The sequence below is a fragment of the Paenibacillus sp. GCM10027630 genome, from assembly GCF_042676305.1.
Lineage (GTDB): Bacteria > Bacillota > Bacilli > Paenibacillales > NBRC-103111 > Paenibacillus_S.
The window spans coordinates 115,343-173,013 of sequence record NZ_JBHTGY010000096.1; the positions used below are offsets into that span (position 1 = coordinate 115,343).

Here is a 57,671-nt window from a genome sequence, read left to right on the forward strand (position 1 = left end):
GCTATATTATCGTTCAATGGTTGGCCTGGAATATAGCTATTAATCCTCCCAAGCAATGATGTGGTATGTTCCAGCACTCTCAGGACCGTGGTGATTCTGTCTTTAACGGCCGTTACCTCTTCTGCAGTAGGTAGAACCTTAGGATCTATGCTAAGTAGTCTATCTGTGAGCAGTGAGGCTGAATCGAGCGCTTGCTGCACTAATATCAAGTTTTGCTTCACCAGCGGAGCTACCGTCTCGAAGACATCCTTGTTCGCAACCAGAAACTCATTAAGTTGATTAGCGAATGCGGAGCCCTTATCAGCAAGTTCAGCAATATGAGTCAAAGCATTTTGTGCAGCCGTAACGATTTCGATTGCCTTGCTTGCCTTGTTGGACGCGAGAGTTATTGCATCAGCTACTTTATCGAAATTTTGATCCAGCTCCTGGATTCGATCCGCTGCTTGCTGAATTTGTGGCAGCTTCTTCTGAATTTCAACAATCTCCAATAAAGCTTCACTGATTTTGGGCCAATTGTTTTGGATTTTCAGCACATATTGAGCGGCCTGATTAATCTCGGGAATTCTCTTCTCCACTTCCGGTATAATTTGAGCCTTCTCATGGATTGCCGGCAGCTTCTCCTCCAGCTCTATCACCTTCTGTGCTGCGGCTTGAATCTCTGGAAGCTTGCTTTCGAGTTCGAAGATACCGCTCTCGACTTTGCGGATGGTAGGCAATTGCTCCTCAATTTGAATACCAATCTCTTTAAGCTTCGTAAGCAAGGCTTCGCTGACCGCTTCCGTAAAGCTCTCATTGATCTGCTTGGTAATCGCAGAGACACCGGATGAGGTTACTTTAGGCGCAACCGCATTCACCTTTTCATTTACGCTGTAGATCACTTGCGGCTTGTCCAGCTTCCCGGTTATAATCCCGGTGATTTTCGAGGAGAAATCGGCCGGAATCAAGATGCTGGCATAGTAAACTCCCTTGTCCAGACCCCTCTCTGCCTGTTCCTTGTTGACGAAAGTCCATCCAAGTTTCTTGTTGCTCTCCAGGCTCTTAAGCAGCTCGCTCCCGATATTGATGCTTTTGCCCTCAACGTTAGCTCCCTGATCCTCGCTTGTGACCGCAACTTTAACTCCGGATGTATTGGCATATGGATCCCATACGGATTTGATATTGACCCAATCGTACAAACATGGCAGTAAAATAATCGCCACAATCAGAAAAATTCCGGTAGGCACCTTGAAAATATTTAACCAATCTGTTTTATAGATTTGCCATATTGAACGCATGTATATCCCACCTACACTGTAAGAATGAAATGAATAGAAGACCTGCCTTCCCTGACAGCTTGCCAGAGAAGGAGCACGTAGGAGACCGACCGCGCCCATTGCCTTATCGTTCCTTAATTAGGAAATTTTTATTACAGAACATTTTAATAGTAAACTCATTTTCCATAAACAGAATGATTCTATTATAGCAACAATTCATCTGTGGAGTAGCGCTCAGGTTTATATGGGTGAAATCGTGAAGATTATATAAGTAGAGAAAATGCACCCCGCAGCAGGCTACAAAGTGCTGAAGGCTCACCTGTTACCTTGTTTTGCAGAGGTGCATTTTCTTTATTAATCGGTTAATCCCGCTACTAATTGTTCCACGAAGAACAATGGAATTTTATTCTGCAACAAAGTTTTATTTAGCGGTGACGCCTCCATCGACTGGCAATTCAATACCTGTAATATAAGCAGATTCGTCAGAAGCCAGGAACAAAACGGCTTCAGCCACTTCGGATGCGCGTCCGACTCTTGGCAATGCCGTCTGAGATAAGAACCATTGCAGCATCTGATCGTTATTAACAAATTCGGCACTCATGGGCGTTTCTATAAAGCCCGGGTGAACCGAATTGACACGGATATGATCCTTGCCGTAATCGACGGCAGCCGCTTTGCTGAGCATGCGGACGCCTCCTTTGGAAGCCGTATAAGCACCCGCTCCACTGCTGCCTGTCAGACCCGCGATAGATGAGATATTAACGATTGAGCCCCCATTATTGGCTTGCATATGCGGGATGATATGCTTCATTCCGAGGAAAGTGCTCGTCAAGTTAATGTTTATTACTTTATTCCATTGATCCATCGTCGTTTCAAGCAATCCGGCAGCCAGAGAAATGCCTGCGTTGTTGACCAAGACGTCCACTTTGCCGTAAGCTTTAACCGTATCTGCCGCAACCTTGATCCAGTCTTCCTCTGAAACAACATTATGCGCATAGGCTGACGCCTGCCCACCCATAGCTTCAATTTCCTTAACAACGGCTTGTACCGCTGCTTCATTAATATCCGTTGCCACTACCTTGGCTCCCTCTCTCGCGAATAGAAGCGCTTCTTCACGCCCCATGCCGCTTCCTGCTCCAGTAATGATTGCCACTTTATTTGTAAGACGAGCCATCTCTAAATCTCCTTTGCTTTCCAAATATAGTCCTGCCATAATTCGGATTTAACCTCATGAAGGTTAACCTAGTTCATTCCAAATTATTCGTGCCCTACTTACTATTCGCAAACACAAAAACCACTCCAACAATTGAAGTGGCTTTTGGCGCATTGAATATGCTGTTCTTCTGAAACATTCCCCGAATAATGGATCGTAGGCCTATAGAAATTTTACTCTTATTCCACGGCCGGCTTCTCCGATGTAACGCTGACATCTTTCCAGGTCAAATTCGAGCTTGGGTCAACCGTTAAGTTCTTCACACGATTGTTCACTGCATAGATCTCTGACCGATATAAGGTCGGAATCACTGGCACCTCTTCATTCATCAATGCTTGCCATTGATTATAAATATCTTTGCGGTATTCCTTATTAAAGGCTTGCTCAGAATGGCCCTTTTCCAATAACTCATCATTTTTGGCATTAACCCAGTGCGTATAGTTGAACATAACGTTACGTCCATATAGCCCATACGGATCAACATCTGACCCCGTTGCCCACGCCGCAGCAAATATGTCCACTTTCGGATCATCCTTTTGCACCCTATCGTAAAACGAGTTGAACTCGGCTAACCGGCCATCCACAAGCTGTACATCCAAACCAACCTCTTTCCAGCTCTGCATATAAAACTTCGCCAGCGGTTCGGAAAGCTCACTTCCACTCATCATAAGGAAGCTGATTGTAAATTTCTTGCCATCCGGATCTTCACGAAGTCCGTCCCCGTCTTTGTCTTTGTATCCTGCTTCGTCCAGCAGCTTTTTTGCTTTTTCAGGATCATACATATTCCCTTTTGCACCCTTGTCGTGATATCCCATGAAGGATGGCGGAATTAAGGTTGTAGCTGGAAAACGCAGCCCATGATAGAGCTTATCTCCCACTGACTGGTTATCCATCGCATAAGCCATGGCTTGTCGAAGCTTTTTGTTTTGGAATTTGGGATTATCCATCACACTTTCTTCTTTTTGAGCGTCCCAATGTCCAAGCTTGAAACCGATATACGTGTAAGCTGAATCAATTTTGCCGATAAATTGAAGATTCTTCGTGCCTTTTGCCGTTACATATTGATCAGTTGGAAATTCAGCCATGTCGATTTCGCCTTTTTTCAATGACTGCAGCACAACCTGCGGACTGACCACTTTCACAATAACACCCTTTAAATTCGCCTTGCCTGCCCAGTAATCTTCGTTTCGAACGAATTCGACAGATTCACCGGGAACGATCTTACTCAGTTTAAAAGGTCCAAAGCCAATCGGGTTTTTACGAATTTTATTGGACTGCGCTAATTGATTGATCGGAATATCTTTCAAATAATGCTTGGGAAACGGGGTTGCCCACACTCCTGTTAATAACGATGGGTTGGCATCCTTCCATGTAATGGTCAACGTTCTGGCATCCATGACTTTAATTCCGGCAATGCTCTGCGCCTTCCCGCTGTGGTAAGCTTCCATCCCGACTATATCTTGAATGAGTGTACTCCCGTATCGAACACCTGTATAGTCCTTGCTGCCAATCACCAGATAGGCGTATTCCAAATCCTCCGCTTTGACAGGCTCGCCGTCATGCCATTTAATATTGTCTTTAATTTTGATCGTCATCGTTTTTTTATCATTGGAAAGCTCAAACGTCGCGGCTCCATCATTCGTAATTTCATAATCCCCATTCGTGCGGAAGAGCGATTCATCAAAAAATTGCAATATCTCCGCATCCGGTGTCCCTGTGTAAAAAGCCGTATTGAGTGTCCCTTCGAACGGAGTAGCTGATACCAAGCCGTAATTCAGAACTCCATCGACGGGCTTGCCGTCGTTTTTGACAGCCATCGGAAAGCTTTCGATGCTCTCTTTTTGGGCTTCTGATTTCTTAGCAGAGCTGCTTGTCGAGCTTCCTTCACATGCCGATAATACAAGCAAAAGACCGGCCAGCACAATGAAAACCTTCCAATTCTTGCCCATTCGTGCTTCCCCCTCATCATCCTAATCGTTGTCTTGCATCAGCCGCACGCTTCAAGGCTTGGCCGATAAAATTGATACACAGCATCATCACAAAGATAAGTAAGGATGCAGGCAGCCATATCCACCATTTATTTTGCAAAACCTCCGGATTCATAGCATAGCTTACTAAGGTGCCAAGACTTGGCGTGCTTCCTGGCAAACCAAAGCCCAAGTAGCTTAACCCTGATTCAATCCCGATATTTCCTGCTAAATTTAACGTTAAGCTCACAATAATGATCGAGCTTAAATTAGGGAGAATCTCCCTGATAATAATCTTCCAGTCTGGAGTCCCCAATGTCTTCGATGCACTGACATAATCCATTCCCCTTTCCGCCAGCATCTTGGCCCGGATTAGACGTGCTTTTCCCGTCCATAAAAAAGCGCTCATGATCAGAATAAACATCGCTGCATCATTTTTCGGAACGAGGGTGATAAAAACAATGACCAACATCAAGAAAGGCAAGATTAGAATAAAATCAATCACCCGCATAATGAGATTATCTATAATCCCGCCAAAATACCCGGCAATCGAACCAACCGCCAAACCTACGATTCCGGTCAGGAGGGTAACGGCCAGAGCTATACTAAATGAGTTCCTTGCGCCAATCATCAGCTGACCAAAAATATCTCTACCTCCGTAATCGGTGCCTAACCAATACTCGGCAGATGGAGGCTTATAAATCGAAAACAAATCGACCTTGAGTATTTTCTCCTGATTCAATAAAAGAGACGAAGCATAGACCGAAATAAGAATGAGTCCAAGAAGAAGCAGAGAGCTGAATGCCAATTTATCTTTCACAACTTCCCGCCAAAGGATATTCACGTTTTATGCCCCCTACTACTCGATTCGTATGCGTGGATCTACAATGCTTAAAATAATATCGGAGAGCAGCGTTCCAACCAAGGTGGCCGCCCCGGATATCATGACGAGCGCAGTAACGACACTGTAATCACGCTGCATAATGGATTGAAGGAATAATTGTCCGATCCCCGGAAAGCTGAAGATGGACTCCAGAAAGATTGAGCCGCCAATTAACCCCGTAATTTCATAGCCGAGGAATGCAGCAATAGGTATAAAGGAGCTGCGCAAAATATGGCGCGAATAAATCCGTGATTCCGGCACTCCTTTGGCTCTCGCTGTTTTCACGAAATCTTTCATCTTGGTCTCGATGATTTCGCTGCGCAAATATTGAATCATGCCCACTGTACCAATAAGTGCCCCCGACAAGGTTGGTAAAATCAGATGCTGCATTTTATTCATGTAATAACCGGCCGTCCCTTGCTCCAGCTGAATATCAACACTGCCGCCCGTAGGAAACCAGCCTAAGTTAAATCCGAACAGATACAGCATAATTAAAGCAAAAATAAATAATGGGGTTGCAAAGCTGGTATAGCTGTAGCCGACGATCAGTTTGTCCGCCCATGAGTCATTCCATCTCCCTGATATAACACCCAGAGGCACGGCAATGAGGTAGGTTACTACTAAAATGCAAACAGCCAGTAGAACCGTATTCCCTATTCTATCAGCCAAAATGCTGGCTACAGGCTGCTGATGGATATAGGAGAGACCCAGATCGCCGTGCAGTAAATGGGCTGCCCATCTTGTGTACTGCACATACAAAGGATCGTTTAATCCCAGCTTCTCCTTGAGCTCCGCTAAAGTTCGTGCATCCATCTGCGGATTGCTCTCCAGTTGGCCTGTCAATGCATCTCCGGGCATCGCTTTGGCCAATGCAAAGATAAGAATGCTCAAAATAAACAACTGGGGGAGCATAATGACAATTCGCCGCAAAATAAACTTCCACATCTTCCATTACCCCCGTTTCTGCAAGTGCGTGAACAACCTCTACAGGATGGCAGCAGAGTGCGTTTCCGTAATCCGTTTCAACGGGTAAGCCTTCCCCTCATCGTCAAAGTACTTATGGCTAAGCTGCTCATAATCCTGATCGATCTGCTTTCTAAGTCTTATTTGCTCCTGCCGCTGCTGCGGATCAGCATTCGGAATTGCTGAAATCAGCCTTTTTGCATAAATATGCTGCGGATTTTCAAATATATCTTCACGTGTTCCTTCTTCCACCAATCGACCCCCATACATAATGCCGACGCGATCACACATGTGGCGAACTATACTCAAGTCATGACTAATCAGAAGGTAGGTCAGCTGAAATTCCTGTTGAATTTCCTTCATGAAATTCAGCACTTGGGCTTGCACAGACACATCAAGTGATGATACAGGTTCATCTGCAATAATTAATTTGGGATTCAGCGTAAGCGCCCGCGCAATCCCTATCCGCTGCCGCTGTCCGCCCGAAAACTCATGAGGGTATTTATACACCGATTCCGGATGCAAGCCTACTTTTTCAACAACTTGCTGCACTTTTCTTCGTTCCTCCTGCGGAGAAAGTCTTTCAAAATTACGAAGCGGCTCTGCAATAATATCCAACACCCGTTTTCTTGGATTCAGTGAGGAGTACGGGTCTTGAAAGACCATTTGGATATCTCTTCGATAATGGAAAAATTCACGCCGCGTAATGTTGGTGATCTTGTTTCCCTCGAGGAAAATATCTCCGGATGTCGCCTGGAGCAGCCCGATGATCGTTCGACCAGCCGTTGTTTTGCCGCATCCGGACTCCCCTACCAATCCATAGGTTTCGCCACGCTGAAGCTCAAAGCTAATACCATCAACCGCTTTCACATGATTAACGACTCGCCGAAAAAAACCGCCGCGCACGGGATAGTGAACTTTTAAATGGTTCACTTTAAGAAATGCCATTTTTCATGTCTCCTATCGGATGGTTCGGAAAATAGAAGTGCTGGTAGCAGGTGCAGCGTACCCAGTGCCCTGGCTCCACTTCCCGTAAAATCGGATTTTTTTCGTGATCAGACTCAGGTATCCAGTCAATACGTGACTGAAATCGGCACCCTGCCACGGGCAATTTTTGCAGAGACGGAACTATTCCTTGGATGACGTGAAGCTTCTCATGAGGTGTTTGCAGGGAAGGAATAGAATGCAGGAGAGAACGTGTGTAGGGGTGCATCGGTCGGGCAAATAATGTATGGACGTCGGCTAACTCAACAATTTCACCCGCATACATGACCGCCACACGGTCGGCCATTTCAGCTACAACGCCCAAATTATGAGTAATCAGCATAATGCCTGTGTTCATTTTCTGCTGAAGTTCTCTTAATAAGGTCATAATTTGTGATTGGATCGTAACATCCAACGCTGTAGTAGGTTCATCGGCAACAATGAGAAGCGGGTCACAGGCAATTGCCATGGCAATCATGATTCGTTGTCTCAAACCGCCGGAAAGCTCATGAGGATATCGGTCGCATACTTGATCGGGATTTGGAATTCCGACTTGCCCCAGTAAGCTTAATGTCCGCTGCCGCTTGTTTAAAGAAGAAAGCTTCGTATGATAGTCCAGACTTTCCTCAATCTGCCTTCCGGCCGTCATTAACGGATTCAGAGCGGAAAGGGGATCTTGAAATATCATGCCTATTTTACTTCCACGAATTTGGTTAAGTTCATGTGTATCTAACGCCAAAAGGTTGGTTCCTTCGAATCGAATGGACCCTTCCAGTCTTGTCTTCTTGGGTTCATGCAGGCCTGTAATGGAAAGAGCTAACGTGCTTTTCCCACATCCTGACTCGCCTACGATGGCAAGCACCTCATTGGGATGAACGGACAATGTGACACTGTTAACCGCGGTAAAGTATTCATCTTGAATGCGGAAAGAGGCTCGCAAGTTTTCAATTTGTAAAATCGGTTGTGCCAACCCAACATCACCTCTACCCTCGCAACAAGGTTATCCCTATTACATTCTTTTCTAAATAATTCTATGAATCTTATTCTATTCCTTTCAACACAAAAAAAATCCCACTGCGTGAGTGAGATCCTCAAGATTTCGTTTTTTCATGTGAGTACAGTACGTGACTGAATAACAGGGGAATTAATTTTCGCATCGATTTAATGCCAATTTTGTTCATTATGTTGGCAAGGTGATTTTTAACCGTTTTTTCACTAATCACACATCTTTCGGCAATTTCCCGATTAGCAAAGCCATATACGACAATCAGCATGAGAATTTCGGATTCTCGCTGAGTCAGCTGATAATAATCTGAAAAATCTTGCATCGTAGCACCAATTTTCTGAATCGGAAGTTCGTTCAAGCTTTTAAAGTCGCTGCCAAAAATATCATGACTATCTCCGTTCTTCATGCGATAACTTATGCTAGAAGAATGCAGCCTAATGCGTTCCCTAATATTAAGAACCATTTGTACATGCCTCCGTCAAACTTTTTATTTCTTTCTCCGTCCGCACTCATTCTATACTATATAAATTAAACTAACCCCATTATACCGTTATCAAATAATGTATCCTAGATGAAGAAGTTCACTTGTAGAGCAATAATTCGGTCTTTTTTTTCACTATTTTCCATTTTATGTGACCTAAGTCACTTTTCCAGCGCAACAGAAATAGCCCTTCGTATCAAAGGGCCTCCTTAACTGACTTATTGCTTTGTATAAACTCAGCAATTATATCTTTTTAACAAATTCAGATTTTAATTTCATAGCTCCAAAGCTGTCGATTTTGCAATCAATATCATGATCTCCATCAATCAAACGTATATTTTTTACCTTTGTACCTATTTTAATAACTAATGAACTTCCTTTTACTTTAAGGTCTTTGATTACTGTTACAGAGTCGCCATCGTTTAAGACATTTCCATTGGCATCTTTGACAATCCTTTTATCCTCACCGGCATCGGTGTCTAATGCTAAACTCCACTCATGACCACATTCCGGGCAAATATACTGACTTCCATCTTCGTAAGTGTATTCTGAATTACATTTTGGGCAATTTGGCAAAGTAGACATAAGTTCATATACTCCATTCGTTAATTAGCTTCTAAGAAAATCCCTTTACAAGTATATTGGATATCCCGCAATGATTCCACTAAATAGGACAATAGTTCTCCGTTCCCGTTCCGGCTCTCCCCTTTTAATAGCCCCGTTCCCGATCCACAACTCCTTGCAGCGAAGAACCTTGCACAAATCTTCGAAGATTATCGACAAAAAAGCGGCCTACTTCTTCAACCTTGCTTGGACCTGACAAATGAGGCGTTATATACACATTAGGCAAAGACCATAAGGGATTTTCCTTGTCCAACGGTTCTTTCTCAAAAACGTCCAACACAGCTGTTAGATGCTGCTGTTCCTTCAGCACCTCCAGCATGTCATGTTCTACGATCAACGGTCCTCTGCCTACGTTCACCAGACAAGCATTCGATTTCATCGATAACAGGATGTCTCGATTGATTACATGTCGGGTTTCATTCGTAAGCGGTAATGTTAGGACCAAATAATCCAATTCGCTGACAAACGTCTTCCAATCCGCCGCTGTATAGTGACGATCTACGATGTCTGCATTTTTGCCGCTTAAGCTTAGACCATGAACCTTCATATGAAAAGCACGGGCTTTTTTTACAATTTCAACGCCTATCGATCCGAGACCTGCGACCCCTATAACCTTTCCCTCAAGGGAACCGGGGCTGAATTTATCCCATTCACGATTAGCCTGTGCACTCAACAATCTTGGGATGTCCTTGCAATGTAATAATAAATAGGCAAATACATATTCCGATATCATACCGCCGAATTGATCCACTATGCGTGTAAGCACAACATTCTGAGGAATGGTTCGATCCGAGACCAGACTATCAATGCCCGCTCCGGTGGATTGTACCCATTGTACAGAAGCAGCCTCAGGCTGCGCTAATAAATGCGAAGGAAAGTTCCAACTTAATACGATCTCCGTTCCAGGTAAATGTAACAATGCCTCTTCCGGAGTTTTGGCTGTTTTCACGGATTTGCAGCCATGCTCCTTCAGGAATTCCGCAAATTTTTCAGCTTCGTTGTAATATACTAGTATATTGGGCGTGGCCTTGTTCAAGCTTATTCCTCCTGATTAAAAGGTAATAATTCTTATAGTTCCGACTCCATTATAAGTCAGATTCAGCTAAATTACGAAATGATACTAATCGGGCCTTTTCTCCTTATTCCCTCACCTTGCACGCTGCTTGGAAAATGCTCTCTGTGGCATACCCAAAGATTTTACTATACAATTATTGTAAATGAACCTAAAAGTGTGGTGAAACCTGTTGTTCAAGCTCTTATTAATCGAAGATGACACAACGCTATTTAATGAGATCAAGGATAGATTATCGCAGTGGTCTTATGATGTGTATGGGATTACCGATTTCAGTAAAGTCATTCCAGAATTCACAGATATCAAGCCCGACTTAGTCATTATTGATATTCAATTGCCTAAATTCGATGGCTTTCATTGGTGCCGAATGATTCGAACTCATTCCAATATTCCAATTATATTCTTATCCTCTCGCGATCATCCAACGGATATCGTCATGTCCATGCAGCTGGGAGCTGACGATTATATTCAGAAGCCCTTTCATTTCGATGTACTCATTGCCAAGATACAAGCGATACTTCGACGCGTGTACAATTACAATACGGACCCCATCGAGCTCAAATCGTGGTGTGGCGCAACTGTAGATTATGAGAAAAATTTAGTTACCAATGCTGCCGGATCAATTGAGCTTACAAAAAATGAAATTTTCATATTAAAATTACTCATCGAGAAGAAGAATAAGGTCGTAAGTCGGGAGGAGCTTATCAATAGCTTATGGGATGACAAACGTTTTATAAGCGATAACACCCTTACCGTTAATGTAAATCGTCTGCGAAAAAGACTGGATGAGCTTGACTTGGGCCGCTTTATTGAGACGAAGGTTGGGCAAGGCTACATGGCTGCAGAAGAGGCGAATTCGTTTGATTAAAAAGTATGTCATGGAAAGACGCAGCTGGATTATGCTATTTATACTCCAGCAAATGCTTATCATCTTTATCGCTTTTATTGATTCGGCGATCCCGCTCCTCCCCATCCTCTATCTGGTCTTTTTATCGATGCTCCTTTTTACAATCTTCCTGGTTATTCGCTACCATAAGGAGACCCGATTCTACAAAAGCTTAGAAGAACGGGACAATAATCTTGATTTAACGAGCATAGCCAGTCCTGAAAGTCCTTTTGAAATCATTATTGAAAACAGTATGACGAACCAAGTCGACCTCCTGAAAAAGGCTGCTTCCCAAAATCTGATGGCCTTAGAGCAAGAGAAGGATGATTTATTGGCTTGGATTCATGAAGTCAAAACACCGTTGACAGCCATGCATCTAATGATCGGTCGCCTGGACGACGAAATGATGAAAACCCATTTAACTTATGAATGGCTGCGAATTCATCTCCTGCTCGATCAACAGCTGCATCAAAGGCGTATACCGTTTATTGAAAATGATTTGTATATGGAGCATACCGATCTAGAAACGATCATTTTCAATGAAATTAAAACCTTACAATCCTGGTGTATTCAAAAAGGGATAGGCTTTGACATCCAGTTAGAAGCAGCTGAAGTACTTAGCGATGCCAAATGGCTGGCATTTATCCTCAGACAGCTCTTAACCAACGCCGTAAAATATAGCCACGCATCCGACATCCTGATCAAAAGCTATCAGCTAGCGGGTCAGACTATCCTTGAGGTGAAAGATAGTGGCCGTGGCATTGATTCCAAGGATTTGCCTCGCATATTCGATAAGGGTTTTACATCAACGACCCTGCATCAAGACAGCGCTGCAACAGGTATGGGGTTATATTTAGCCAAAAAGGCAGCACAGTCATTGCTCATCCATGTCGATGTAATATCAGCAATAGGAGAAGGAACGACATTTACCTTAACTTTCCCAATAAAAAATGAATTTGTTCGTATCACAGGCGTGTGACAACAATGTCACATGCTTTGTTGTTTTGTTCGGTCAATCGAAGGATAAGAATGGCAGGATCTCTTATAATAAGATCAATGAGAAAAGGGAGTGTGTAGATATGGTTATTTTGGAAGCAAATAAAATCCATAAAAGCTATGGTAATAAATTAAATAATCAATCCGTATTAAGTGGTCTTGATATTCGTATCGAGAAAGGTGAATTCGTTAGTATCATGGGTGCATCAGGCTCGGGTAAAACGACATTGCTCAACGTTCTCTCGTCGATTGATAAGATCAGCAGCGGCACCATTAAAATCGAAGGAACCGAAATTTCGGGCATGAAGGAGAAACAGTTAGCTGAATTTCGAAAGAATCATTTAGGCTTTATTTTTCAAGAATATAACTTACTAGATACTCTAACAGTCAAGGAAAACATCCTTCTACCGTTATCGATTACAAAGACACCGCGAAAAGAAGCTGAGCTGAGATTCCGAGCCCTTGCGACAGAACTCGGGATCTTTGATCTGCAAAATAAGTATCCCAATGAAATTTCGGGAGGACAAAAGCAGCGCACCTCTGCTGCACGGGCATTTATTCATGAACCAAGCATTATTTTCGCAGACGAGCCTACAGGTGCACTTGATTCTAAATCAGCTTCGGATTTATTAAACAAACTCAGTGAATTAAATCAGAGAAGAAACGCAACCATAATCATGGTTACTCATGATCCGGTAGCAGCTAGTTATTGCGGTAGAGTGATCTTTATAAAGGATGGGCAAATCTATACGCAGTTAAATAAAGGGGAAGAAACGAGACAAACCTTTTTTAAAGACATCATGAGAACCCAAGGTGTGTTAGGCGGGGTGCAGAATGAGTATTAATCAACTCATGTTTCGCAATCTGAGGAAAAATTTGAAAAATTATTACCTCTATGTGTTTGCCTTAATCTTCAGCTCCGCCCTTTATTTCGCATTTGTCACCCTACAATATGACCCTTCCATGGATCCGGCAAAAGGGTCTGTTAAAGGGGCCGCGTCTATTAAAGCCGCATCCGTCTTACTTGTCGCTATTGTTTCTATATTTCTTTTATATGCAAATAACATCTTTATTAAACGGCGCAGTAAAGAAATCGGCTTGTTTCAATTAATAGGGATGACCAAAAACAGGATATTCCGAATCCTTACTGCTGAGAACTTCATCCTGTATTTTGGATCCTTGATGTTAGGGATCTTTGTAGGATTTTCCGGTTCGAAATTAATTATTATGATTCTATTTAAAACGATAGGTGTCGATGCTATTGCAACGCTGTATTTTTCTTACCAAGCACTCATCCAGACACTGATAGTCTTCTTTATTATTTATCTCTTTATTATGTTGATGAATTACGCATTCATACAAAGACAGAGTATTTTATCCTTATTCAGAGTGACTTCCATGACTGAAGGAAAAGTGAAAAAGGTATCCTTCCTGGAAATGATCATCGGGATTATTGGAATTATATTGATCATTCTTGGCTATTATATGTCATCCAAATTATTCAGTGGAGACTTCACCACGATAAATCAACTATTCTCTGCTATGGTCATTATTCTAGGATCCGTCATCATCGGAACTTATCTTTTCTACAAAGGTTCTGTCAGCTTTATATTTAATATCATTCGAAAAAGGAAGCAAGGTTACTTAAACATCAATGAAGTATTGTCGCTTTCCTCCATTATGTTTCGGATGAAGTCGAATGCCGTGTTACTAACCATCATTACTACCGTTTCCGGACTTGCCATTGGATTATTATCCTTAAGCTATATCTCCTATTACTCCGCAGAAAAGTCAGCTGAAATGTATGTTCCTGCAGATTTTTCAATGACCAAGGTCCAGGATGCAGAGCAATTTAAAGAAGCGTTAAAAGCAAACTCCATTTTGTATACCGATAAAATCGTGGAAGTCATTCAGGCAGCTGTCAATGTAGAGAAGATCATGGATACTAATGTAGGGGCGTTGAATTCGAACTTCGACCCAACGGGTATGATCCTGCCTGTTATTAGTGAACAAGCCGTCGATAATATCCATCTTTCAGCAGATCAGACCCTTTTTACAAGATCAAGTGGAGTATTGCAGAAATTCATGGCTATGAAAGACTCTGGATCTATTGAACTGAAGGGTCAGCATGAGGTCATTCCGCAGCAATATAAGAGGTCGGATATCAATTCCCCTGTGTCAGGTTATTTTACGAGTGGAGGCTTGCCGGTTGCCATTGTAAACGAAACTATATTCGACCGTTTGAAAAAAGATCTAAATCCATCCATTCAAAAAGCCTCTTTCGTTTATATCGGAATTGACATTAAAGATAAAGCTAACGTTAAAAAAGCCAATGAGCTTTTCCGTGAAATGGGTTTTAGCAGTACTAGAGCCCATGACTCACAACTAGAAATGAGCAACAATCAGAAACAAACTATGGGCCTCATCATGTTTATCGTTGGTTTCCTGGGATTAACCTTTCTGATTACATCCGGATGTATTCTTTATTTTAAACAAATGGATGAAAGTGAAGATGAAAAGTCCAGCTATACCATTCTAAGAAAGCTTGGTTTCACGCAAGGAGATTTGTTGCAAGGCATTCAGGCCAAACAAATCTTTAATTTTGGAATCCCGTTAGTAGTAGGACTACTCCATAGCTATTTTGCAGTCCAATCCGGCTGGTTCTTCTTCGGAACAGAGCTATGGACACCGATGATTATGGTTATGATCCTTTATACCGCGCTGTACTCGATTTTCGGGATACTATCCGTCTATTATTATAAAAAGGTGATTAAAGAGGCACTCTAATATGAAAACAACACAAACTCCAGACCCTAAGGTTCTGGAGTTGTGTCGTTCCATCTTCTTTTTTTATCGGTTATCCACTTTTTCAGGATAAAGATCATGATTCATCAAACGAAAATGGGCCATCTCTTCATACTTAGTATCAGGCTTCCCATAATTGCACCACGGATCAATAGAAATTCCTCCACGTGGTGTGAATTTCCCCCAAACCTCAATATACCTTGGATCGAGTAATTTAATTAAATCATTCATGATAATATTAACGCAATCCTCATGGAAATCTCCATGGTTTCTGAAGCTAAAAAGATATAACTTCAGTGATTTGCTCTCGACAATTTTTTGATCTGGGACATACGAAATGTACATCGTTGCAAAATCAGGCTGATGTGTCAATGGACATAAACTAGTAAACTCCGGACAATTAAACTTTACAAAATAGTCGCGATTCGAGTGAAGATTATCTACGGACTCCAATACCTCAGGCGCATAATTGAAAGAATATTGTGTATGCTGATTGCCCAATAGTGTTAAATCCTTTAAACCCTCTTCATGGCTGCGTCCAGACATAATTAACCCCCTTGTGAAATGCATCATAAAAAAGCCATGTCCAGTATGGACATGGCATATCGTCATGTATCCATAGTTTTTTATAGAGGGTATCAGCTATGAACCTCTCCCGTTCGAGTACGGGTTTATTATCTTCCTATGATATAGAATACCTGGAGAAAGGTCAAGATCTAGGAAACCATTTCCACCAGCAGATTGCCCAGCCGGTCGAAGTTCTGCTCATTGCCTTCAACGCAATACGGCTTGACCTTTTCGAACTCCGCTGTGTCTTTGAAAAGCTGGCGAAAGGTAACCCTCGTACGGCCGTTCAGGTCCTCGAATGTCGCTGTAACCCGAAATTCGTGGCCGGACAAATGATCCAGCACGATCCGCTCCAGCGGCACGATCTCCACAAAGACGCTGAGATTGGGGTAGTCCAAGCCATTCGGTCCGTGCATGGTTAAGCGCCACGTGCCGCCCGGTCTTATATCGATCTCATGAAAAGTATTCTTGAAGCCCTTCGGACCCCACCATCGGGCTAGCAAGTCGGGGGTTGTCCAAGCTCGAAACACAAGCTCCCGCGGAACATCGAACTCACGTGAGGAAATAATTTCATTCTCACCTGTTGTCATGCTCCATTCTCCCCTTCTAATACCTTACCTAGTGCGTCCAACATGACATTTGTACCGTGTTCCCGTATTTCCGGCGTATCGTGTCCGTCAAAGAATGCACCCTGCTCCGTGAAAATCAGCTTGGTTCCTCCCTCCAGCTCGATAAGCTCTACCGTTGTGATCGAGACGGAGATGCGTGTGCCACCCGCATCCAAGGTGTACGTATAGACAATACGCTGCTCTGGAACAAGCTCCTGGTAGCTGGCGTCGAAGGCAAAGATCGGCCCTTCCGGCGGCCCACCGCTGCTGTATTCTCGTCCGCCGACCCGAAAGTCGAAGATTTCCGGCTTCGAAAACCACTTGGCTTTGGCAATCGGGTCTGCCCAAGCGTGATAAACCCGCTCCGGTGAAGCGGCATACGTCCGCTCTACGACGAAGGTTGCATGTTTGACGAATCGTTCGTTCATTGTTTTTCCTCCTTAGGTTTCGGTATTCCGCTCTCTTCTGTTAGAAAGTCTCCCAATGCATCCAAATGGCGCTCCCAGCTCGCTTGCCGCTCAATGACCGGCTTCTCAAAACGCATTTTCATCGCTTGCAGGAGGCTTGTGAAATCTTCAAGAGTTAACTCCGCCTTTCCCTGCATAAGCTTGGATACATGTCCGAGCTGCTCCAATAGTTTCTGCTGCAGTCTGATCTGCTCTTTGATTCGGCCTATCTGCAGGTTTACGATCTCAAGCGGACTGATTTGCCCGCCAGTTAAGGCCGACTTAATCTCCTCGAGAGATAAGCCCAGCTCTTTAAGCGATAAAATCTGATGCAAGCGTGACAAGTCCGATTCACTGTACAGCCTGTGGCCGGATTCCGTCTGCCCGGATGGCGAGAACAAACCGATCTGATCATAGAAACGCAAGGTTCGTACGGTAAGCCCTGTCAGCTTGGCGAGATCCCCGACCTTCCAATGTCTTTTCATTAACCATCTCCACTCTTTGGCACTAACTATATTCCGGTAGCTCTATTATAAAACGTTACGTTACGTAAGGTGCAAGTGAAATTGTGAAGCTAAGCCTGAATTTTTTTGGCGTAGCCCTAAATTCCGAATCTCTTTCCGCCTCAAGAGCGGTTACCAGTGTGTTGACTGGGATCAAGCAAACCAATCGGTTGCATGAACATCGTTGAATGAAGTTGCTTTTGCATTAACAGGTAATCTTAGGGAACGTACTAGCAAAGCAGCAAGATCGGCAGTCTGGGAAATCCGGGTCCATCACAATTAAAAAGCAAGGCTGCTTCGAAATTGAATTCAAAGCAGCCTTGTTATGATTTCTTACTTGCTCTTTTGCGCCTACATTTTCAGAAGCACCGTTAGCGGAGCCATACTCATAGCCAGTAGTAATACCTGCAGACACCGCCTGCGCGACCGATTTCTGTGCCCAGCTGCCGCCGTCAGCTCCTTTGCTTCAATTAGTTATGGTGCGAGTATATCATTTTCTGACCCGTTTACCCACTGGAATACTCTGAGCAAAACGAAACACATTATGAGGATCGTACTTTCGTTTCACCCGCTTCAATCTGCCAAAGTTCACGCCATAATACGCCTTGGGCCAGTTCTTAATCTGCAAATCGGGAAAGTTCACATAATCCCCCTTAACAAAGGGACGTAACGCTCTGCGGAACCATTTCACCCACTGAATATTCCGCTGCTGCTCCACGTTGTTCCTCCAGCGTGCTGACAGTTCGTAGATGGTCTCAGCTTTCCGATGAGGATAGGCCGTTGCCGTAGGCGATACTCGACTCACCGCGCTTCCTGCACCACCTAAGCTTTGACTCCACACGGTAGAATGCCTGTTAGGTGCTTTGGATAAAAAGTCACGTATAATTCGTACTCCTTCACGAGGCAAAGGTTGAAACCCGTAAGCCCCGCTTATTTTAAATTTCGGCTCCAAATTCAGGTCCGATTCGGCAAAAAATTTGGTTGCTTCAATAAAAGGCACTGTCTTCACCAGCACCTTCACCGGAGTGCCTGCTCGCAAGAGCGGTCTAATCAATCGACGCAGCTCCTCTGCACCGCCAAGTAATTGTCCGGTAGATTCAATAGTTCCCACCTTCTTGGCAGCCACCTCAATGGTTGAGGTTAAGCGGTTCGTGACAGACGGGGCCCAGCGCTGCCAAACCGGTAACACCTTCTCCAAATCGCCCCATTTCCAAGTGACGCTGTATATAGAAACCGTTGAAATGGGTCTAACCCGAAAAGTATAGGCTGTAGCAACGCCAAAGTTTCCTCCCCCGCCGCCTCGTGATGCCCACAATAGATCGGAATGTTTCCTCTTGTTTGCCACAATCGTCTTTGCTCCATACCGCCCCGAAGCTACGACCATCTTCACTTGTTTCAAGTTATCGCACGTAAGTCCATATTTGCGGGACAGAAGTCCAATGCCGCCTCCCAGGGTAAGCCCGGCCACGCCTACGTCGGGCGCTGTCCCAGCCGGAAGTGCCACACGCTTATTCCACAGCTTTTTGTACACACGGGCAAGTGGATTTCCAGTCTGTACAATGGCCACCCTATTTTTTCGATCAACCTTAACCTTATTCATCTCGCTTACATCGATAATAATACCGCCATTTACAGCCGAAAAACCTTCATAACTGTGCCGCCCGCTGCGCACTCGCAGCCGTACACCCCGCTCACGAGCCCATTTGACTGCGTTGATCACATCCTGAGTTCGTCTGCAAAAAACAATGACCTTTGGAAATTTGGAAAAGCGCCTATTGAACTCCATTCTGGCCGCATTATATGTCGGATTGCCCGGAAATACGATTCTTCCGGTTAATCGTGTACCTGTTCTTTTCCGGTTTTGTGTCATCCACTTTACACCATCCCTGTTCATGGCATAAGCCTTTCTCATCAGCTTATGTAGGGACACTTGACCTAGTAACGGCAAATGACTTGTTTGTATCGTAAAATAGTTCGCCGTCACTTATGGTACGGTTCAGCTTAACGGGGGGATCGGCAAGAAAACGAATAGAGCTTGCTACGACAGCTCCCTGATCGTTTATAGAGCACTTTCATTGAACTAACGCACACGTTAACTTAGCGCAAGTCGTAACTGTATCTTGTCGTTAAATCTCTCCTCCGACATTCATAACCGTTCTATACATTTTTTCTGCTTCAATAGGACTTTCTTTTGCCGTCACATGATGCGGAATAACCCGGCAAACTTGAACCGGTCCGCCGAATACAGCCGACCTATACTTGTCCACATGCTGCTTCGGCAAGGAGCGGTTATAATAGCCGGGTACGTATTTATTGATCATTTCCTGAAGTATATGGGTGGCTTCATCCAAATCTGTGATTGGCTCTGCTTGTCCAAATATCATTACGCTCATATAAGCCGTATCCGTTTTGGCAGGTACCGGATCCGTGATGGTCCCGTATTCCTCACATACCGTAAAACATACCTCTGGATTTTCACTCATCACATGATTACGCCTTCCATCTCCGGCCCCGTGAAAATAGAGCTTCCCCTCCGTCCACACATAATTAAGCGGTACAACATAGGGCAGGTTCCCATCAACCAATCCAAGATACCCAATTCTCGCTTGATGAAGGAAATTTTCAATTTTCTCTTGATCCTGGCATTCTCTGATCTTGTAACGAACCGAATTCATTTCAAATCTCTCCTTTCACTCATCACAGATTTATCCCACCCCAAACCCCGATACTCTACCTGAGTGAAGCAACGACCCGATTGCAAATACCAGCGTTATTACGGTAGTATATCAGTGAATGGATTGTGTTAAAACATCCAAACTTCGATATTTTGAACAATCCATAATGAATATTTTATGATTGGAGCTTCTATTTGGAGGTGTGTACGATGATGAAAGTAATTCGTAATGACCAAAGGCCAATCTGGCAGCAATTGCTTGATCAAGCGATTCATAATATTACTAGCGGGATCTGGGCGCCAGGGGAATTGCTGATTCCTTCCCGCGAACTTGCTCACATGGTAGGTGTCTCTCGCTCAACGATTCAGATCGTCTATGAGGAATTGCTAAGTCGCGGCTATACGGTTACATCTCGCCGAGGAGGGACGCGGGTTAGTAAATGGAAGCAAGTCACTGAATCAACGAAGGAAATAATAGCAGATGGCCCTATCCCCCCCTCACTTCCTTTGTTGAACTCGGCTGTCGATCAATTACATGACTGGTTCGGAGGCCAAGAACAGCGAGAGGTAGATATTGATTTTAGTCCCCATGAACCCTATTTAGATGAACTATTTCAAAAGAATTGGCGACAATCGCTTCTTCACGCATCCTCTGCAATGGATTTATCAAACTGGGCTTACGGTAATCCCTATGGTTTCACACCATTACGTGAGCAAATCCAGCGTTATTTATCACTTGAACGAGGCATCCATATCCAAACCAATCAGATTCTGTTGACTTCAGGAGCTCAGCATAGTATTGACTTAATCGCACAATCGCTTTTAGCTGACGGGGACACTGTCTCTGTAGAAGATCCCGGTTTTCCGGCTGCCTGGATGGCGATGAAATATCGGCGTATGAATGTGGTGCCCGTTCCTGTTGATGAGTATGGTCTAGTGGTCGAGCATATTCACCCGCAGTCCAAACTGATCTTTACGACCCCTTCGCACCAGTGCGCGGTCGGGGTCGTTATGTCGGAGCCGCGCAGGCAACAATTGCTACATAAGGCTGCTCAAGAACAATTCTGGATCATCGAGGACGATTATGATAGTGAATTTCGATATCGCGGGGAACCACTTCCAACGCTGTTTAGCCAGGCATCTAATAATACCTTGTACCTAATGAGTTTTTCAAAAATGATTGCTCCAGGCATTCGTATTTCGGCTATCGTTGGCTCTGCGGAAGCAATTGCTCAACTAGCCAGGGTACAAGAACTAATTTACCGTCATCTTCCGATTATGGATCAGCTAACTCTAACCCACTTCATCAAGAATGGGCATTTTATGCGCCATATGAGAAGAGCCAGAAATGTGTACCGACGAAGACACGAGGCCATGACAAAGGCTATAATGGCTAGCGGTTTAGGGGGACGTTTCACACTAAGTGGGATAGAAACGGGATTGCATATGTTTCTTGAAGCTGAAGAGTCATACGACGAAGAAACCGTAACAAAGTTAGCTCTTCAAAAGGGAATACGTGTATACCCTCTTCGACCCTATTGCTTGGAAAGCAAACGAAAGGGATGGGTGTTGGGGTTTGCAAAAGTAGATGAAGCATCGATTGAGCAGGGGATTTATCGTCTTGCGGAGTTGATCTTATAGGGTTATTTTTCACAAGCAAATTTCGTTGGACCCTATGCTCTTTTCACCCAAAAATTTAGACGCTACTTATGTTACGGTTAGCTTAACGGGGGCATTGGCGAAAAATCGCAGTAAGTGTGCCGCGCGGAGGCGATGTGGATAAATCACCACTTGAAGCAAAATTAAAGCTTGTGGATAAAGAATTGGCTGATATTGACCGTAAGAAGGACAAATACTTCAAGTTATTCGAAGATGACGTATTAACAAGCCAATCACTAAGAGAAAAACTTGTTTCAATTGACGAAAGTAAGGGACAGCTACAGCAAAGGAAAACGGAAATCGAAAGTCAACTTAGTGACAGTACTGCTAATCAAAATGTATCCGCAGTTATTGTAAGGAGCATAGTGGGGGAGTTTGTACAGTTGTTTGATAAGCTCAGTAATGAAAAGCAGAAGCAGCTTGTACATGCTGTGATAAAACGGATTACAGTAACTGGGGGTAGGAAAATAGATAAGCTTGAATTGACATTTGATAAGCTGGTGCAACAGACATTGCACAACTTAGAACTTGAAACAGCAGGGACTGACTCTTAAATTTATTTGCTACTGTCATATAATTAGGAAGGCATACCATGAAGGTATGCCTTCCTAATTATATTATTGATTGACTGAGACTATCTTAGGTATATACGGCCCGTTATCACCTTTATTATATTCTGAGTCCAACAAGTACATTTGAAATCTTAGATGCTTATTATAAGCAGCTTCATTACTACTAAGCTGTTCCTTATCCTTTTTATATATATTAGATGCTAAAGAGATTATTTCGCTCCAATTTTCCTCTGATAGGATTTCTAAAAAATAAATACCATGCTCAAAACATAGTTGACCTCGTTTAAATATGTTTTCAAGATCTGAACCAACCTTATACATTTCTATAATGTTTTGATCTATAACAATCCTTGGATATATAGCCTGCTTCTGTTCAAGTTCGTACGCTCGAGCGATAGCATGACTATAAGTAAGGTGGTTACTATGAAAGTGTTTTGAGTAAGCAATACCTCCTCGAATAAATAGACCTTCCCTAAGGAAAGCAATAAAAGTTTTTCTCAAAGCATCTAAGAATTCAATGAAGTTCCTGTGCTCAGAGCAACTTATAATAATTGTATCTGAAATTGCTTGAACTTGTATTATTTTATCATCAAACTCTTCTAATACCCTCAACGCATTTCCTAGCATATCTTTAAAATCCAGTTTTCCTGTACGACGATCCCGTTCTAGTAATTGTCTGTACCCGAGTACATCAATTAATGCCACATAAAGATACTGAGGTTCTGTCATAGAATCGTACCTGCTATTTTAGAAATTTCTGTCCTATACTCTTCCATTTTTTGAAGCCACGGTTCCCAGACAGTACCATAATACATATTTCCGGTTGTTGATGCTTCCTTGGTGTGTTCTTGTTTTATGTCAAATATCGCTCTCCCAAACATTTGTGCAACAGGTGCCAATGGGCTGACATCTCTTATTGTCGCGAGATATGGATGATTAGGATCTAAAGAATCCGCTGGGGTCATTCCCATAGGACTTATTAGATGTTCTTTAATATTATCCGTAATTTTATTTTGCCATTTTATATAAGATTCCTTAGCTTTTGCATTGTTTTGTACTTTATAATTTTGTAATACTCCTCCTAAAAATAACGGCTTGCCAGGAAAAGTTTCTATACTAAATGGCTTTAATGATTCTGAAACCTGTTCATGTCTTGTAACCCAATCATGTACAATTTTGCCTAACAGTTTTACTGCTTGATTACAAAAACGATCAGGTACTAATGGCAAGAAAACTCCATCACTTGCCAATACTACCATTCGAGTAATTGAACCAGTACTTGGCCCCACATCGCAAAGTATGTAATCAAAAGAATTCACTCGTCCCAGCGCTCGCAATAACCGATAGAGAGATACGTATGTGTTTTTTCGTGGATATTATCTGTTATTGCTTGGTTCCATGCAGTTCCAAAATATGTTTCCGCTAGGGAGAACTCAAGATCTCCTCTAAATAGATACAAACCTTGATAAATTGGTGAAGAGACCAAAGAAACTGTATTAGGATCAATAGCTCCAGCTTCCCCTTTAAATCTTGGTAGAAGTGCTTGAAAAATCGATGTACCTGGTAATTCTACGTCGGGCTCCCCAAATTCTGGACTAGAAGCTAAGAAAATTTCAGTCATATTACATTGAGGATCACAATCGACAAGCAAAACTTTTTTGTTTTTTTGTGATAAAAAAACTGCCAAGTTAAAAAGGGTAGTTGTTTTTGAAACCCCACCCTTATTAATATACATTGTATACACTTTAGTCACATTGATTCCCCCAAGGCTTATTACCTATTTTAGAAATATATTCCACGACTTCTTAGAGTTTATATTAGCATAAGATTTGATAAGTTGTTAGTCAAAAATTCTGCGCTTCAATGTCAAAACGTTGCCGTCATTTATGATACGGCTCAGCTTAACGGGTCTATCGGCGAAAATTACAACAGGAGCTGTCGCGGCCAGCTCCTGTTGTTGTTTTTCAGATGGTTGATTTCTGTTATATGCTATAAACCATTGTGATTTGAAGTTAGTCATCCCTTATGACCATTGTGCTGGGTATGGTCTAAAATAAGGGACGTCACGCTACGTCTTCTGTCTATACTGCGGTTCAAACAAGATATGCAAGCTCTTGCCTCTGAGACTGGAAAAGCATATTCTGGCTCATAAAAGCACATCGGCATATAGAATATCAGGGATTACTTGTTCCATGGCTTCCTTTTCTTGATTGAATAAAACACTTTGTTATTCATATAAATACTAATATAGAGACAAGTAGAACACTACTCCTGTCTTTTATCAGAAAACAATTTAGTGGGTAGGATCATAATTAGTAAAAGATAGTTGCTAAATATGGTATTCAGGCGATACCTCAGTATATTTGAAATGCCTTGGATGAATCAATTTCATTGTCTCAATATTTAAAATGAAATGGTCAATCGTCTCATATTTCAACAGCGGTCGACCGTTAAAACTGAGAATATCTTTTGACGGTTGATAAATTGCGTAAGGTCTCACATTTAAATGTTTAAATACTTTTAAAACTTGTGGAAGGCCGCCAATGTGTACAAAGGAACCGTCTTCCAACATATCCCTTAGAACTTCCAGTGGCTCCATATCAAAACCGCCACTATTTAATTTATTCCTTTCTCTAAGAAGGTTTGTTAGTTTCTCATAATATTCCTGGCGATAATCACCAATGAAAAGAAGTTGTTTATCCTGATGACCGCCTTCCCAATGCTGTGCTGGAATATAATTAAACCCTCTAATTCCCGGATTATACTTCAACAGCCATAATAGGAACTCTCCACGTTTCCAACAATAACCACCAAAAATTAGTGAAAGCTCAGGATTACCATATCCTACTGGCGCATCTTCGTGCATAGAAACCATGTTATTTAAAATTCTAAGTAAATGGCCGCGAACTTCTTCAAGGGCCATAGCCCTGGTAACTGCTCTTATGTGATTTTCCACCGATGCTATTGATTGGAGAATGAATGGATAGGCATATGCTGTATCTCCAGCAAAACACAAGACACAATCCATTCTAGGTAGGGGAAATAACTTTGGGCAACAATCCCAACTTCCAGCAAATCGCACCCTACTATCTGAAGCAAAAACTAATTCCTGCTCACCGTTAGTTCTAGTTCTTACCCAACCCAAAGAAATTGTCATATCATAATAACACATCACTTTTATTAGATTTATGAATCCAATGTATACCCCTATAAAATTCATTCCTTTTTCGACTCAACTTAACTGAGCCATCGTAATGCGCAAGAAGCTGCCGCGGTATGCTCCTTTTCACAGGATTTATTATCAATACCTTCTACGAGTCTCTTCCCAAGTCGAGAACAAAAATTCAGCCATTGACCCAGCAAGATTTACAGCAAGTTGCGCATGCCTATTTGTTGGAGCAGGTGCATTATAGCTTCTCCCATGTGCATCACTTAGTTTGTTTCGAAGAGACCCTATACCAAGAATAACTGATGTGCACCCTCCAAGCATTTGTTTAAAAATAGACTCGTGTTGGCTATCTGGGGCCAAATCTAATACGGACTGCACAGCTTTGTACAGCTGATGAATATCCGATTTATCATCATATGTTATTCCCTCATGATCCAGTATAAACTTACTAACAATTTCCAATAGAGTGCGCGCAATTGTGATTGCACCTTCCGGGTCTGTACTTCTTCTCTCTAATGCCTTGGTCCATGCTTCTTGAATATATTTTGCATTTACATTCTTGTAGAAAGCACTACCAATAATATCATCGGACGGGGAAGTATTTCTCTCCGAGGCAACCTCCGTTGAACCTTCGTTTGCTGCAATTCTACAATACGCAACAGCCATAAGTGGCGTTACATTATCCAACAAACTGTGGATTTCTTGAACACCCACTCCTTTTTTTGCCAGATTGACTCCAAAACGATGACGAAATTCGTTGCAATTAAATTTATAAACTTCCCTTTGTTCATTTTTTATTGAACGTCTTTCCGCAAACTTTTGCAAATTCCTATAAAGGTTTATTCTCAATATCGGTTTCCCTTTTGATTTTCCCTCTAGTGTTAAAAACAGCAACTTCTCTGGATTTAATTCTTCAGGAAATAATCCTTGAATTAATTGCTGGTGTCCAATAATCTCTTTAACCAAATCCTCATCATGTATTGGAATAGTGTGTATGCCTTTATCCTTTTTCTCTCTTTTAATCAAATACCCGTCATCATCTTTAACAAGCGCATCAATTTTTAATGTCAGTACTTCATTTGCTTTAAAACCAGTAGCCTCTAACAATCGAACAATTACCCGATAGTTTGCGTTAAGAGTTTCAATATTCTCAAGAACCTGCTTCCATACATAATCGCTCAAATATTTATAGTCATGAATATCCTTTGGTTTAATCTTAGGACGATCCTCTTGATAAATTAAGTTACGGATTGGTTTATGTGGGGCCTCACTCCATTCGTGCATTTGAATAAAATACAAAAAATTTTCTAATGTGCTTATATATCTCCAAATACTATCATCTGTCATCAATGTCCCTTGTTGGGAATTAAGGCCACCCAATGGTTGATTACGAATGTATCTAATATATTGTTCAATATCTTTTCGATTTAAGTGGTTTAAATGGTTCCAATCGGGATATTTAATCACTATGAATTTAAAAAATGGGGTTAACCCTAGGACATCGCGGTTAGAGGTTGTAAACGTTACAGCATCATGCTCAAGTAATCTCTGCTTCACATATCTCTTTACAATTTTTCTAAATGCGAGTTCAATTTTTTCAAATGATATGTAATATTCTGCTGTCGTTTTATTGTAGGGGATCCCAAGATTACGAGCATCCCACCTATCTTTTTCAATTTCTTCTCGAAGTTGATTTAAGTTAACTTTTTGAGAATTTTCACCAAACTCATTCATTTGTGCCATTATTTTGTTAACTTTCACATCTATACCTCGCCATTATCAAAATCATGCTATGAATTTGAGTATTAAATGACTATTTCTGTTTATGAATATATCACTAGAATATCAAACTAACATTCGCATTGGAATATACTGTATAAAATAAATGTATCTCAGCTACGATACAGCATTTATTCTTTTGCCTAACAGGTCAGTAGAGAAACTTGTACATTTGTATACTTCGCAGCGGCATTCCGGGCTGCACAGTTAAGCTCTCAACGTAGAGCTTACCGAACTACTGCCAAAAACCACGAGAGCGGAAGCAGCGGAGCAAGTTCCCCATAATCCCCTCCTAACCGTTCACGGAAATCAAGTTTGTAATTAGTCCCGCTCCTCCGCTATGCTTTACTCGAATCCGAATATGGGGGAATAAACTTAATGGAATGGGATAAATTACGGAGCCGCTTTGATAGGCTCTATGTCGCTCAAACATCTGATGCTGGTTTAATCGGGGAATCGATTGACGCTTATCAAGCTGAGTTGCTGAAGCTATATGATCGCTGGGCTGAAGTAAATACAAAAGTCTCCGTGCACGGTGATTCTGTGTGACTAGCATGTATCCAGATCAGCCGGAAGGCTCTCGACCTAAAAGAATCCAGATAAACGAAAACCACCAATAACCGAAGAAGGCTCTGTAAGGACTGTGGATAACTCATGTCATGCCACTTATCGATTAAGGAAGCCGTCACTGTTGGCATTGATCAGTTCTTACGGCAACTCCAGTTGGGGAGAACACAAGTAAAATCGGTTTCTGAATTCGAGAAAATGGTCAAGCTTGGGCTTCTTATGTATGGGGAGCCTACCGAGCGATCAGAAGTCACGACCGATATAAAAATACATGAGACGCAGTTGGAATCAATTATGAAAACGCCAGAGTTTGAGGTAATTAAAAACAGATTAGCTGAACAAATGAATAGGGAAAATGAGGAGAACTAGCGGGAAGCAATGGGAGAACGCCTGTGATGGACGTTCTCCTTTGTCCTGGCTTGGTGGAGCGTGTGTGGGGGCATGATGGAGCAGATGGAACAAAACAGACTGGATTACTGCAACGTATCGAGGACGTAAATGTAGTGTTTCTATCTACGGAGTGTTCACAAGACAAGAATCTGTTTATTCACTCTCAAAAGTTATTTCATTCAATATACTTAATGCTTTCAATAACTGAAACAATTTCAAGATATCGCTTTTATTTATCCTTTCAAAATCATATTTTCCATGAGCTATCCAGTTTCTATTTATTTGTTCAGGGTGTGTATCCCAGTAAGGTTTAAATATAATGTCGTATACATTGTATACACGACGGAAAAATAATATATTTAGTGCCAGTCTTTCCTCGTTCGATTTAATGTAACTTGTTGTCTTAGTATGCAAATCTGGCCTTCTGTTTTTTATCTTTACATCTGTTCCTAATTTGTAGTTGCTAAATGCATTGCTTAAGATATTCTCAAATATAGCCATTAATGAAAAGGCGCAATGCATATAAAATTTCTGCATATATAATTCATATGCTTCGCCAATCAATGCTCTGTGTTTCTCATACAATGGTTCTTTCTTGAAATAAATAATATATTCATTAAGATGATCCTCAACATACTTTTCAATCTCAGTAACTTTATATTCCTCATCCTCGAAGGCTTCTAGCAATTCCGGAGTAATTGCCCAACATTCTACATCATACTTACTCATAAACTCTTCGTAGTGTTGAAGTCTCAGTTTAATTGCATCCTGTATTTTTTCCCAGTCTATTGATAACGCAAATCTGCCAACTTGTTCAACTAACGGTTGAAAAGCTTGTTGAATTTCCATTACTTTCTTTACTATTGGAGCAAGAGAGTCAGCAATTTTTTGTTGAATCGTCGCTATAGTTTGAAAGGGAATTGCGAGATTGGATAAATCAGGAAAATTAAAATATTGATGCTTTTCTTTTTCATCCTTCTTATCGCCGTCTTGACCGTTTCTTTCCTGCACGAATATGCCTCCTTGCTATATTGAGTTTTTCTTATAACGTTACCCATTCCCGACGCGCAACGACAGTCATGTGTCGGGCTGGTCCCGCTTCCCTGCCAAGAACTTCTGCCGAACCGAGGGTAGGATCGAAAAGTCTGATGAAGGCAGATTATTCTCTTACATCCATTATTTTTTCTTCAAACGACTTTAGAACGTCTTCTTGCTTCATACCAAAGATATTATTCAGACAGTTTAGGGCAATAACAAGTACTAAGTAAGCTGTAAACAATGATCTATCGATGTCTTTATCACTTGGGAGGGAATTAATCCCAATTATATCTTGTGTATCTTCATCAATCTCCAAATACTTCTGTAGCATCCTTATGTCTGTATGTACTTCAGAATTTAATGTTTTATAGGCGTAAGCATAGAAAACATCCATACCTGCCTTATTTGCCCATTCATAGACCTCTACATCTTTTATCTCTTCATTTTTGATTTCTTGTTTAAGACTGTCTAACTGGTCTTTACTCAAGGTTTTTCTTAAATCTTCATATATGTTCTGTTTATCTTTTTCGAAAATTGATTTAAGCAATCTTTCTTGCTTTTTCTTGTCTGTATTAATAAAATTTGAGACCTCATTTTCATTATCTGTTATGGCCTTCAAAACAAATGTAGCTTCTAAAATAGTTCTTAGAATAACTTTTGCTTCTGTATCTAATCCAATTTTGTAAAGCATTAATATTGCTTGAAATCCATTGTGAATTCTCGAAAATAAAGAAGAACCTATTACTTGCTGACCATTATTTGAATCTATCACAAGAGCATTCTTTGTTGTGTAGGTAAACTTATTTAGATCATAAGCTACTTCAAATAATGCTTTATGCTTTTGGTAATTTTCTAGTGAAAACTCATTTATCTGCTTTCCTAAGAATCCCACCTCATCGAACATCAGTTTTACCCCCTTTTATTTAAATGCCGCTGCCTAACATCCAGGTTCAAGATATCCCCGGACAATTGGCTTTATAGGCAAATTATCGTTGATCTAGCAGATCAAGAACAGGGTGAATGTATGGCGAACTAATTTTTCTAGAAGCTCTTGCGTATCATTTTTCGCCGTCACTTATGGCACTATTCTCCGGTTAATCTATTCGCACGAAAGTCGCTCCATCAACAGCAACACCCGCATCAACTGATGCGGGTAGATCATGCGGCCGAAGGAGAGTGTCTGCTACTTGAGGTAAAAGATGTGAGCAGAGAATGTATGACTGATGTTTGAAAACATAACGCTCGGATAGTTTCAAATTATGCTTTCAAAGTATTTAGGCACCACGTAATCATAGTTAAACTCGTTATCATATATGAGAGCATTTATACAATGAACGTCTTCATCAAGAAAAGTTTGAATGTTGTAGAACAAATTTTCTTTTGCGATCATTATTATTCTGTTTAGATTTGGGTGTAATACTCCGTTTAGTAAATCCATAAATGAACTATCTTGTTGAATTAATTGTTCATCTGACCTGAAATAAGAAAATATAATCTTACTGCCAGACTCATTTGGAAAAATGTTTACACAGAAAAAGAATTCTTGTTCCACACTTATAGGAATCATCATTGTGGTACTAAATGCAATTCCTATTTTGTTTGATTGGAATTGCTTATGAGTGATGCAGTCATAAGCATGGTTCTTATAAGAGGTTAAAAACTTTAAACGTAAACGATTATATTGTTCAAGCATGTCTTCTAATTCATTTATGTTAGAATCAATATTAGATTTAAATTCTTCGGTTAATCCACCTGTTAATTTGCAGAAATCTCCGAACTCCTTTGAGTCGATATTGTTATACAATACTTTCATCCGCTTAATATCCTCGTGCCGCTTAATATACTCATCAGCAAATGACCTTAGAGTGATTAGAAATATAAATTCCTCCATGCTACAATTCTGTTTACTATTCTCAATTGGAGCAAATACACTTGTGTCGTGGTGACAACAGAACACAGGAGACTTGCCTGCACTCTTGATGTTTACAGGTTCAAATTTCGTTTTGTATGGGTCAGAAAAATTTTTACGAAACATTATTACATGTTTATTGATTGCTATTTTACTTAGGACACCATTCCTTTGAAGTAAGTGCGATCCTATAGGCTTTCTATTATCAGAACATTCTTCATCATTAAAGAAACACACACCGTTAGATTCCATTCGGCTTGAAATCATATTATGAATTTCGTTCTCAAGATTAAACGCTTCCCTATTAAATCGTTCTGGAAACTTTGTTTTTATAAATTGTTCTAGTTTAACATGTAGCTCTAAGCTATTCATTAAAATCACCTCATCTCATTTAGTTCATTTATAAATATTCTTCCTCATATTTAGCAATTCTCTGGTAATCAAACCCTAATTTTTTCGCCGTCACTTATGATACGGTTCCCCGCGCATAATCTTAAACGCGCGGTAAACCTGCTCCACCAGCACCAGCCGCATTAGCTGGTGCGGCAAAGTCATGCGCCCGAATGAGAGCTTCAGCTCGGCGCGCGCCAACACCGCGGGGGCTAAGCCTAGCGAGCCCCCGATGACAAAGGCCACGTGGCTGCGCCCGTACGTGGCCAGGCCCTCCATATGCCGCGCGAGCTCGTCGCTCGATAGCGGCTTGCCGTCAAGAGCGAGCGCCACGACGTAGGCGTCGCTCTTGATCTGCGCGAGGATGCGTTCGCCCTCGCGCTGCTTCACGAGCGCCTCCTCCGCGGCGCTCATGGATTCCGGTGCCCGCTCATCGGGCACCTCAACGATCTGCACCTTGGCATAAGGCCCAAGGCGCTTCACATATTCGGCTATCCCCTGCACGAGATACGCCTCCTTCAACTTCCCTACCCCAACAATCTGAATATGCATCGCATAGCTCCACCTTTCTTCAACCAGCACTCTATGTTCTTCCCACCCAAACAAAAAAGAAGGCCAACGTACGGCCCTCTCTGTTCTTCCTTCTACACTACCAAGAATCTTGCCCGCTCCAAGCAGCGTTCACAATGAGCCGGCGGCTCCCATGCGGAGAAACGTACTTCCTCCAAATCAACAATATCCGGTGCATCCTCGTATTCATCAACAAACTGATCAATGGCTAGCTCTAGATGATCCTTGCAAACAACATGCATAACTTGACCCCACTCCACTTTAAACTCTATTTATGATCCTTTAACCTTACAATTCTGTATTCACAAGCGCTTATCTGCGTACTCTATTTATCTACCGAGCTTGCCTATCATTTTGCAAACTTGTATCTAGCAGTCGCGCACATTCCTGATCCCTACTCATAATCTTGTTCTTTTTTAGTACTAAAAATTTTCTTCTACCGATCCTTTAACTCTGCTGTAGTTAAGGTTACCGTAGCCTTTTTGCCGCCGCGGTAATAGGTGACGACGATTTTATCGCCTATTTTCTTCTGGCTGTATATATATTTGCGGAGCTCCATCGTACTATTAACCGGCTTGCCGTCCAGCTCCACAATGACATCATTCGTTTTCAAGCCTGCTTCCTTGGCCGGCCCTGTCACATCAAGAACAATAATACCAGTTTTCACATTTGTGGGCAGCTTTAATACTTCCGTCCCCGTAAAAGATTGTAAATCTTGTGTTACGACGCCCAAATACGGCCTTTTAATTTTATGGTCAGTGATCAAGCCCTCAATAATTTGCTTTACCGAATTAATAGGAATGGCAAAACCAAGTCCTTCCACACCCATATCGGCCACCTTCAGCGTATTGATCCCTACCACTTTGCCTTCGAGATTGACCAGTGCTCCACCACTGTTTCCTTGATTGATAGCTGCATCCGTCTGGATAACCTCCATCTCCCAATCAAAATCGCCCTGCTGACCTAATGAAACGGGAATTACCCGTTTGGGCCAGCTGATGATGCCTTTGGTGACGGTTGGGGCATAGCCTAGTCCAAGCGGATTGCCCACAGCAATCGCCGTCTCACCGGCCTTCAGAGTGTCCGAATCCCCAAACTCAGCCAACACCTTAATACCTGCTCCATCGACCTCTAGAACGGCCAAATCGGTCATTTGATCACGCCCCACCAATGTAGCCTTCTTCCGCTCTCCAGTCGTTGTAACGACGTCTAGCTGGGCAAAGCCCTCCACTACATGGTTATTCGTGACGATGCGGATTTTATCCCCAACCTTCTGAAACATAACACCCGAACCCAGGCCCATGGAGCCGCCTCGCGCATTTTCCTTCTCGCCTTCCTTATGAGAGCCGATAATGCTGATTACCGTGGGTCCTACCTTTTCGGCGGCACGAACCACTGAATCGCTGCTAAGCTGCTGGGCATCAGGCTTAATACCGGGAGCGCCTGCACTTGCAGATGAGGCTGCCAATGACATACCAGCATCACCGGACCCGCCCGTGCCAAACATCACCACTAAGCCTAGCGTAACCACTGCGCCTCCCAAGGCTGGCAGCAGCCATCCGGGCAGCTGTCCTCTAATCCCTTGTCCTATCCGGCTTCCCCCAGCCGACCATTCCATTTTGCGGGATACTTTTGTGGAATAAAAATCATCATCGAACAGACTCATCGTCTCCGCTCCCTTTCCCGCCCCGCCAGGCAGAGCCCTTTGCCACTAGCAATCTCAAAAACTTTTAAAACAAACAGGAATGTTTTATCCACTAAAAGACTAGAATAAGAGTATAGAATCACTTCCGAAAGCCGAAAGGATGACCTATCATGAATCGTAACCGCATTTCCAACCATTTGGAGCAAGTAGATTTGATCGCCAAGCTGGCGGACCTGAAAAACGCCCATTACCAGAACTCACTGCTGGTGAGTGCTCTAATCGAGCTGCTGGTGGAGAAGGAAATCATCACCGCTCAAGATATCGCTTCAATGTCTGCTCAATTGGACGCTTCCTTCTCGCCTACTCCTCATCCAGCCGATCCCACTCTGTAGCACGGTCATAGTATGTATCCATAAGTTTAGCCCGATGATCATCAGCCGAGAGACGATCCTCTACCATATTATTCACGGTCAGTCTGGCCAAATCCATTAAATTATGATCACGGCTCAAATGAGCCAAATATACCCGCTTCGTCCTGGATGTCATTACATCACATAGCCCGATACCTGCCGCTTCATTCGATAAATGGCCCAAGTCACTTAGAATCCGACGTTTAATGTTCCACGGATACTTGCCCATACGGAGCATTTCAATATCATGGTTCGATTCCAGGACAAGTACATCGCTATCGCGGATTTGCTCCTTAACCTTGGAGCTCATATAACCGAGGTCGGTTGCTAAGCTCAGCTTTTGATCACCTTCATAGAAGCAATAGCCAACCGGCTCCGCAGCATCATGCGAAATTCCGTAAGATTCAACTCGCAGCTCGCCAAAATTTCGGAAGTCACCGGTATCCATCACACAGCGCTTGTCCTCAGCGATCTCTCCAATCTGCTTATCCAGCGCAGCCCACGTCTTCTCATTAGCGTAGACAGGCAGATCGTACTTCCGAGCCATCGCTCCGAGCCCTTTTATATGATCGGCATGCTCATGTGTCACCAGAATAGCATCCAGCTCCGAGGCCGACATATCCTTTTCCTTCAACAGCTGGTCTACCTTCTTGGCACTCAATCCGGCATCAATCAGCACCTTGCTCTCTGCTGTCGCCACCACCATCGCGTTCCCCGTAGACCCGCTGGCCAAAACACTAAATCGAATTCCCATCCGTATAACTCCCATCTGACCTTGGGATCTGTCCAACAAGCAATATTTACGAAAATCAGCTCGTCGGACAGCCCCTCGTAATGCAGCTTACTTTTTATTTTTCTGAGGAGGCTCTACGGCCCCGTTCAGCGCATGTACATAATAAATATCGCCATTGCCTAACGCAACCCGCCAATACGGCACCATAAACCTTGTTTGGGTATTGTAATCTTGTCCATGATACCCCAGCTTGATGCTGCTGACTACCGTTCCGCTCGGGAAATACGTTTCAATTAGGCTTCGTAAAACCGTGTAAGGCGATATTACCTTTTGCTCCTTTTGGTCTCCTTCTGATGTAACCTCGACATACTCTTGACGGTACGCTGCAACCATCCCATTTTGCTCAATGAGCTCGAGCTTCACCTCAAACATCGGAAGCGACCGATACAGCTGGTGAAACACATAGGTACCGTTCGTGCTCAGCACCGGATCATATTGATAATTTTCCATATAAGGAATAGACGCTTTTGCCGCCGCATCCTTCGTTGATCCTTTGCTCATCAGCGGACTGTATTTAAAGGGAGCATCCAACGTAATTTGCTTATCCGATTTCATCTTTTCGTCAAAGCGTACTTCAATCTCCTGCAAGCGAGGTACTTCCTTAGGCATTTCAGCTGACACTTGAATGTTTTTGCTTTTGAGCAGCCTCTGAATTTCCTCAGTAGCACTGGCTGTGTTGGCGTCAAATTCCAGAAGATCCGAGCGGGTTGTCCATAGCTGGAAGCCCAGCACTAAATTTAGCAATAAGAACGACAGAATCAAGATCGTTTTGGCTCGCCCCCAGTCCATAGGCAACCCTCCCTTCCTTCTGATCCCTTGATCCATTTATTCCAAAAACTCATACGTGCCATCTCGAAGCTCTACCGTCCATACCGGCACCAAGTCCATCGTTTGCTCCCCAATCACAGGACGATACCCCGGGAACACGGATATTACAGAGCTTTTCTTGCTATATTGATTCAGCTTGGCATCTAAAATCTCGCCGCTGCTCAAAGTCAGCTCCTTGCTGCTCAACTTCGACAGGTCGGGTATGATCATAGAGCGTTCATAGCTGGCTACAATTCCTTTTTGCATAACAATCTTGATAAAACCTATGTTATCGCTGCGCTGATTCATAATCGGAAGCGACATGTAATATTGACGGAAAACAAACGCCTGATTAGACGGAAGCAGCTTCTGAGGAACTTTATAAACACCGTATTTGCCATTCCAACCGCCATGCTGGTTCACAAACTGCACCGCTGACAGCAGGTTATCACGCAAATCCTCCTTACTGTCCACTGGAGCTATCGGATCGGTATAAGTCATCCACCGCTGGTCGTTCTTAAGCTTCAATCCCCGCTTCGTATCCGTATAAATCTCCGAGCCGTCCCGCTCAGACAGCTTTCTTGTTATCGCAGGATCTACGAAAAAGCTTCGCTTCAACTGGTCAACCGTATACTGGGTGAAGGGCATTCTAACTGTCGGGAAATCAATTGGCTTTAAAGGTAAATAATAATCATCACCTGCCAATTTATAGGGAACTATCTCTTCTTTTGGTAAAATACCTTCCAGTGAAACGAACCGTTCAATATCTTTAGCCGATATATCTGACTTTACTACTTCATACATGGTGTTGAAGGTGTCCGTAAACAGGACTGTCCGCACATCATCTTTGGACTCCTTCGTAAAAATCCAAACCCTTGTAATAACATCATTGTCCGGAGGGAGCTCTCCCTTTAACTGCATGACCCTCTGAAGCACATTAATCGGGATACCATCTCGAAAACGTACCTCGATCCCCTGCTGCTTATTACGGATCTCATCCCAATTCAAGCCTAATACCGCGGGCGTAGTTTTGCGAAAGCCTTCCAACGAGCGCTGCTTCACATTTTCTACAACCCTCTTATAGGGATCTGTAGCCGGATACAGCACCGTATGCTGCTGGTTGCCCAAATGCAGCACTACCTGGTCTGGGAATAACAGCTCCTCTAACATCGCCTGTGTTCCGATCGGCTCCGTCTTTACATACTCCTCCTGGACTAACGGGTCAAACTTGGGTGAGCTGTACGATAAATAATAGCTTTGCAGCAAGCTGAGTCCGACAAGCATCACCAGTACAACCGACTTCAGCTTCTCGATCATACCACAGCCTCCTCATTCAAAGCGTAAGGCAGCGTGAAGGTAACCCTCGTGCCTTGACCCAATTCCGATTCCAGCATAATCGTCCCGCCATGTGCCCTTACTATTTCCCGGGCAATCGACAAGCCTAAGCCTGTCCCTCCCATACTGCGCGAGCGGGCCTTATCCACTCGATAAAAACGTTCGAATATACGGCTTAAATCCTTCTTGGGAATGCCCATTCCGTTATCTTGCACCGAAATTTCGAGCAGCTGCGGCTCCAGGCGGTGAGCTCCTATCGAGATAAGCCCACTATCCGCCGTATATTTGATTGCATTGGATACCAGGTTGTCCAATACCTGATCAATCCGGTCACGGTCCAGTACAATCTCTCCTACCTCAGGCGCTACCTGAATGGCGATGTCGATGGAACGCTGCTCTAATTGGAACGAGAAGCGGTCCGCAACCTCATCCAGCATCTCCGCAACATCCGTTAGCTCCCTGCTGATCACTGCCTGCCTCGAATCCAGCCTCGACAGCTGCAGCAGGTCGGTAACGAGCCGGATCATTCGCTCCGTTTCGTTACGGGTTACGCTGACGAACTTAGCCGACAGCTGAGGATCTTCCAAAGCGCCATCCTCCAGCGCCTCCAGATAGCTCTTAATCGTCGTGAGCGGCGTCCGCAGCTCATGAGACACGTTAGCTACGAACTCGCGCCTGGACTCCTCCAGCTTCTCCTGATCGGTAACATCCTGCAATACCGCTATGGTACCGGCTGAGCCTTTACCCTTGCTGTAGATCGTCGTGAAGGTCAGCTTAACCGACAGCTGCTCCTCTTCATCATGATCAAAGCGCAGCAGCAGCGAAGGATACTCGCCTATTTCAAGCTTCCGCATCTCTTCTCGCGTTATGCCAAGCACCAAGGGAAGCGGCTTGCCGAGAGTCGTATCCTCGTTCAACTGCAGAATCTGCTTCGCCCGCCGGTTGATAACGATCACCTTTCCATCGTCATCCGTAGCAATCAGCCCGTCGTTCATATTCGACAGAATCGAAGCAAGTCTTTCCTTCTCTTCCTCGTTGAGTGACAAAGCATCCTTTAGCCGCTCCATCATAAAGTTGAATGTTTGCCCCAACTGCCCGATCTCATCGCGCCCCAGCACCGGTACCTGAGCGTTAAAGCGCCCTTCCGCTACCGCCGTGGCCTGTCGCGTAATCGCTTTGATCGGATTCGTAATGGTCGCAGACAGCATCACACCGAGCACGACTGTTAATCCTAATGCAAACAATGTTCCCGTCAACAAAAACTGATTGATCCGGTTCATCGTGTTGTACAGCTCTTCCATGGAAGCAATGATATACACCGCTCCATTAACCTTAACACCGGAACCGATCGGCTTGGCGATAATCATCTTACGCATGCCGTCAAAATCGGTAAACATTCGTTGGTTATCCTTTATCCCCTGAAGCGCCCGGTTAACCTCGGTTTGTGTATTCTTCTGCCCCACAATCGCCTGGTGGCTCACCATTGAAGTCGACAAGACAAGACCATTCGCGTCAATAACTTGAATTTCAGCGTTGCTAATTGCAAACAAATTGTTGACCACATCATTCAAATCACTATACGTTTTACGTGGCTCACCTTTATTTTCCTCACTGTTCACCGATAAATACGGCTCCACGAACTGCGCGAGAAGCTGCGCCTGCTTGTTATGCGAATCGATGAAATCCGTCTTGAAATAACTCTCCAGTGTCCGGATGAAATAAACTCCAATGAATTGCATCGCAATCAGAATCAGCAATACATAAATCGTGATCAGCTTCGACTGAATCGACTGAAAGAAACGAATCCCTTTCATGTTTTAGAAGCCCCCGGTCTTCGTGTTGCGCATCATATAACCAAGTCCTCTGCGGGTTAAAATATACTCCGGCCTGCTTGGATCATCCTCCAGCTTCTCACGAAGCCTGCGAATGGTCACATCAACCGTCCGCACATCTCCGAAATACTCGAAGCCCCACACGGCCTGCAGCAAATGCTCACGGGTCATAACCTTCCCGCTGTTCTTGGCCATGTACTGCACAAGTTCGAATTCCCGATGCGTCAAATCAAGCGGCACCTCGTCCTTATACACCATATACATGTCACTGTCGATAAATAGTCCCTGAATCCGGATACCCTGCCTGGCTGCCACTTCCGTTTCTACAGCAGGCATAGTCTGTGCCTTCGTCTGCCTGCGCAAATGGGCTTTCACCCTTGCCAGCAGCTCCCGGGTACCGAAGGGCTTGGTCACGTAATCATCAGCGCCCAGCTCAAGTCCCAGTACTTTATCGATCTCACTATCCTTAGCCGTCAGCATAATAATCGGCGTATTCAGCTTGACGCGTACTTCCCGGCACACATCCATTCCATCCTTCACCGGAAGCATCAGGTCGAGCAGAATAAGATCCGGCTCTTCTTTAAAGGCCAGCTCTACTGCCTTACCGCCATCATAAGCACAGATTACCTCATGGCCTTCCTTTTCCAAATTAAACTTTAATATATCCGCAATCGGCTGCTCATCATCGACAACCAGTATTTTCGCCATCCCTACGATCACCGCCTGTAAGTGCTTGACATGGTATAGCTGCTTGGTAGTTCTCTAGGGGCTATTTTACGTTATCGCACCTTATCAACTATCCTTCTATTTTAGCACATTCCCGATACAAAAGTCCCCCATAAGTCATATGAATCTCCACCGCGGAATCCAAATACTTTTGAGGTAATAAAATATCCCCACAAAGTGGGGTCTTGCTTCGAAGTTGATTCAGATACTTTGCGGGGAGCCCCAAAACATATAAATTCTATATATGTCAAAAGAGACATGAACGGCAGCCTACTGCATCGTTCATGTCTCTTTTCTATAGGTATATCAATAATAAATATAAGTGCTAACGATTCAAATATTTCAAAGGATTCTCCGGCGTGTCGCTTCGTTGAACCTCAAAGTGCAAATGAACTCCAGTTGAGTCTCCGGTACTTCCCATAAAACCAATCTTTTCACCCTTTTCAACAATCTTGCCCACTGTAACATCAATTTTGCTCAAATGTCCGTACAGTGTCTTGTAGCCATTTAAGTGATCAAGAATAATCATGTTTCCGTAACCGTCACCCTTGTTTCCTGCATAAACCACTTTTCCATTATCTGAGGCCATGATGTTCTTGTTCGAAGAAGTTAAATCGACACCCTTATGTAATGCGCCCCAACGATATCCGAAAGTACTGCTAATCGAAGACGATACTACCGGCCATGCAAACTTCCCTGAACCTTCGCCCTTGATAACCTTCGTTCCTTTACGGACTACCGCTTTTACCGGCTCTTGAATAATTTCCTCATTTTGAACCGTTTCTTCAATCATCAGACCGTTAATCTTGGTTACAAGAATCATTACTTTCTTCAGACCGTTCTTGCCGGCCTTCAACGTTTGATCGGTTCCGAGACGCATGCTGTCATCTTTCTGGTATTCCGTCTCATACTGAATCTCTTGCTGCTCTATTAATTTCTCTACGGTTCGAACCGCAAGCGTCGGCTGCAGAACTGTCAAATCAAGCTGCTGCCCCGCTTTGATCATATCATCTACAATCCATGGATTGTTCTGATAAATTAACTGTTTAGGAATATTAAACTTTTTGGCAATGCAGGAGACGCAATCTCCTTTTTCAACCACGTATTTGATTGGCTGCACATCACCGGTTTCCAGCTTCTTCCTCAACTCTTCCGGATTCACCATGTCTTGAGGTTGGATTGGAATATCCTTCAACTCTACCCGCTGCACGAAATCTACCTTCTGCAGTTCTACTTCCCCTATCGGCTCAGAAGGTGTTGCTGACAATACTCTTACTTTACCCGAATCCTTCTTTTTCTCGACCACGCTCGATTTGATCTGGTCCAGCATGAGACTCGCTGTAGCTTGATCCTTTAAAATACCGACAGGTTTCCCATCGATAACAAGCTCAGTGCCTACCGGTTGAGCAAAAATAGCGTTGCCTAGCTTACTCATAACTTGCTGATCGCTAGTTTCAACCATGAAAACCCTTTCATCCGTAAAGGTGACTTCAGGGGTCTTAACTACTACGTGAATATCTGAATTGCTTTCAATTAATTCCTTAGATTTGGCGGCTACAAACTGCTCGACCGAGGACTTGTCCTTCACCGTTCCAGCCTCTTGCCCATTGATTGAAACATGAACGATTTGTGCCATATTGGCTTTTACATAAACATTTCCGCTCCACACGACTGCTGTAACCACACTAAGTACGGACACCGTCTTGGCAATATTCCATTTATGTAAAATAACTGCTTTATAGGCTTTTTGCGTGGATGCTGTTAGCTGCTCTTTAGTTAGTGCTGCAGGCTTGACCCTCATCTTGGCAGTCCATTTTTGTAATTGGATTTTGGAAAGCTTCTGCTTAGACTTGTCCAGCAGCTTCTTAGCCCAACCCATTCCTTTGAAAACTGTCATGTTCTACTCCTTTTAAGTCGTTTTTTACGGGAAAAAATACATAAAAACACCTAAAAATAGGGACAATAAACATTGTGAAAAAAAGACTCCTTCACTAATTTACCACAACCTCACTATTTTTTTCAACAATATTCACGAGTGGCTGCTATAAACAGCCAATTTTCGTGGCAGGAGTGTGAAGTTAAACTATGGAGAACATAACAGCCGTCTTTAATAACTGGACAGAAATGGATCGAGCGGCCACGGTTTTGCGAGAGCAAGGTGCTATTGATATTAGGCTGACCGCAAATAGTGACACAGCAAATGAAGCGGAATCCATGATGCCTAATCTGACCAGCAGCACGCTGGAAGCCGGAGCCGGCTTCATTATGCAGGTCGTTGTAGAGTCATCACGATTCCGCCAAGCGGAGGATACCATATCGAGATTCGGGGGGAATTATTTGTAATTCGGTTATTGCTGCTTGATCATACCTAGAAGCTGGGAGTATTCTTCCGGCTTCATGTAGGTTTGCAGCAGCTGTTCAATTTCCTTAAGCTCACTGGCGGTAATACCGTCCTCCATAAGCTTCGAAATATGCTGTATTTCATTTTGTGGTAGCCTCTTAACGAGCAGATTAAAAATTTTGGTTTTATCGTTTGTCGAAAGCTGCTCCTTTTTCTTCGTAAACTCTTCGCCTGAAACCACGACTTTTTCTCCTGCTTCCAAACCATTAACCGCTGCTGCTCCACCTGAAGTGGCACTACTGCTGCTCTCTCTCTTTACAGATCCGCCGATTTCCGCACCTGTCCTACTATCCTTCTTAGCCGTATTGCCTGCTTCCGATCCAACACCTGATCCAATACCTCTTGGAGATGTGCTGCTGGCCGTCCCTCCTGTGCTGCTTCCCGCTTCCCGGTTCGATCCCTCTGTCATTGTGCTTTGATGGCCAAATACGGCTACAGCATCCTCAGGCGGCTTTCTCTGGGATGTGCTTCCTGTGCTAGGCGGCTGCTCAGAGCCCGATTTCCCGCTTTCTCCACCGCTATTCGTCATATCGGTCCCGCTCAAGCCAGTCCCGGGTTGTTCACCAAATACAGGCAGCGTCTCTGCGCCCTTTTTGCCCGAACGGCCGCTTGGGTCTACCGCCACCGCCTCATTGCCGAACAGACGAAACGCCCCCAGCTGCTTGCTGGCATGCTGCATAAATTTAGACCAATCCGGAGTCGTATTAACAGCCGATTTTAAATTATACTGCTCCAGAATCATATCCACATACGTGTTAACAACCCAAAAAGTCGACGCCACACAAATCATTGAAGTAATTATAGCGCTTATTATAAGCTTGGATAGCCATTCCATTGTTTTCATTATGTGCCTCAACTCCCATAGTTCTCATGTTTGCAGCTTCTCCCCACAGTATTGACGATTTTAGCGCAAACCAACCATTGTCTGGAAAAAGAACAGCCGGGTTTCGACACCTATTCCCTTCATGATCAACAAAAAAATAACCTCTCCAAGTCCCAACTTTCTGGCTTGTGAGAGGTTATTTGTCATTTATAAAACATTCAGCTTAACAGCAACAATTAACTGTAAATCGGATTTACAAGATTTGTTTGCTCACGGTTACGTCCTACTGAGAAGATAGCAATCGGAATGCCGGTCAGCTCAGATACACGCTCAACATAACGGCGTGCGTTTGTCGGCAGATCCTCCAGCTTGCGCACTCCTGTGATATCCTCGCTCCAGCCCGGCAGCTCCTCGTACACCGCTTCGCATTGTGCCAGCAAGTTCAAGCTCGCAGGATAATGCTCGATGATTTTGTCGCCGATTTTGTAAGCTGTGCAAATTTTCACTGTTTCCAGACCCGCTAATACGTCCAGCGAGTTCAGGGATAAACCTGTAATACCACTGACCCGACGAGCATGACGCACAACAACGCTGTCAAACCAACCTACACGACGCGGTCTGCCAGTAACAGTGCCGTACTCATGTCCCTTTTCACGAATCCAGCTTCCAGTATCGTTATGAAGCTCTGTAGGGAAAGGACCATCGCCAACACGAGTTGTGTAAGCTTTAGCTACCCCGATAACTTGACGAATTTTCGACGGGCCCACTCCGGAACCAATACACACACCACCGGCAGAAGGATTGGATGAAGTTACATAAGGATACGTACCTTGGTCGATATCCAACATAACGCCTTGAGCGCCTTCGAACAGCACTTTCTTCCCAGCATCGATCAGATCGTTAAGAATTACGGAAGTATCCGTAACATAAGGACGAATCCGGTCTGCATAACCGAGATATTCTTCAATCACAGTTTCTGCATCCAAGCCCTTGGAGCCATATACTTGCTCGATAAGTACATTTTTCTCAGCAACGACTTGACGCACCCGACGTTTGAACTCCTCAGCATCCATCAGATCAGCGATCCGGATACCGCTTCTAGCTGCTTTATCCATATAGCAAGGACCGATCCCTTTGCGGGTCGTGCCAATTTTATTGTCACCTTTGCGCTCTTCTTCCAGTCCATCCAACAGCAGATGGTAAGGCATAATAACATGAGCCCGGTCACTGATACGCAAATTCGTTGTTGTAAAACCATTATCATGAATGTATTGAATTTCTTCGAGCAGCGCACCTGGATTAATTACCATACCGTTACCGATTACGCAGACTTTATCCGTGTAAAAAATGCCCGATGGAATCATTGTTAATTTGTATTTCTTATCATCAATCAAAATGGTATGGCCGGCATTGTTACCGCCTTGATAACGCGCCACCACTTCAGCAGATTCAGCGAGAAAATCCGTTATTTTCCCTTTACCTTCATCGCCCCATTGGGTTCCGACAACCACTACCGTCGACATCTACATAACCCCCATCAGGTGAAACTCACCTATAATTAGTCAAAAGGCCTAAAGCACCATGAATAGTTTAGCAGTACCACAATGCAAAGTCAATAAAAACGAACAATACTTAGGGCCTATCTTTTAACGTTCGGAATTTGTACATGTTATGAATTCTATGTAAAAGCCCTGTTCAAGCTAGCTCTGGCACCAGAATAAGTCCTTTGTTCCGCCTAAGCGAAATAAAGGACCCGTGATTCTGTAGCAGCACCGGAATGTGGATGCCCGTTCATTCTCATCCACATTCCCTCTGTTAACCTCTTTATTAGGCTGTAATGATTCTTGCCCAGTCTGACAAGCTGTAAGTAGAAACAAGCAGATAGCTGCACTATCCTACCTCTTGATGCGTCCTGTCCAAACCAACAAACTTATTGAAATTTTTCAAGAAAGCCAGCTCCACCGTACCTACCGGTCCGTTACGCTGCTTAGCTATAATAATTTCAATTATATTTTTTTTCTCCGACTCTTTATCGTAATAGTCATCACGATACAAGAAAGCTACAATGTCCGCATCTTGCTCAATCGAACCGGATTCCCGCAAGTCGGACATCATCGGCCGTTTATCCTGCCGCTGCTCTACACCCCGGCTAAGCTGAGACAAGGCAATAACCGGAACATCCAACTCACGAGCAATTTGCTTCAAGGTACGTGAAATTTCGGATACCTCCTGCTGACGGTTATCCCCTTTGCCACGTCCGTGAATCAGCTGCAAGTAATCGATCAGAATCATCCCGAGGCCTCTCTCCTGCTTCAGCCTGCGGCATTTGGCGCGGATATCAGCCACCGTTACCGAAGGCGAATCATCGATATAGATGTTCGCCTCTGACAAGGCGCCAATTGCCATCGTCAGCTTCTCCCAATCGTCCTGCTCCAGGAAGCCTGTCCGCATACGAGTGGCGTCTACATTCGCTTCTGCGCAAATCATCCGCTGTACAAGCTGCGGGGCACCCATCTCCAGACTGAAGATGGCGACCGTTTGCTTCTCACGTACTCCAACATTTTGTGCGATGTTCAGGGCGAACGCTGTCTTACCAACAGAAGGACGCGCCGCCACAATAATCAAGTCTGACCGCTGGAAGCCAGCGGTCATTTTATCCAAATCAAGAAACCCTGATTTAATTCCTGTTGTTCCGCCTTTATTGTTATAGAGAAATTCGACCTTGTCGAATACCTCCATTAACACATCGCGGATGGCGATAAATCCAGTGTTCGAACGACGCTGCGAAATCTCAAGGATGCGCTTCTCCGCATCACCCAGCAAATCACCAATCTCGTCGGTACTCGAGTACCCTTCCGTTACGATATTCGTTGCGGCGCGAATTAACCGCCGCAGCATCGACTTCTCCTCGACGATCTGCGCATAGTAGTTGATATTCGCCGCTGTCGGCACCGCATTCGCGAGCTCCGACAAATATTTGATCCCGCCTATTTCCTCCAGCTCCTGCTTATTTTGCAGTCGCGCGGTCAGCGTGATCAAGTCAATCGGCTCATTCTCCTCCGCCAGCTCAATCATCGACTCGAAGATGCGTTGATGCGATGTGCGATAGAAGTCATCGCTTGAAATGCGTTCCATCGCGGTTACGAGTGACTCGCTGTCAAGCAAAATAGCGCCGAGCACGGCCTGCTCGGCTTCCAAATTTTGCGGAGGGATGCGATCTGTAAACATACCTTCGTTCAAGTTCGTCTCCTCCTAAGAGTTCCGGTTTAGCGAAACTTACATCGTAAGCCTAATCTAATAGATTTTAGCGCATGCAATAACCTGACTTCTTAAAGATTACTCTTCGGTAACGTGAATCTTTAGCTTCGCAGTAACCTCAGGGTGAAGCTTTACACCAACCTCAGTCACGCCTAGTGTGCGAATCGGATCCTCCATAAGGATCTTCCGTTTGTCCAGCTTAATCTTCTGCTGTTTCTCCAGCTCTTCAGCCACCTGCTTGCTAGGAATAGCTCCGAATAAACGTCCATCCTTGCCTGATTTAGCCTTCAGCTCGACGGTCAGAGCCCCCAGCTTCTTGCCAAGCTCTACGGCCTCTTCCTTCTCTTGATCCTTTTTCCTTTGCTCTGCCTTTTTCTGATTGTCTATCATCTTAACAGACGACTCACTCGCCGCCGCGGCCAATTGTTTAGGGAATAGGAAATTCGTTGCATATCCTTCGGAAACCTCTTTAACATCGCCCTTCTTGCCTTGTCCTTTAACATCCTTCAGTAAAATAACTTTCATTCGAAAAGCCCCTCCTCTGCGTGCATCTCACTTAGTATTTGTTTCAATCTTTGTGTCGCTTCTGAAATCGTTCCTTCGAATTGGGTAGCAGCATTAGTTAAATGCCCTCCGCCTCCCATTCGTTCCATAACAACCTGAGCATTCATTTGCCCTAGTGACCGGGCACTAATACCGATTAAGCCATCCGGGCGCTCGCTAATGACGAAAGAAGCCATTATACCTGTCATAGTTAACAATGTATCAGCAACCTGCGCAATGAGCAACTGAGAATATTTGCGATTTGGTTCAGTTACAGCAAGCGCGATGTGATCATAAATAACAACCGCGTTTTTAATAACCTCAGACTTTTGGATAAATGCATTCAGATCTTCCTTGAGCAGTCGCTGTACGAGCGATGAATCCGCGCCGTTGCGGCGAAGGAAGGATGCAGCTTCAAATGTTCTTGCGCCAGTAGCTAAGCTGAAGCTTTTTGTATCCACTACAATTCCCGCCAACAGAGCGGTTGCCTCTAATACTCCCATCGTTAAACGGTCGTTGAAATATTGCAGCAGCTCCGTCACGAGCTCACAGGTTGATGAGGCATAAGGCTCCATGTACACAAGCGTCGCATCCTGGATGAACTCCTCACCTCGGCGGTGATGGTCAACTATGAACTTGCGCTGCGTCAGCTGCAGCAGCTTGGGCTCGGCCACCATAGATGCCTTATGCGTGTCCACAACAACCGCAAGCGTTCGTTGGTTCGTTATCTGCATAGCCTGCTCCGGAGTAATGAACCAACGGTTCAGCTTCTCATCCTCAGAGATCGTATCCATCAGCTTTTGAATCGAAGGATTAACTCCTTCCAGCACGATGTATCCTTCTTTATTGCTTACATGTACCGCCTTCAATACTCCAATTGCTGCTCCGATTGCATCCATGTCCGGATATCGGTGGCCCATAATAATAACTTTATCGCATTCTTTGATCAGATCGCGCAGCGCATGAGAGATAACCCTTGCACGTACCCTTGTCCTTTTCTCAACAGCGTTAGAACGTCCGCCATAGAAAGACAGCCTCTCTCCAATCTTTACAGCAACCTGATCGCCACCACGGCCTAATGCCATGTCCAAGCTCGTTTGCGCCAGCTGCCCAAGCTCCGTTAATGAATCACTGCCGGAAGCAATCCCGATACTAAGTGTAAGCGGCAGCTTATGCTCAATAGTTAAGTCTCGTACCTCGTCCAATATCTCAAAACGTGACTGCTCCAATGCCTTCAAACCCTTCTGATCCATTAGAATCAGATAACGGTCAGATGCAGTGCGGCGTAAGTACACGTTATTTTTCAGAGCCCACTCTGTAATTTCTCCAGTTACTTTAGCCATCATAATGCTTCGGGTTTGGTCATCCATTCCCTGAGTAGCCTCGTCCAGATTATCCATGGTGACGATTCCTATAGCAAGCTTGCCTTCTTCATAGCGTATCGATAATTGTTTGAAAGCCGTTATATCCGTAAAATACAACAATCTTTCATCCTGCTTAAGCTGCACCATGTACAAGTTTTTGCCGATCGCAATTTCCAGCTTTAGGTCCTTCTCCTTGCGTGACTTCAAAGAAGGGAAAAGCTCCAACAACTGCTCGCCAATCAATGATTCCTTACTGAGCATCTTCGCCACAAATGGATTATGCCATTCGATAACTTTCTCCTCATTATAGAGCAGAATCCCTAACGGAAGCTCGTGAATAACATCCGTTCCGGCACGTTTGATTCGATGGGACAGTGTAGCTACGTAATGGTTCAATTCCTTGCGGAACGCCTGCTCCGCCTTCAAAGTAAAATACGCCAAGATCCCGCATAGAAACAGGGCAATCACACTGATTACCCATTGATACATAAGCAATATAAAAATCAAAATGAGTATTAAAGCAAATATCCATACGATATGCAAGCCGTGCCAACGCTTTAGCAGGAACTTCGGCATTCATCTCGCCCCTAATCCATACATTATTTTCCAGTCATGCGTTCACGGATCGGGAACGCTACATCAAACACACCAAGCAGACTGAACATAAAGTAAGCCGGCGGAAAAATCAACAAAGCTATAATGCCGATGATAGGCAGCGTCCGGTTCCATTGCTTCGAATGGGCTACATAGAATAGAAACGCTATTGCTTGTATAGCAAACACAGCCGTAAGCAGCGGTAATAAGTTTAACAGCAACGTAAAGAAGATCGAATTTGAATCCCTTACAAAAAACTCCATGAACAGAGCAATTACATAGTACCAGACGAATGACCTCGGCAGCATCCAATCACGTATAGGTTTGAACGCCGGTATGGATTCACCCGAACGATTCAACAGCTTTCTGGCTAACCAATGCGTTACCACGATAAGGAACAGAGAAGATACAATCATATAAAACGGAAGCATCTGGCTCATTAATTGTACCAGCGTATCCGGATCGATTGCTATCATACTTCTTAGCTGCGCAGGCATTGTTTCCAGAACCTCTAACATAAACTGCTTCATTTTACTAATCAGATTCAGTCCGAACATGTAAGCAACCAATATACTCAGCAGCATTTCAGCAAGCATTGTTATAGTACCGATGGTCAAAACCGTTCTAGCCGGGGCGCGTTTCTTATACAAATTACCCATTTGAATAACCGGCGGCAGAAAGAACAGGGAAATGGCTATTAGCACCACACCTACCCAGCCCGTTATGAGAACGGAAGCTGCAACATAGAGAGCAGCCAAGCTGATACCATAATAGATCAGAAATCGTTTCGTCTCAAGCTTGACGTATTGTACGAGTACAGGAATCATCAACAAGCTTAATGTAATGATATTTAATGGTGATAAAATCGACAGGAGCAAAACAACAGTCAGCAAGCTCCAGCCAAGCATACTTTTTGCGGAACCTTTCCCCAACACATTCACCTCTTACGCATATGTTCTTCCAAAGCAGATATATCGCCATACCATTGTTCCAATTGGTGACCTTCAGCTTTATGCTTCTTCATTTTTTCCAAAATTGCTTCATCTAAACTGCGAAATGAGATGTCTATCTTTCTAGCCATTAGTTAATTATACCACAATTTTAAACCTTTTGTTCGGCTTGCCACAGCTTGAAGCAATAATCAATGATCTCTCTTCTACGGATAATTCCAATAAATACCTCACTGTCATCAATTACAGGCACATAGTTTTGATTGGTCGCCAATGTAATTAAATCCTGCATTTGCTGGTCAATACGTACAGGCTTTATAGCCATATGCTGAGCCACATCCCGGAGGTGGACTTTATGTGCGTTGTCAAAACCTATCTCGGGGGAATGCTTTAATTTCCATAAAAGATCCCCTTCCGTAATCGTACCCACATATTTGCCATCCTCGTTAACAAGAGGAACCGCCGAATAGCGGTGATATTCCATACGTTCCAGCGCCTGGCGCATTGTAGAATTAGGAGATAAATAAATAACGTCTTCTTTAGGAACAAGAAAAAAAGCAATATTCACCTAAGCCACCCTTTCGAAGTAATAATTCCATACTACCTTTACCCTACTTCATAATACACTATGATTCCCAAGGAAGATATACAACTGTATATCCTTTTATTGTACCAAAATAAAGAACCCGGCTCATCCCCATTAACCAGGTTCTTATCAGATAAAAAGACAGCTGATGCACGAAGCTCAGCTGCCCTATTGTTATATAAAGCTAAAATAACTGCTACTTGATAGTAACGCTGACCTTAGTCTTCAGGTTAGAAAAGCTAACCGTTATTGTAGCCGTTCCTTTTCCAGTAGCTTTTATAATCCCGTCTTTTACGTCTGCGATCATAATATTGGAGCTGGTCCACATCGCAGGCTTGGTTACATCCTCTTCAAACCCATCCGTATAAGTGGCAATGGCCTGGATTTCTCCCGCTTCGCCTTCTTTGAGATCCAGCTTCACCACATTGGTTTTCAAATATTTAAGTGTGCCGATTTCTACTGGGACTGTAATTGTTTTACCGCCAAAATTGGCTGACAAGGTTAGTTTTCCAGGAGCAGTGGTTGTCAATAATCCACCAATGACATCCGCAATTTTATAATTGGAGGTTTTCCATGCCGCATCCTCCGTAACATCTTTGGTGCTTCCATCTGAAAGTGTCGCTGTCAATCTAACTTGAACCGATTGCCCCGTTTTCATTGCGATAAAACGTTGATCGACTTCCAGCTTTTGAACAACTCCTATTTCAACAGGAATGGTGATGCTTTTTCCTCCATAGGTTGCTGTAATAGTAACCTTGCCGCGTGTAATAGGAGTTACTACCCCTGAATTCGACACTTGCGCAATAAGAGGATTGCTTGATTTCCATTCCGCCTCGCTAGTAACATCATGGGATGCATCTAATGAATCAGTTGCGGACAGCGTAATTTGTTTCACTTCGCCTAAATCAAAAATCAAATATGGAATATTGGCGACCAATTTATTAGCCGTGTCCACTTGAACACTAAACGTGATTGATTTATTACCTACTGTGGCCGTAACTTGTGTTTCACCTGAACCAATTGCCGTAACCTTGCCATCTTCCACTGTTGCAACCTTCAGATTAGAGCTGGTCCATTCAGCTTCTGTTGTTACCTCTTTGGTGGTGCTGTCTGTATATTTAGCCGTAACGATAAGCTGTTGATTACCGCCCTTTTTCAAGACCACATTGGTTTTCTCCGTCGTAGTCAGGCTATCTATAACGCCCACCGATACTTTAACTGTTGCTGTCTTTGTTCCATATTTCGCGGAGACCGATGCGGCTCCTGTTGCAATTCCCGTTATGTTACCGTTATTTACGCTAGCCGTTTCAACTGAACTGGAGAGCCATTCAGCCTTGCTTGTTATATCCACTTTACCTCTCTCATCCGGATAAACCGCATAAAGAGTAATTTGTTCAGAAGCTCCCACCTGGAAGTTAACGGTCTTCTTCGATAATTCTAGTGAAGTTGGAATATCCACTAGCACTTTGGCAGTTATGCTCTTCCCACCATAAGTAGCCGTTACCTTGGTTTCGCCTGACTTATAGGTCGTAATTTTCCCTTTTGTGACAAACGCTATGGCATCATTATCTACTGACCATTCCGCACTGTCAGTAACATCGTTATTTGTTGAGCCATCCGCATATGTAGCATATAGCTTTAGTTGCCCAGGAGTTCCTACTTGTAGAGAATAGACCTCCTTGTCTAATTCCAATCTTCTAGGCACATCTACATCAACTACCGTTGTGATCGTTTTTTCCCCGAATTTAGCAGTAATTGTAGCTTCGCCAATAGAATTTGCAGTTAAATTTCCTTTGTAAACATAAACGATATTTTCATTGCTTGATGTCCACTCTGCACGTTCAGTAATATCTTCAGGTGCCCCATTTCCAGTATTCGCATAGGTCGCAAAAAGCTTAAGTGCCTCTTTACCATTCTTTTTCATGAAAACATTTTGTTTATCGATATCGAGCTTGATAGCATTATCCACATCAACCTTAATGGTTGTTGTTTGAGTACCATAAGATGCTGTTATTGTCGCTTTACCTGGTCCATAGCCCGTAATTACCCCATTCAATACATCAGCTACAGTCCCTTTGTCTGTTTCCCATTCTGCTTTGTCCGCTACATCCACTTTATCCCCGTTAGGATATGTAGCAATCAATTCAACTTTCTCTTCGCCCTTTAACAATAAGGATACTTGTGATTTCTTGGCATCAATACGCTTCACTATTTCTACATTAACCGGCAAGCTCAATGTTTGATTGTTATATTTAGCTGTAATAATCGCCGTTCCTGAGCTTAGACCTTTAACCAAGCCGTTAGTCACTGTTGCAACCGAATTGTTATTGCTTGTCCAATCCGCTTTGGTTGTAACGATCTGATCGGTTCCGTCATCATAATAAGCTGTAAGACTGATATTTTCAGTTCCTCCCAGCCTTAAGTCTATCGACTGTTTATCCTTTGTCATAGTTTTTACACGCTTCGTTACTGTTACATTTACAAAGACGGTTTTCCCTAAATAAGTGGCAGTAAGAACAGCCGTGCCTTCCTTTTTACCGGTCACTACACCTGCATATACAGTTGCAACATCCTCAGCCTTGGAAACCCAATCTGTTTTCACGGTTACATTCTCAGTTGAATTAGATACGAATACGGCTGTAGCCGTTAAATTGGTAGTTGCCCCGACTTCCAGCGAAACTTCATTTTTATTCAGCACTAGGCTTGAAATCTCATCAGCGGCAAACACATTCGTACGGGTCAAATTGCTAGTAGCTACTAAAATAATAGTTAATAATAGCATTATTCGGGTAAATCTAAACATAAACTCTTACCTCCGTTGTATGGATCTCTAGTTAAATTCATACTTGATTGCGCACTTTCATCCATCTAAATAGGTCGTCTACTAAATATCGGTTATATTGTCGAAAAAATTTATACTACCACTAATATAATTTTATTAATAACATTAAGTCAATGACTACGATGAGTTCAATCCCCCTTTTATCCTATTAATAGCTTGCTGCGTCCACGAAAAGAAAAACAATAGAGGAAGTATTTATTCCTTTAACACTTGGAAAGCGCAAAAAACAGAGAGATAACGGAATAGCCAATTCCGTTATCTCTCTGTTTTTCTGCATATGGCTCATAATTTGCCCAAATAACGGACTTCCGACCGCTATAGCCTATTTAAAATCTGATAATATAAAAAAACAACCGGTTGGTATAAACCCAACCGGTTGTCTCCTTATTACGTTACTATTCCGTTGTGTATGGCAGCAACGCGATTTGACGTGAGCGTTTGATCGCAATCGTCAAGGCACGTTGGTATTTAGCCGAAGTTCCTGTTACACGGCGGGGAAGAATCTTACCACGCTCGCTGATAAACTTCTTCAACGTTTCGATGTCTTTATAGTCAATGTGAGTAATTTTATTCACAGTGAAGTAACAAACTTTACGGCGCTTTCCGCCTTTGCCGCCCTTACGGCCGCCAAACTTGCGTTCGCCACGGTCTTCGCTGTTATTATCTCTTCTTTGGAATCCCATCGTTATTCAGTCCTTTCTACGTTAAAATGGCAAATCATCATCGGAAATATCAATCGGTTTTCCATCATCCTGGAACGGATCTTGATTGTCTCGTGGTCCGCTGTTACGTTGTTGGCTGTTACCGCCGCCACCCATTCCATCTTCACGGCTTGCATTCGCACCACCGCCGCTATTTGCAGATTCCAAGAAACGAACATTATCGGCAATAACTTCTGTCACATATACGCGGCGACCCTCGTTATTATCGTAGTTACGAACTTGAATCCTGCCTTCAACTGCAGCCAGGCGTCCTTTACGCAAGTAATTGGCACATGTTTCAGCAAGCTGGCGCCATGTTACAATATTGATAAAGTCTGCTTCCCGTTCCTTTTGCTGGTTCGTGAAAGGACGATCCACGGCCAACGAAAATGTAGTTACGGCAACTCCTGCAGGTGTATAGCGCAATTCAGGGTCACGAGTAAGCCTTCCAATCAGAATCACACGATTTAGCAACCTTAAACCCTCCCAGCATGTCAATTACGGCATTTGATGCCTTAAGCTACATCTTTAACGATCAGGTAACGAATGATTTCATCAGAAATCTTCATTACACGGTCAAGCTCAGTAATAACATCATTGTTAGCGTTGAAATGAACTAACACGTAATGACCATCACGGATCTTGTTGATCTCATACGCAAGACGACGCTTACCCATAACATCATGCTTCGTAATTTCTCCACCGTTGTTGATGATGTTTTGAAATTTTTCTACCGTAGATTGAACAACTTCTTGTTCAAGATCCGGACGAATAATGTACATGATTTCATATTTGCGCATGGTTTCACCTCCTTTTGGACTAAACGGCTCCACTGTGTACGGCATATCACCGAACGGAGCAAGGAGCGAGTAATACTTGGTTATCAAAACTCGCACTATAATACTATAGCAAAACTGCTGCCCAATAACAAGTTTTAAATTCCACCTTACTTGTCACCTTCTTTAATGGTAAATATTTATGCTCATGCATTTCTCTCCTTGGGGAAAACTAACATTACACTTCATAACAGGAGGTGACTAGAAATGGGCGAATGGAGTCAATTTAGACCAGGTGACAAAGCTCCCAACGATGGCGAGTACATGGAGATGGGGGAAAATGCCTTCCATATGGGAATCAACGATCCTACTATCATTACTTTGAAAAAAGGTGAAACATTCCCAGATACCTCCAACCACAACCGCAAATGGAAACGTAAATACTAGCCTCTCCTCCCTCTCATGGGCAAAGCCCAAGCTTAAGCCCCTGAGAGGGCTCTAACTTCACTTACAAAAGGAGCCACTACCATGCGATATACAGCCACCCTGTTCTGCACGGCACTCGGAGCAGCCCTTTGCCTTATGCATTACATTGGTCACGATTCAGAACCCATCTACCTTATATTTTACGCGCTCAGTGTACCAGCGTGGTTCTTCCCTTTCTTTTCTTATACAAATGTCAACGCAGCACTGCTATATGTCCTCACCATTGCGTCTTGGGCGTTAATAGGCTATGTAGTCGATCGTTTCACTGTACGGAGAAGAACCCGGTCTCACTGATCGTTTTGTGATCTTATTTGAATGGATCTTTAACGGTTTTATAAGAACAGTTTCCACTCTAAGCGCTTTCGATTTCGATAAAGAATAGCGTTTCTTGCAAAATCAGACTTTGCTCAGTTCAGCTTTCCTGAAACCTTATGGAGTCTGATGTTATAAGAAAAGCTTCTGATCGAAGCCCTCTCGATGAAGATACATTTCGTGTCTAAGCGGTTGCTTTTCTTGCAATATTAGAAAGGTGAACCTCCGGTTCAAACTTATATTTTCTAATATTATCAAAAAAACCTCCTTTCGCATTTAATCTGCATAAGGAGGTTGTTATCTTTAATATGTAGGTTATAACTTAAGTGGCGGAAAGAGTGGGAGTCGAACCCACGCACGGCTTGCGCCGCCTAGCTGATTTCGAGTCAGCCCCCTTGGGCCTCTTGGGTACCTTTCCGCGCTAAAAAGGGACAAGTAGTAATATACCACAGTTTAGCCATGGTTTGCAACCATTATCTTAGAGTCAATCCGCGCTTAATTCTGAAGCACTGGGGTTAGAACGCAGCACCTTCTTCAGTTTGCTTTCGAACTTCGCCCTCGGTACCAGTACGCTATGCTTGCAGCCTACACATTTGATGCGGATATCCATTCCAAGCCGGATTACTTCCATTTCATTGCTCCCGCAAGGGTGAGGCTTCTTCATTTGGACAATATCGCCTAGTTGATACTGTTTTCGTTCCATACACGCCCTCCCCCTTTTCTTTGTATTGGAAACATGGAAGCTAGTTTAATTAGCCTGGGACTCTTTGCTCTCAATACTTAAAGCGTCCAATGCTTTTTTGATTTCGGCATAAAGCTCTCGAGATACTAGCGCCTGTGTGTTCGGCTTGCACTCCACCGTTGTTCGAAGTGTTATCTCTGAGGTGCTGAGCGTTTGTACTCCAAGCACTTGTGGCTCTTTTACCATATTGACATTGGATTCGTAATTTTTCAATACGGTTGTTCGCAACACTTCTAATGCTTTATCAATATCTGACGCATAAGCAATCGAAATATCTACAACAGCTATTGAATTATTCAATGAGAAGTTGGTTACCTGATTTATAGTCCCGTTGGGAATAAAATGTACTTCCCCTGTCCAGCTCTTCAACTTCGTAACCCGCAGCCCGATTTCTTCTACTGTTCCTTTATACGTTCCTATTTGAACTATATCCCCTACTGCGAATTGATCTTCAAAAATAATAAAAAAGCCTGTTATAACATCTTTTACTAAGCTCTGCGCACCAAATCCGATGGCCAATCCAACGACGCCTGCACCCGCCAATATAGGCTCCAAACGGATACCGAATTGATTAAGAATCATTAATATGACTATAAAATTAACCACATATGCCGTGATATTACCCAACAATCTTCCAATCGTATTTGTTCGTCTTGTATCGAGCTTTAACGGGTTCCTGTCTCTGGCAACCAGCATATGCTCCAAAGCCTTATTTGCAAGTTTCATGACCAGCCGGCCTGCGAAATAAATAAAAATGACTTTTAACGCCCCGATAAGAAGACCTGTCCATACCTCCGGATTGGAGATATAGGCGATGAATGGATCCCACACCTGCTGCCATCCGGCAATTAAACCCATTTTATCCTCCAGAAGAAAACCTTGTACCAAATAATTCATTTGTTTCCCACCCTATGCATCCATGTTAACATACTGATCGTCTTTTTTGAAGAAAATGCCCCTTATTTCTACTCTTTCTTCTTCTATGATTTGTTTCACTCTTTTATACTCTTCTTTGGGAAATTCAAGGGAAAGTGCACATCCTGCTGTAATATCCTTGGGCGTAGGACGCATGTCATTCTCTATTTCTGCATATTCCAGCAGCATCTCAGCTCTTAACGCCTGTTGGGTCGAATCAAATGCCATTAATAACATGCCCTCTCACCCCTATCATTTTTTCACAAACTTACGTATAAATTGAACCCTTCTTCCGTATACTAGTAAAAATTGTTTTTACACTCCTACGAATTGGAGGGCTATTATATGAAATTTTCTTTTCATAGAGACACCGTGATGCCAAAAGAGGTTGAAAATTTAAAGGTTCAACACACCGAAAATAACATCATCGAAGTCCTGTCTGACCGTCTATGCTCAGTGCTTGGTCAAATCCCTACACAGCAGCCTCTCATCATTGTATGCGTTGGAACCGATCGCTCAACTGGAGATTCCCTTGGTCCCCTTGTTGGTTCACAGTTGAAAAAGTACAGCTTAGAAAGCTTTCACTTATATGGAACTCTCGAACAACCTGTCCATGCTATGAATTTGAAGGAAACTCTTGACGCTATCAACTCCCAGTACAATAACCCTTACATTATAGCCATTGATGCATGCTTAGGTCAGCTAGCCAGTGTAGGATGCATCCAGATCGGTAACGGTCCGGTCAAGCCTGGGGCAGGCGTTAATAAAGAGCTTCCTCCTGTAGGCAATATGCATATTACTGGAATCGTTAATGTAGGCGGTTTTATGGAATATTTTGTACTTCAGAACACTCGCC

59 protein-coding genes, 1 tRNA gene and 1 riboswitch (2 of these 61 running past the window's edge) are annotated in these 57,671 nt (G+C 43.4%); of the genes, 11 read left to right on the forward strand and 49 right to left on the reverse strand.

What is annotated here, in order from left to right:
* From ACFQ0C_RS36155 to ACFQ0C_RS36200, 10 genes are all read right to left on the reverse strand, one after another.
* A protein-coding gene (locus ACFQ0C_RS36155; RefSeq protein ID WP_379374387.1) for a YhgE/Pip family protein crosses the window boundary here: on the reverse strand, positions 1-1,274 show its 5' portion. Its footprint begins 1,402 nt before the window's first position; 1,274 of the gene's 2,676 nt are visible here — the first part of the coding sequence; its start codon is at positions 1,272-1,274; its stop codon lies off the left edge, out of view.
* 400 nt (positions 1,275-1,674) lie between these two features.
* Positions 1,675-2,427 carry an SDR family NAD(P)-dependent oxidoreductase gene (locus tag ACFQ0C_RS36160; protein WP_379374389.1) on the reverse strand — a complete coding sequence of 251 codons (753 nt, stop codon included), beginning with the start codon at positions 2,425-2,427 and terminating at the stop codon, positions 1,675-1,677.
* 218 nt (positions 2,428-2,645) lie between these two features.
* On the reverse strand, positions 2,646-4,415 hold the full coding sequence (opp4A, locus tag ACFQ0C_RS36165; protein ID WP_379374391.1) for an oligopeptide ABC transporter substrate-binding protein: 1,770 nt from the start codon (positions 4,413-4,415) through the stop codon (positions 2,646-2,648).
* Between the two features lie 16 nt (positions 4,416-4,431).
* A complete protein-coding gene (locus ACFQ0C_RS36170) occupies positions 4,432-5,277 on the reverse strand; it encodes an ABC transporter permease (protein ID WP_258216372.1) in 846 nt (281 codons plus the stop codon).
* A 15-nt stretch (positions 5,278-5,292) separates the two neighbouring features.
* Positions 5,293-6,261: an oligopeptide ABC transporter permease gene (opp4B, locus tag ACFQ0C_RS36175; protein ID WP_379374394.1), complete on the reverse strand. Its 969-nt coding sequence runs from the start codon at positions 6,259-6,261 to the stop codon at positions 5,293-5,295.
* Between the two features lie 39 nt (positions 6,262-6,300).
* On the reverse strand, positions 6,301-7,227 hold the full coding sequence (locus ACFQ0C_RS36180) for an ABC transporter ATP-binding protein (protein WP_379374396.1): 927 nt from the start codon (positions 7,225-7,227) through the stop codon (positions 6,301-6,303).
* Positions 7,214-8,233, reverse strand: coding sequence for an ABC transporter ATP-binding protein (locus tag ACFQ0C_RS36185; protein ID WP_379374398.1), 1,020 nt, complete (start codon positions 8,231-8,233; stop codon positions 7,214-7,216). Before ACFQ0C_RS36185 ends, ACFQ0C_RS36180 begins: the two co-directional genes overlap by 14 nt.
* A 121-nt stretch (positions 8,234-8,354) precedes the next feature.
* On the reverse strand, positions 8,355-8,732 hold the full coding sequence (locus ACFQ0C_RS36190; RefSeq protein WP_258216376.1) for a response regulator transcription factor: 378 nt from the start codon (positions 8,730-8,732) through the stop codon (positions 8,355-8,357).
* A 261-nt stretch (positions 8,733-8,993) separates the two neighbouring features.
* Positions 8,994-9,335, reverse strand: coding sequence for a zinc ribbon domain-containing protein YjdM (locus tag ACFQ0C_RS36195; protein WP_379374401.1), 342 nt, complete (start codon positions 9,333-9,335; stop codon positions 8,994-8,996).
* Positions 9,336-9,459: 124 nt separating this feature from the next.
* On the reverse strand, positions 9,460-10,410 hold the full coding sequence (locus ACFQ0C_RS36200) for a D-2-hydroxyacid dehydrogenase (protein ID WP_379374403.1): 951 nt from the start codon (positions 10,408-10,410) through the stop codon (positions 9,460-9,462).
* Between the two features lie 208 nt (positions 10,411-10,618).
* Between ACFQ0C_RS36200 and ACFQ0C_RS36205 the strand changes: the two genes are divergently transcribed.
* The 4 genes from ACFQ0C_RS36205 (at position 10,619) to ACFQ0C_RS36220 (ending at position 15,115) form a co-directional block, all read left to right on the forward strand.
* Positions 10,619-11,314, forward strand: a complete 696-nt coding sequence (locus ACFQ0C_RS36205; protein WP_379374405.1) for a response regulator transcription factor — start codon at positions 10,619-10,621, stop codon at positions 11,312-11,314.
* On the forward strand, positions 11,307-12,311 hold the full coding sequence (locus ACFQ0C_RS36210) for a sensor histidine kinase (RefSeq protein WP_379374407.1): 1,005 nt from the start codon (positions 11,307-11,309) through the stop codon (positions 12,309-12,311). Before ACFQ0C_RS36205 ends, ACFQ0C_RS36210 begins: the two co-directional genes overlap by 8 nt.
* Before the next feature lie 100 nt (positions 12,312-12,411).
* Positions 12,412-13,173 carry an ABC transporter ATP-binding protein gene (locus ACFQ0C_RS36215; RefSeq protein WP_379374409.1) on the forward strand — a complete coding sequence of 254 codons (762 nt, stop codon included), beginning with the start codon at positions 12,412-12,414 and terminating at the stop codon, positions 13,171-13,173.
* Complete coding sequence (locus ACFQ0C_RS36220; protein ID WP_379374411.1) at positions 13,163-15,115, forward strand: FtsX-like permease family protein; 1,953 nt, start codon at positions 13,163-13,165, stop codon at positions 15,113-15,115. Before ACFQ0C_RS36215 ends, ACFQ0C_RS36220 begins: the two co-directional genes overlap by 11 nt.
* 63 nt (positions 15,116-15,178) lie before the next feature.
* On the opposite strand, the gene queF is transcribed toward ACFQ0C_RS36220, so the two are convergent.
* The 6 genes from queF to ACFQ0C_RS36250 form a co-directional block, all read right to left on the reverse strand.
* On the reverse strand, positions 15,179-15,679 hold the full coding sequence (gene queF / locus ACFQ0C_RS36225; RefSeq protein WP_379374413.1) for a preQ(1) synthase: 501 nt from the start codon (positions 15,677-15,679) through the stop codon (positions 15,179-15,181).
* A gap of 66 nt (positions 15,680-15,745) precedes the next feature.
* Positions 15,746-15,792: riboswitch (PreQ1 riboswitch) on the reverse strand.
* Between the two features lie 57 nt (positions 15,793-15,849).
* Complete coding sequence (locus tag ACFQ0C_RS36230) at positions 15,850-16,290, reverse strand: SRPBCC family protein (protein WP_379374415.1); 441 nt, start codon at positions 16,288-16,290, stop codon at positions 15,850-15,852.
* Positions 16,287-16,736: an SRPBCC family protein gene (locus ACFQ0C_RS36235; protein WP_379374417.1), complete on the reverse strand. Its 450-nt coding sequence runs from the start codon at positions 16,734-16,736 to the stop codon at positions 16,287-16,289. Before ACFQ0C_RS36235 ends, ACFQ0C_RS36230 begins: the two co-directional genes overlap by 4 nt.
* On the reverse strand, positions 16,733-17,239 hold the full coding sequence (locus ACFQ0C_RS36240) for a MerR family transcriptional regulator (protein ID WP_258216385.1): 507 nt from the start codon (positions 17,237-17,239) through the stop codon (positions 16,733-16,735). The genes ACFQ0C_RS36235 and ACFQ0C_RS36240 overlap by 4 nt, the downstream gene beginning before the upstream one ends.
* A gap of 508 nt (positions 17,240-17,747) precedes the next feature.
* On the reverse strand, positions 17,748-19,127 hold the full coding sequence (locus ACFQ0C_RS36245) for an FAD-binding oxidoreductase (protein WP_379374419.1): 1,380 nt from the start codon (positions 19,125-19,127) through the stop codon (positions 17,748-17,750).
* Between the two features lie 256 nt (positions 19,128-19,383).
* Positions 19,384-19,932 carry a pyridoxamine 5'-phosphate oxidase family protein gene (locus ACFQ0C_RS36250; protein ID WP_379374421.1) on the reverse strand — a complete coding sequence of 183 codons (549 nt, stop codon included), beginning with the start codon at positions 19,930-19,932 and terminating at the stop codon, positions 19,384-19,386.
* Between the two features lie 209 nt (positions 19,933-20,141).
* Here ACFQ0C_RS36250 and pdxR point away from each other — a divergent pair, with 209 nt between their 5' ends.
* Entirely contained in the window at positions 20,142-21,572 is a 1,431-nt protein-coding gene (gene pdxR / locus ACFQ0C_RS36255) for a MocR-like pyridoxine biosynthesis transcription factor PdxR (protein WP_379374423.1), read from the forward strand.
* A gap of 134 nt (positions 21,573-21,706) precedes the next feature.
* Positions 21,707-22,144 carry a hypothetical protein gene (locus tag ACFQ0C_RS36260; protein WP_379374425.1) on the forward strand — a complete coding sequence of 146 codons (438 nt, stop codon included), beginning with the start codon at positions 21,707-21,709 and terminating at the stop codon, positions 22,142-22,144.
* A 63-nt stretch (positions 22,145-22,207) separates the two neighbouring features.
* Here the strand turns inward: ACFQ0C_RS36260 and ACFQ0C_RS36265 are convergent, their stop codons facing one another.
* From ACFQ0C_RS36265 to ACFQ0C_RS36285, 5 genes are all read right to left on the reverse strand, one after another.
* Complete coding sequence (locus ACFQ0C_RS36265; protein ID WP_379374427.1) at positions 22,208-22,891, reverse strand: hypothetical protein; 684 nt, start codon at positions 22,889-22,891, stop codon at positions 22,208-22,210.
* Positions 22,888-23,481 (reverse strand): hypothetical protein, encoded by a 594-nt coding sequence (locus ACFQ0C_RS36270; protein ID WP_379374429.1) that lies wholly within the window; start codon positions 23,479-23,481, stop codon positions 22,888-22,890. Before ACFQ0C_RS36270 ends, ACFQ0C_RS36265 begins: the two co-directional genes overlap by 4 nt.
* Complete coding sequence (locus tag ACFQ0C_RS36275; protein ID WP_379374431.1) at positions 23,478-23,915, reverse strand: ParA family protein; 438 nt, start codon at positions 23,913-23,915, stop codon at positions 23,478-23,480. Before ACFQ0C_RS36275 ends, ACFQ0C_RS36270 begins: the two co-directional genes overlap by 4 nt.
* 576 nt (positions 23,916-24,491) lie before the next feature.
* Entirely contained in the window at positions 24,492-25,382 is an 891-nt protein-coding gene (locus ACFQ0C_RS36280) for a hypothetical protein (protein ID WP_379374433.1), read from the reverse strand.
* Between the two features lie 81 nt (positions 25,383-25,463).
* Positions 25,464-27,092, reverse strand: coding sequence for an abortive infection family protein (locus ACFQ0C_RS36285; protein ID WP_379374435.1), 1,629 nt, complete (start codon positions 27,090-27,092; stop codon positions 25,464-25,466).
* A gap of 396 nt (positions 27,093-27,488) precedes the next feature.
* On the opposite strand from ACFQ0C_RS36285, the gene ACFQ0C_RS36290 reads away from it, so the two are divergent.
* Positions 27,489-27,659 carry a hypothetical protein gene (locus tag ACFQ0C_RS36290; protein WP_379374437.1) on the forward strand — a complete coding sequence of 57 codons (171 nt, stop codon included), beginning with the start codon at positions 27,489-27,491 and terminating at the stop codon, positions 27,657-27,659.
* Between the two features lie 561 nt (positions 27,660-28,220).
* Here the strand turns inward: ACFQ0C_RS36290 and ACFQ0C_RS36295 are convergent.
* From ACFQ0C_RS36295 to ACFQ0C_RS36320, 6 genes are all read right to left on the reverse strand, one after another.
* Positions 28,221-29,078: a hypothetical protein gene (locus ACFQ0C_RS36295; RefSeq protein ID WP_379374439.1), complete on the reverse strand. Its 858-nt coding sequence runs from the start codon at positions 29,076-29,078 to the stop codon at positions 28,221-28,223.
* Positions 29,079-29,226: 148 nt separating this feature from the next.
* Positions 29,227-30,009 carry a DUF5677 domain-containing protein gene (locus ACFQ0C_RS36300; protein ID WP_379374441.1) on the reverse strand — a complete coding sequence of 261 codons (783 nt, stop codon included), beginning with the start codon at positions 30,007-30,009 and terminating at the stop codon, positions 29,227-29,229.
* A gap of 348 nt (positions 30,010-30,357) precedes the next feature.
* Entirely contained in the window at positions 30,358-31,386 is a 1,029-nt protein-coding gene (locus ACFQ0C_RS36305) for a hypothetical protein (RefSeq protein WP_379374443.1), read from the reverse strand.
* Between the two features lie 90 nt (positions 31,387-31,476).
* Positions 31,477-31,956, reverse strand: a complete 480-nt coding sequence (rlmH, locus tag ACFQ0C_RS36310) for a 23S rRNA (pseudouridine(1915)-N(3))-methyltransferase RlmH (protein ID WP_379374445.1) — start codon at positions 31,954-31,956, stop codon at positions 31,477-31,479.
* Positions 31,957-32,048: 92 nt separating this feature from the next.
* Complete coding sequence (locus ACFQ0C_RS36315) at positions 32,049-32,216, reverse strand: CxxH/CxxC protein (protein WP_258216399.1); 168 nt, start codon at positions 32,214-32,216, stop codon at positions 32,049-32,051.
* 194 nt (positions 32,217-32,410) lie between these two features.
* Positions 32,411-33,640, reverse strand: a complete 1,230-nt coding sequence (locus ACFQ0C_RS36320) for a S1C family serine protease (protein WP_379374447.1) — start codon at positions 33,638-33,640, stop codon at positions 32,411-32,413.
* 149 nt (positions 33,641-33,789) lie between these two features.
* On the opposite strand from ACFQ0C_RS36320, the gene ACFQ0C_RS36325 reads away from it, so the two are divergent.
* On the forward strand, positions 33,790-34,011 hold the full coding sequence (locus ACFQ0C_RS36325; protein ID WP_379374449.1) for a hypothetical protein: 222 nt from the start codon (positions 33,790-33,792) through the stop codon (positions 34,009-34,011).
* On the opposite strand, the gene ACFQ0C_RS36330 is transcribed toward ACFQ0C_RS36325, so the two are convergent.
* From ACFQ0C_RS36330 to ACFQ0C_RS36355, 6 genes are all read right to left on the reverse strand, one after another.
* Entirely contained in the window at positions 33,980-34,783 is an 804-nt protein-coding gene (locus ACFQ0C_RS36330) for an MBL fold metallo-hydrolase (protein ID WP_258216402.1), read from the reverse strand. The genes ACFQ0C_RS36325 and ACFQ0C_RS36330 overlap by 32 nt on opposite strands.
* A gap of 87 nt (positions 34,784-34,870) precedes the next feature.
* Positions 34,871-35,611 (reverse strand): two-component system regulatory protein YycI, encoded by a 741-nt coding sequence (yycI, locus tag ACFQ0C_RS36335; protein ID WP_379374451.1) that lies wholly within the window; start codon positions 35,609-35,611, stop codon positions 34,871-34,873.
* Between the two features lie 36 nt (positions 35,612-35,647).
* Complete coding sequence (locus ACFQ0C_RS36340; RefSeq protein WP_379374453.1) at positions 35,648-36,946, reverse strand: YycH family regulatory protein; 1,299 nt, start codon at positions 36,944-36,946, stop codon at positions 35,648-35,650.
* On the reverse strand, positions 36,943-38,778 hold the full coding sequence (walK, locus tag ACFQ0C_RS36345) for a cell wall metabolism sensor histidine kinase WalK (protein ID WP_379374455.1): 1,836 nt from the start codon (positions 38,776-38,778) through the stop codon (positions 36,943-36,945). The genes ACFQ0C_RS36340 and walK overlap by 4 nt, the downstream gene beginning before the upstream one ends.
* A gap of 3 nt (positions 38,779-38,781) precedes the next feature.
* Positions 38,782-39,504: a response regulator YycF gene (gene yycF, locus ACFQ0C_RS36350; protein WP_258216406.1), complete on the reverse strand. Its 723-nt coding sequence runs from the start codon at positions 39,502-39,504 to the stop codon at positions 38,782-38,784.
* A 343-nt stretch (positions 39,505-39,847) separates the two neighbouring features.
* Positions 39,848-41,419, reverse strand: a complete 1,572-nt coding sequence (locus ACFQ0C_RS36355) for a peptidoglycan DD-metalloendopeptidase family protein (RefSeq protein ID WP_379374459.1) — start codon at positions 41,417-41,419, stop codon at positions 39,848-39,850.
* Between the two features lie 188 nt (positions 41,420-41,607).
* Between ACFQ0C_RS36355 and ACFQ0C_RS36360 the strand changes: the two genes are divergently transcribed.
* On the forward strand, positions 41,608-41,865 hold the full coding sequence (locus ACFQ0C_RS36360; protein WP_379374461.1) for a hypothetical protein: 258 nt from the start codon (positions 41,608-41,610) through the stop codon (positions 41,863-41,865).
* Positions 41,866-41,870: 5 nt separating this feature from the next.
* Here ACFQ0C_RS36360 and ACFQ0C_RS36365 read toward each other — a convergent pair whose 3' ends face one another.
* From ACFQ0C_RS36365 to rpsF, 12 genes are all read right to left on the reverse strand, one after another.
* Positions 41,871-42,767: a hypothetical protein gene (locus ACFQ0C_RS36365; RefSeq protein ID WP_379374463.1), complete on the reverse strand. Its 897-nt coding sequence runs from the start codon at positions 42,765-42,767 to the stop codon at positions 41,871-41,873.
* Positions 42,768-42,982: 215 nt separating this feature from the next.
* Entirely contained in the window at positions 42,983-44,269 is a 1,287-nt protein-coding gene (locus tag ACFQ0C_RS36370) for an adenylosuccinate synthase (RefSeq protein WP_379374465.1), read from the reverse strand.
* Positions 44,270-44,636: 367 nt separating this feature from the next.
* A complete protein-coding gene (gene dnaB, locus ACFQ0C_RS36375; RefSeq protein WP_171652988.1) occupies positions 44,637-45,974 on the reverse strand; it encodes a replicative DNA helicase in 1,338 nt (445 codons plus the stop codon).
* 108 nt (positions 45,975-46,082) lie between these two features.
* Positions 46,083-46,529: a 50S ribosomal protein L9 gene (gene rplI / locus ACFQ0C_RS36380; protein ID WP_258216411.1), complete on the reverse strand. Its 447-nt coding sequence runs from the start codon at positions 46,527-46,529 to the stop codon at positions 46,083-46,085.
* Positions 46,526-48,487: a DHH family phosphoesterase gene (locus tag ACFQ0C_RS36385; RefSeq protein ID WP_379374467.1), complete on the reverse strand. Its 1,962-nt coding sequence runs from the start codon at positions 48,485-48,487 to the stop codon at positions 46,526-46,528. Before ACFQ0C_RS36385 ends, rplI begins: the two co-directional genes overlap by 4 nt.
* A gap of 23 nt (positions 48,488-48,510) precedes the next feature.
* The gene (locus tag ACFQ0C_RS36390) at positions 48,511-49,437 is read right to left on the reverse strand and encodes a DUF2232 domain-containing protein (protein ID WP_258216413.1); all 927 of its coding nucleotides are present in this window, start codon (positions 49,435-49,437) and stop codon (positions 48,511-48,513) included.
* Between the two features lie 5 nt (positions 49,438-49,442).
* Positions 49,443-49,586 (reverse strand): MazG-like family protein, encoded by a 144-nt coding sequence (locus ACFQ0C_RS36395; RefSeq protein WP_379374470.1) that lies wholly within the window; start codon positions 49,584-49,586, stop codon positions 49,443-49,445.
* 20 nt (positions 49,587-49,606) lie between these two features.
* Complete coding sequence (locus ACFQ0C_RS36400) at positions 49,607-50,023, reverse strand: CBS domain-containing protein (protein ID WP_258216414.1); 417 nt, start codon at positions 50,021-50,023, stop codon at positions 49,607-49,609.
* Positions 50,024-50,237: 214 nt separating this feature from the next.
* Positions 50,238-52,844 carry an Ig-like domain-containing protein gene (locus ACFQ0C_RS36405; protein ID WP_379374472.1) on the reverse strand — a complete coding sequence of 869 codons (2,607 nt, stop codon included), beginning with the start codon at positions 52,842-52,844 and terminating at the stop codon, positions 50,238-50,240.
* A 434-nt stretch (positions 52,845-53,278) separates the two neighbouring features.
* Positions 53,279-53,566, reverse strand: coding sequence for a 30S ribosomal protein S18 (rpsR, locus tag ACFQ0C_RS36410; RefSeq protein WP_171652946.1), 288 nt, complete (start codon positions 53,564-53,566; stop codon positions 53,279-53,281).
* Positions 53,567-53,587: 21 nt separating this feature from the next.
* Complete coding sequence (gene ssb, locus ACFQ0C_RS36415) at positions 53,588-54,058, reverse strand: single-stranded DNA-binding protein (protein ID WP_171652947.1); 471 nt, start codon at positions 54,056-54,058, stop codon at positions 53,588-53,590.
* Between the two features lie 41 nt (positions 54,059-54,099).
* Entirely contained in the window at positions 54,100-54,384 is a 285-nt protein-coding gene (gene rpsF, locus ACFQ0C_RS36420) for a 30S ribosomal protein S6 (RefSeq protein ID WP_258216416.1), read from the reverse strand.
* A 243-nt stretch (positions 54,385-54,627) separates the two neighbouring features.
* Here rpsF and ACFQ0C_RS36425 point away from each other — a divergent pair, with 243 nt between their 5' ends.
* On the forward strand, positions 54,628-54,807 hold the full coding sequence (locus tag ACFQ0C_RS36425) for a YjzC family protein (RefSeq protein ID WP_258216417.1): 180 nt from the start codon (positions 54,628-54,630) through the stop codon (positions 54,805-54,807).
* A gap of 678 nt (positions 54,808-55,485) precedes the next feature.
* Here the strand turns inward: ACFQ0C_RS36425 and ACFQ0C_RS36430 are convergent.
* The 4 genes from ACFQ0C_RS36430 to ACFQ0C_RS36445 form a co-directional block, all read right to left on the reverse strand.
* Positions 55,486-55,576: transfer RNA gene (locus tag ACFQ0C_RS36430), tRNA-Ser, on the reverse strand.
* A gap of 66 nt (positions 55,577-55,642) precedes the next feature.
* Positions 55,643-55,861, reverse strand: coding sequence for a DUF951 domain-containing protein (locus tag ACFQ0C_RS36435; RefSeq protein ID WP_258218257.1), 219 nt, complete (start codon positions 55,859-55,861; stop codon positions 55,643-55,645).
* A gap of 45 nt (positions 55,862-55,906) precedes the next feature.
* The gene (locus ACFQ0C_RS36440) at positions 55,907-56,797 is read right to left on the reverse strand and encodes a mechanosensitive ion channel family protein (RefSeq protein ID WP_258218258.1); all 891 of its coding nucleotides are present in this window, start codon (positions 56,795-56,797) and stop codon (positions 55,907-55,909) included.
* A gap of 12 nt (positions 56,798-56,809) precedes the next feature.
* Entirely contained in the window at positions 56,810-57,052 is a 243-nt protein-coding gene (locus tag ACFQ0C_RS36445; protein WP_258218259.1) for a putative Se/S carrier protein, read from the reverse strand.
* 108 nt (positions 57,053-57,160) lie between these two features.
* Here ACFQ0C_RS36445 and yyaC point away from each other — a divergent pair, with 108 nt between their 5' ends.
* On the forward strand, positions 57,161-57,671 hold the 5' portion of the coding sequence (gene yyaC, locus ACFQ0C_RS36450; protein ID WP_379374476.1) for a spore protease YyaC. The gene runs 107 nt beyond the window's last position; 511 of the gene's 618 nt are visible here — the first part of the coding sequence; the start codon lies at positions 57,161-57,163; its stop codon lies beyond the right edge, outside the window.

Coding starts and splice junctions, on each gene's coding strand:
- ACFQ0C_RS36160 (WP_379374389.1), bottom strand. CDS start 2,427: ATGGCTCGTCTTACAAATAAAGTGGCAATCATTACTGGAGCAGGAAGC.
- opp4A (WP_379374391.1), bottom strand. CDS start 4,415: ATGGGCAAGAATTGGAAGGTTTTCATTGTGCTGGCCGGTCTTTTGCTT.
- opp4B (WP_379374394.1), bottom strand. CDS start 6,261: ATGTGGAAGTTTATTTTGCGGCGAATTGTCATTATGCTCCCCCAGTTG.
- ACFQ0C_RS36180 (WP_379374396.1), bottom strand. CDS start 7,227: ATGGCATTTCTTAAAGTGAACCATTTAAAAGTTCACTATCCCGTGCGC.
- ACFQ0C_RS36190 (WP_258216376.1), bottom strand. CDS start 8,732: ATGGTTCTTAATATTAGGGAACGCATTAGGCTGCATTCTTCTAGCATA.
- ACFQ0C_RS36195 (WP_379374401.1), bottom strand. CDS start 9,335: ATGTCTACTTTGCCAAATTGCCCAAAATGTAATTCAGAATACACTTAC.
- ACFQ0C_RS36215 (WP_379374409.1), top strand. CDS start 12,412: ATGGTTATTTTGGAAGCAAATAAAATCCATAAAAGCTATGGTAATAAA.
- ACFQ0C_RS36220 (WP_379374411.1), top strand. CDS start 13,163: ATGAGTATTAATCAACTCATGTTTCGCAATCTGAGGAAAAATTTGAAA.
- queF (WP_379374413.1), bottom strand. CDS start 15,679: ATGTCTGGACGCAGCCATGAAGAGGGTTTAAAGGATTTAACACTATTG.
- ACFQ0C_RS36230 (WP_379374415.1), bottom strand. CDS start 16,290: ATGACAACAGGTGAGAATGAAATTATTTCCTCACGTGAGTTCGATGTT.
- ACFQ0C_RS36235 (WP_379374417.1), bottom strand. CDS start 16,736: ATGAACGAACGATTCGTCAAACATGCAACCTTCGTCGTAGAGCGGACG.
- ACFQ0C_RS36240 (WP_258216385.1), bottom strand. CDS start 17,239: ATGAAAAGACATTGGAAGGTCGGGGATCTCGCCAAGCTGACAGGGCTT.
- ACFQ0C_RS36245 (WP_379374419.1), bottom strand. CDS start 19,127: ATGACACAAAACCGGAAAAGAACAGGTACACGATTAACCGGAAGAATC.
- ACFQ0C_RS36250 (WP_379374421.1), bottom strand. CDS start 19,932: ATGAATTCGGTTCGTTACAAGATCAGAGAATGCCAGGATCAAGAGAAA.
- pdxR (WP_379374423.1), top strand. CDS start 20,142: ATGATGAAAGTAATTCGTAATGACCAAAGGCCAATCTGGCAGCAATTG.
- ACFQ0C_RS36265 (WP_379374427.1), bottom strand. CDS start 22,891: ATGACAGAACCTCAGTATCTTTATGTGGCATTAATTGATGTACTCGGG.
- ACFQ0C_RS36280 (WP_379374433.1), bottom strand. CDS start 25,382: ATGAATTTTATAGGGGTATACATTGGATTCATAAATCTAATAAAAGTG.
- ACFQ0C_RS36290 (WP_379374437.1), top strand. CDS start 27,489: ATGGAATGGGATAAATTACGGAGCCGCTTTGATAGGCTCTATGTCGCT.
- ACFQ0C_RS36300 (WP_379374441.1), bottom strand. CDS start 30,009: ATGTTCGATGAGGTGGGATTCTTAGGAAAGCAGATAAATGAGTTTTCA.
- ACFQ0C_RS36305 (WP_379374443.1), bottom strand. CDS start 31,386: ATGAATAGCTTAGAGCTACATGTTAAACTAGAACAATTTATAAAAACA.
- rlmH (WP_379374445.1), bottom strand. CDS start 31,956: ATGCATATTCAGATTGTTGGGGTAGGGAAGTTGAAGGAGGCGTATCTC.
- ACFQ0C_RS36315 (WP_258216399.1), bottom strand. CDS start 32,216: ATGCATGTTGTTTGCAAGGATCATCTAGAGCTAGCCATTGATCAGTTT.
- ACFQ0C_RS36320 (WP_379374447.1), bottom strand. CDS start 33,640: ATGAGTCTGTTCGATGATGATTTTTATTCCACAAAAGTATCCCGCAAA.
- ACFQ0C_RS36325 (WP_379374449.1), top strand. CDS start 33,790: ATGAATCGTAACCGCATTTCCAACCATTTGGAGCAAGTAGATTTGATC.
- ACFQ0C_RS36330 (WP_258216402.1), bottom strand. CDS start 34,783: ATGGGAATTCGATTTAGTGTTTTGGCCAGCGGGTCTACGGGGAACGCG.
- yycI (WP_379374451.1), bottom strand. CDS start 35,611: ATGGACTGGGGGCGAGCCAAAACGATCTTGATTCTGTCGTTCTTATTG.
- ACFQ0C_RS36340 (WP_379374453.1), bottom strand. CDS start 36,946: ATGATCGAGAAGCTGAAGTCGGTTGTACTGGTGATGCTTGTCGGACTC.
- walK (WP_379374455.1), bottom strand. CDS start 38,778: ATGAAAGGGATTCGTTTCTTTCAGTCGATTCAGTCGAAGCTGATCACG.
- yycF (WP_258216406.1), bottom strand. CDS start 39,504: ATGGCGAAAATACTGGTTGTCGATGATGAGCAGCCGATTGCGGATATA.
- ACFQ0C_RS36355 (WP_379374459.1), bottom strand. CDS start 41,419: ATGACAGTTTTCAAAGGAATGGGTTGGGCTAAGAAGCTGCTGGACAAG.
- ACFQ0C_RS36360 (WP_379374461.1), top strand. CDS start 41,608: ATGGAGAACATAACAGCCGTCTTTAATAACTGGACAGAAATGGATCGA.
- ACFQ0C_RS36365 (WP_379374463.1), bottom strand. CDS start 42,767: ATGAAAACAATGGAATGGCTATCCAAGCTTATAATAAGCGCTATAATT.
- ACFQ0C_RS36370 (WP_379374465.1), bottom strand. CDS start 44,269: ATGTCGACGGTAGTGGTTGTCGGAACCCAATGGGGCGATGAAGGTAAA.
- dnaB (WP_171652988.1), bottom strand. CDS start 45,974: ATGTTTACAGATCGCATCCCTCCGCAAAATTTGGAAGCCGAGCAGGCC.
- rplI (WP_258216411.1), bottom strand. CDS start 46,529: ATGAAAGTTATTTTACTGAAGGATGTTAAAGGACAAGGCAAGAAGGGC.
- ACFQ0C_RS36385 (WP_379374467.1), bottom strand. CDS start 48,487: ATGCCGAAGTTCCTGCTAAAGCGTTGGCACGGCTTGCATATCGTATGG.
- ACFQ0C_RS36395 (WP_379374470.1), bottom strand. CDS start 49,586: ATGGCTAGAAAGATAGACATCTCATTTCGCAGTTTAGATGAAGCAATT.
- ACFQ0C_RS36405 (WP_379374472.1), bottom strand. CDS start 52,844: ATGTTTAGATTTACCCGAATAATGCTATTATTAACTATTATTTTAGTA.
- rpsR (WP_171652946.1), bottom strand. CDS start 53,566: ATGGGATTCCAAAGAAGAGATAATAACAGCGAAGACCGTGGCGAACGC.
- rpsF (WP_258216416.1), bottom strand. CDS start 54,384: ATGCGCAAATATGAAATCATGTACATTATTCGTCCGGATCTTGAACAA.
- ACFQ0C_RS36425 (WP_258216417.1), top strand. CDS start 54,628: ATGGGCGAATGGAGTCAATTTAGACCAGGTGACAAAGCTCCCAACGAT.
- ACFQ0C_RS36435 (WP_258218257.1), bottom strand. CDS start 55,861: ATGGAACGAAAACAGTATCAACTAGGCGATATTGTCCAAATGAAGAAG.
- ACFQ0C_RS36440 (WP_258218258.1), bottom strand. CDS start 56,797: ATGAATTATTTGGTACAAGGTTTTCTTCTGGAGGATAAAATGGGTTTA.
- ACFQ0C_RS36445 (WP_258218259.1), bottom strand. CDS start 57,052: ATGTTATTAATGGCATTTGATTCGACCCAACAGGCGTTAAGAGCTGAG.